Raw genomic sequence first — 57,671 nt, forward strand, 5'->3', positions numbered from 1 at the left:
TTTGAGAGGGGCTGCTCCTAGTACGAGAGGACCGGAGTGGACGAACCTCTGGTGTTCCGGTTGTCACGCCAGTGGCATTGCCGGGTAGCTATGTTCGGAATAGATAACCGCTGAAAGCATCTAAGCGGGAAACTAGCCTCAAGATGAGATCTCACTGGGACCTTGAGTCCCCTGAAGGGCCGTCGAAGACTACGACGTTGATAGGTTGGGTGTGTAAGCGCTGTGAGGCGTTGAGCTAACCAATACTAATTGCCCGTGAGGCTTGACCATATAACACCCAAGCAATTTGCTTCTCGAAAGAGCATCAGATTGCGGTGTGTGAAGACGCAATGAACCGAAAGTTCGAAATACTCACAAAACACCAAGCTATCACATCCCCAATTTGCTGAAGCGCGGCCATCTGGTCACGATTCGGTACCCGAATTTCTTGACGACCATAGAGCATTGGAACCACCTGATCCCATCCCGAACTCAGCAGTGAAACGATGCATCGCCGATGGTAGTGTGGGGTTTCCCCATGTGAGAGTAGGTCATCGTCAAGATTAAATTTCGAAACCCCAATTGCGAAAGCAGTTGGGGTTTTGTTTTTGCGGCGTGGAAATAGCCGAGAGAGTTAAAGCTTTCTGCCGGGGCAAGGATTCAACGTATCCGTCCGGCCAAGTCATCTACCCTGCACCGCAAAGCCAAGACATGGTGTGCACTTAAATTTAGGTGGACACCAGTTCTAGCCTTTTAAGCGGGTATTTCATGCAGCCACAACGACGTTCTTACTCCAAATCCTTCAAGGCCCAAGTCATTCAAGAGTGTGCCCAGCTTGGCGCTTCGATTGCCAGCGTCGCGCTGAGCCACGACCTCAACGCGAACCTCGTCCATAAGTGGATTCGGCTGCAATCGCAGAAAAGTGCCGTCCTGCAACCTGCCTTTATCCCCGTGGCATTACCGTCATCGGCGTCACGATCAGATATCACCCCGGCCATGATCTGCCTCGAAATCCCATACTCACGCGGTACCATCAAAGTTAGCTGGCCGACCGAAAGCGCGGCTACCTGCGCAACCTTTATCAACTGCGCTGCCAGAGCGCGCAGTTGTTCAGGGGTTAGGAGGTCGAGATTGGGCAGCGAAGTAATGCCGTCGATTTTGCCAGAACAGGCGAAAACCCACGACAGACTGATCGGATAATTGCACGGCCAGGCGGGACTTGGCAGAGGCAGTGCGTGGAAAGTCTCGATCAGACAGTCGAGACAATGGGCAAACAAATCCACCGCGACCAAACGATTATCGAGAAGCTGACCCACGAAATTGCACAGCTCAAACGGTTGAAGTTTGCCAAGCGTAGCGAACCGTTAAATCCGCAGCAGGCTAGCTTGCTGGACGATTTGATCGATACCGATATCGCGGCGATTGAGGCTGAGCTTCAGGCATTGCAAACAACTCCGCCTGCGACCGATAAAAAGCAAAAGCCCAAGCGCACGGCGTTGCCGGCGGAGTTCCCACGCACGCTAATCCACCCGCAAGGACAACACTCATTGTCCTTGCGGGTGCGCACTCAAGCGTATCGGTGAAGACGTCAGCGAAAAACTGGATTACACGCCTGGTGTATTTACTGTCGAGCGCCATGTCCGTGGCAAATGGGTCTGTGATGCATGAGTTTGATCCAGTCTGCACGGCTCAACGGGCATGATCCGTCTGCTTATTTGAAGGACGTGCTCACGCGCCTGCCGTCGCAGCGGGCGAGTGAGATTGCCGATCTGCTGCCACATAATTGGGTGGCCATCTAACCGCGCATATTTCGATGCGCAAATCTGCGGCGTAACTTCAAGTGGCTTAATCCTAAGCGATTTTGATTACTACCTTACCAAAGGCGCCTCTGGCCAAATGTTCGTACGCTTCGCGTGCTTGATCGAATGGATACACGTGGTCGATTACCGGGCGAATCTTGTGCTCATTCAAGAATTCGTTCATTCGGTCAAATGACGAGCGTGGAGCAACGGCTATGCCGCGAATCGTTGTTTGTCGGAAAATCATAGGCATCAGGTTCAGGGCAGAGGTTTGGCCTGTCAGAAAGCCGATCTGTGCGATACGTCCACCTGCCTTTGTAGCAGCAATCGATTGATTGATGCCGTCACCGCCTGCCACATCCAGCAGGAGATCCACTCTGCTGAGGGCGAGCGGTTTTACGAACGCGTCAAAGAGATTTTGGCAACCATCGCAGAAACCACTTCCATGTTCGACCGTAGTGGATCGACGCTGCGAGGTCGGCTTCGAATTGACATCCCCACTGCATTTTCCCAGCGCAGCTTCATGGAAAGCCTTAGGAGATTTACAGAGGCATTTCCCGAAATCGAGCTTGCGCTAGGCGTGACCGACCGTACGGTAGATCTCGTCGCCGAGGGCATCGACTGTGTATTGCGAATTGGTGACCTCCCGGATTCAAGCATGGTGGCCAGAGAAATTGGCACCGCCACCATGGTGACCTGTGCGTCTCCAGGTTATCTCCAAGCCTGCGGGGCACCCATAACCCTACAAGATCTAGCAGACCACCAATGTGTAAGCTTCCTTTCCGGTCAAAATAACAGACCGCTGCCTTGGCACTTCTCGGTAGACGGCGAAGATCGTCCACACACGCCTCATGGTGGAATCACTGTGAATGAGTCGAATGCCTACGTTCAATGCGGTGTTGCAGGCTTCGGCATTGTTCAAGCTCCTGGAATTGCCGTTGAGACATTCCTCGCAAGCGGAGAATTGGTTGAAGTGCTCAGGGCATTTCGTCCAAAGCCTCGCCTGGTTTCCGTGCTTTATCCAAGCAGAACGCATCTTGCGCCTCAGGTCGACGCATTTGTGGATTGGCTGAAGGAACATTTTCCTGTGCTACACCCCAGCTGGTTCACAGCGCACTAACCTTCGCTCATATGCTGACCCCGCACCAAAACGGGCTGGTGCAAGATGTGTTCGGCAGACGCTTACGATTGAACCGGTGGATCGCAAACCACTTCTGTCATGAAATGTTCTGCCGTTGTCGTTCGATGAGTCACGTTCAGACTGTCTGCAGCTTAGATTCCAATCAACGTAATTGCCGTAATGCACCCAGAACGTTGATTGGAGAAAAAAAGCATGGCCAAAGTCGTACGTTTTTACGAAACCGGTGGTCCCGAGGTTCTTCGCCTGGAAGAAGTCGAGGTCGGCGACCCCGGTCCTGGTGAGGTCCGGCTTCGTCATGTAGCGGTCGGTCTCAACTATGCCGACACCTATTTTCGCAATGGCACTTATCCTGTTCCGATGCCCAACGGCATTGGCGTTGAAGCCGCCGGTGTGGTGGCAGCAGTGGGAGAGGGGGTCTGCAACGTAGTGGTCGGTGATCGGGTGAGCTATACCGGCTTTACCAACACGCTAGGTGCCTACAGCACTGAGCGCTTGATCCCGGCGGCCCCGCTGATCAAGCTGCCGGAAAATATCTCTTTCGAGACTGCAGCGGCGATGACCATGCGCGGATTGACCTCCGCGTATTTGATGCGTCGTATCTATGATTTCAAGGCCGGTGACAGCATCTTGTTGCACGCGGCCGCCGGTGGCGTCGGTCTGATCGTTTCGCAGTGGGCCAGGCTTCTGGGACTGCGGGTGATCGGTACTGTGTCCAGCGAGGCCAAGGCCGAACTCGCCCGTGCTCATGGCTGTGATCATGTGATCAATTACAGCCATGAAGATGTGGCCAGGCGCGTACGTGAATTGACCGACGGTGCCGGTGTCAATGTGGTGTTCGACAGCGTTGGCAAAAGCACGTTCGAGGGTTCGCTGGATTCACTCAAACGACGTGGCCTGATGGTCTGCGTCGGGACTGCATCCGGTCCGATTGCGCCATTCAATCCTGCTCAGTTGGCGATGAAGGGCTCATTGTTCCTGACTCGCCCGGCCCTGGCCGATTACATTGCCGACCCTGCAGAAAAGGCCGATCTGGCCGGTGAGGTGTTCGGTCTGGTCGGTAGCGCAAAGATCAAGATCGAGATCAACCAGCACTACAACCTGCAGGACGCCGTGCAGGCTCACCGTGACCTGGAGTCACGCAAGACCACCGGCTCATCGATCTTCGTCATCTAAGGAGATCTGTTGCCATGCAAGTCGAACAACTTACCTGCAGCATTGGTGCCGAGCTGATCGGCGTCAACCTCGCCGACGCGGTTCACGATGACGGTCTGTTTGCCGAGATTCGCGCGCAATTGCTCAAGCATCGCGTGGTATTCCTGCGCGATCAGGACATCAGTCGTGCCGACCATGTCGCCTTTGCCCGGCGCTTCGGCGAACTGGAGGATCATCCGGTCGTTGGCAGTCACCCGGATCATCCCGGCCTGGTGCAGGTCTACAAAAATCCTGACAGTCCGGTCGACCGTTACGAGAACTCCTGGCACACCGACGCTACCTGGCGCGAAGCCCCGCCGATGGGTTGCGTGCTGCGTTGTCTTGAGTGCCCGCCAGTCGGTGGCGACACCATGTGGGCCAATATGGTGGAGGCTTACAAGCATCTTCCGGACGACGTGAAGGCGAAGATCGAAGGCCTGCGTGCCCGTCACAGCATCGAGGCGACCTTCGGCGCAGCGATGCCGATAGAGAAACGCCTGGCAATCAAGGCGCAGTACCCGGATGCCGAGCATCCGGTGGTGCGTACCCATCCAGAGACGGGTGAAAAGGTGTTGTTCGTCAACTCGTTCACCACGCACTTCAGCAACTTCCACACTCCCGAGCGGGTACGGTTCGGTCAGGATTACGCCCAGGGCTCGTCCGAACTGCTGCGGTATCTGACCAGCCAGGCCTGCATTCCCGAGTATCAAGTGCGTTGGCGCTGGAAGCCCAACAGCATTGCCATCTGGGACAACCGCAGCACCCAGCACTACGCCGTGATGGATTACCCGGCCTGCCATCGCAAGATGGAGCGCGCCGGGATCATTGGCGAAAAGACCTACTGAGCAATCTCACCTGCACTCAAGCAAATGCCTGCTGCGCACAGCCTGTCGCGCAGGCAAAAAACAAAAAAAGGAGATGACCATGCAGTTTTTCGACGATTCCTTGCACCCGGAAAATATGGAAAAAGTGGTGATTACCGTCGCCCCCTATGCACCCCAATGGATGCCTGGCGACTTTCCGGAAGACATTCCGCTGACCATGGACGAGCACGTGCAAGCGGCCGTCGATTGCTATGAAGCCGGTGCGACCGTACTGCATTTGCATGTGCGCGAGCTGGACGGTAAAGGGTCCAAGCGTCTGTCCAAATTCAACGAGTTGATTGCCGGTGTGCGTGAGGCCGTACCGGACATGATCATCCAGGTTGGCGGCTCGATTTCCTTTGCACCTGAAGGCGACGGTGCAGAAGCCTTGTGGCTTTCCGACGATACCCGGCACATGCTCGCAGAACTGACGCCCAAGCCGGATCAGGTCACCGTCGCCATCAACACCATTCAAATGACCATTACCGAACTGCTGTATCCGGAAGGCATCGAAAACACTTCCCTGTTTGATCCGGCCACCCATGCGGCCTATAGCGAAATGACCGTGCCGGCAGGGCCTGCCTGGGTTGCCGAGCACCTCAAGCGACTGCAGGCCAGCAATATCCAGCCGCACTTCCAGCTGACCGGCATCCATGCCTACGAAACCCTCGAGCGTTTGGTGCGCAAGGGCATTTACAAGGGGCCGATGAACCTGACCTGGATCGGTATCGGTGGTGGTTTTGACGGCCCGAACCCGATGAACCTGATGAACTTCATCAATCGTGTGCCGGATGGTTGCACCTTGACGGCGGAGTCGTTGCTCAAGAACGTGTTACCACTCAATACGATTGCCCTGGCCATGGGGCTGCACCCAAGGCTCGGTAATGAAGACACCATTATCGATCAGCACGGCAAGCGCTTCTCTTCCGTAGAACAGGTCAGGCAAACGGTGCGCATTGCCCACGAGCTGGGGCGTGAAATCGCCTCCGGTAAAGAAGCGCGTGATATCTACCGCATCGGCGTGCAGTACAAAACCGTTGAAGAAACCCTGTTGGCCAATGGCCTGGCGCCGAACCGCGCAGCAGGGCAGAAGGGCATACCACAGCGCGCTTGATCCAGAGGCTGGGGCAGGTATTCTGCCCCAGCACCTTAGCGCGTGAGCAAGACCAAAAAACAATAACAATAGGGTGCTAGACACCGAGGAGACAGCATGGCGTTTCATCACAGTACTGTGGCCGATGAAATGGATACTTCGATTGGCATTCCGCGCCGCTACGCCTGGATTGTGTTTGTGCTGACTTTTGGCTTGTTGATTTCCGATTACATGTCACGGCAGGTCCTCAATGCCGTGTTCCCGATTCTCAAGGGCGAGTGGGCTTTGAGCGACGGCCAACTCGGCCTGCTAAGCGGCATCGTTGCCTTGATGGTTGGCCTGCTGACCATTCCTTTGTCACTGCTCGCCGACCGCTTTGGTCGGGTCAAGAGTCTGGCGCTGATGGCGTTGTTGTGGAGTCTGGCCACCCTGGGCTGCGCTTTGGCACAGAACTACCAGGAGATGTTGATTGCGCGTTTCATGGTGGGTGTTGGTGAAGCGGCCTATGGCAGCGTCGGCATCGCGGTAGTGGTATCGGTGTTTCCAAAAAGCATGCGTGCGACCCTCGCCAGCGCGTTCATGGCAGGCGCTATGTTTGGCTCTGTGTTGGGCATATCCATCGGCGGGGCGGTTGCCGTCAAGCTTGGCTGGCGTTGGTCATTCGCCAGTATGGCGCTGTTTGGCCTGGTGTTGGCCGTGCTCTACCCGATTATCGTCAAGGAAGCCCGAATAGCCCCGCAGCGATTGGCCGAGGTCGGCAGCAAAGTGGCGGTCAAGCGCCCGCTGCGCACCTTGTACGGCACCCGTTCGGTGATTGCCACTTACATCGCCAGCGGCCTGCAAACGTTCGTTGCCGGCAGCATGATTGTGTGGCTGCCGAGCTATTTCAACCGTTACTACGGATTGGGCGAGGGCAAGGCCGGCGCCGTGTCCGGTGTCATGGTGCTGTGCTGTGGAGCCGGCGCAATCCTGTGCGGTATGCTCAGCGATCGCCTGTCCCGTCAATCGCCGTTGCGCAAGATCGAGATGTGCATGGTGTTCTGCCTGGCCAGTTGTTTGCTGATGTCGCTGGCACTGGTTCAGTCGTCGGGCCCTGTCCAATTGGGACTGATCGGCCTGGCGATGCTATTCGTCACTGGCGCCAACGGCCCGATCATTGCCACGGTCGCGAACCTGACGAACTACAAGGTGCACGGCACCGCGTTTGCTGTTCTGACCTTGGTCAATAATATGCTCGGCCTGGCGCCGGGGCCCTTCGTGACTGGAAGGGTGTCCGATCTCATCGGCTTGCACGGGGCCTTCCAGTGGGTGCCGTTGATGAGCATCGCGGCGGTAGCGGTGTTTTACTATGTCCGTTCTCACTATCTCGACGACATCGCGCGTGCGCACAGCGAAGAGGTCGAACAAACGTCGGCAAAAACCATGATGGAGGTGTCGTCGTGACGGTGACAGACGTGTAGTCAGGCGCGCTGTCGAGGGTCGCCCCTCGCAGCGGACGACTCGAATACGAGTCAGGGTGGTGCCCCGAATGTGCTCCTTTAGCGGTCGCCTGTTGTAGCAGGCGGCCGTTTTTTTTCAATGGGCAATACCAGCAGGTGCAGCAAACCAGGCAGCCAAGCCGGGTTGTCCGCTGGTTAAGCACGACGACTCACGGCGGGTCGCAGCATGCTGCATCAGCTGTCTTTGCGCATCCCGATCCGGTGTTCACTGCGCCAGGTGGCGGGTGGCATATTGAACTGTGAAACGAACCAGCGGGTGAATGAGTTGGGCATGGAATAGCCGAGCATGTCGGCGATACGCCCCAGCGAATAGGCCGGGTTCTCCAGATAGCGAACGACCAGGTCGCGGCGCACGCAACTGATCAACTCACTGAAACTGGCCCCTTCTTCGCCCAGGCGGCGCTGCAGGGTGCGCACGTTCATGCCCAGGCTCTGGGCAATTTGCGCAATGGTCGCACGGCCCATGGGGAGCAACAGGTAGATGGATTTGCGCACATCGAACGCTACGGAGTTACCGTATTCGCGCAACAGAGAATCCAGGTAGCGCTGTGCATGTCGGGCCATGGCCTCGTTGGCCAAAGGATTGGCGGCGTCGAGGTTGGAGGCAGGGCAAACGATGCCGTTGAACTCACAACCGAAGTCCACTTTGCAGCCGAAGATCCGCCGATGCACCGAGAGGTCCGCCGGCGCGTCATGAGTGAAACAGACGTTGATCGGGTTCCAGTGTGCGCCGAGCAGGGCCGCGCAAAAGCGGTGCATCACGGCGATGAGCAGTTCGATCGACTGGCGATTGTTGGTGCCCATGTCGGTCACCAGTTCTTCGCGAATGATCACCGTCTTGCCGGATTCTTCGACGAAAATCGCCAGTGAATCGTTGATCAGTTGACGGTAATGCACGATCACTTTCAGCGCGTCACGAAGATTGTTCTGGTGACTGAGCAGCAGACTCACTTCACCAAAATCTGCCAGTTGACGCAGCTCGGCCATACGCAGGCCGAAGGTGTCACACCCACTCAGAAGCGCTGATTTCTCCAGCAGGATGATGCCGGTCGTGGCCGGAATACGCTGGCTTTGGTCGGCCAGCATCGAAGGGCTCAAACCCACTTCGGCCAGCAGGACGTTGGCGTTCAGCCGCAGATGGCGAGCCACATCCAGGTAGTTGGTCAGTACGGCGGTTCGTGCTTGTACGGGCATGGCGTAAATACATTCCATGTAGTGACAAATGAGATCTCGCTGTCGCAATTGCCTGCCAGTTATAGAGACTTGGTCGGCAAATGGAAAGTGCCGATGGTGCTAAATCCACCACGCTGATTACGGCTTATTGTCACGAAAAGGGAAGTCGCTGACGCTAAATGTAACCCGCTCCGATAGGGCGAATTCTACTGTGCTGCTGGCAGGGTTCGAGACATTCGCGAACCGTTCGATGGATTGTGCAAGGGGTGAAAAGGGCGATGAGTGACACCACGATTTTGATAGTTCCCGGCTTGCGTGATCATGTGCCGGAGCATTGGCAAACGCTGCTGCAAGCCAGGTTGGACAAGGTCCGTTCGGTGCCTCCCCTGGAAGAGAACAAGCTCAGTCTGGCGGCGCGTGTGGAAGCTATCCAGCGCGAACTGGAGACGATTTGCGGTCCGGTCATTCTGGTGGCCCACAGTGCCGGTGTGTTGATGGTCGTGCACTGGGCCGCTCGACATGATCGCCCGATCAAGGGTGCCTTGCTCGCCGCACCGCCGGATCTTGAAGCCAGTTGGCCAGCCGGCTACCCGTCCCCTGAAAGCCTGCGGGCCAATGGCTGGAATCCGCTGCCAACAGCACCTCTGCCATTCCCTTCGATTGTCGCAGCCAGTACCAACGACCACCTTGCGAGCCTTGCGTCCGTGACTCGGATGGCCGGGCAATGGGGCAGCCAGTTGGTCAATCTCGGCGCGGTAGGTCATCTCAATCCGGCCGCCGGATACGGTGAGTGGCCTCAAGCCGAAGGCTTCATCGACACGCTGGATCGCTAAGCGCACATACCAAAAAAACCGCTTGATCAGACACTCACGTCAGCGCAAGGACCGGACGTGAGCCGTTGTTGATACCCAAAACAAAAACAAAAAATGGAGACAACGCAATGAATACCTCTACAGGTCACAGCGCCTTACTGCCCAGCCTGCTGTCCACTGCTATTTCACTCGCCGTCATGCCGGCAGCCCAAGCCTTTGAGTTCAACAATGGCAGTGAGGACTGGACCGTACGTTTCGACAACACGCTAAAGGCCAGTTATGGCCAACGGGTCGAAGGCGAAAATTCGAAGATTGCCAACACCTCCAACCTCAACGACGGCGACAACAATTTTGGCGTCGGCAGCGCAGTCACACAGCGGGTCGACTTGCTGACTGAACTGGACGTAGTTTACCAACGGAAAATGGGTTTTCGTGTCAGTGGCGCGAGCTGGTACGACCATGCCTATGACAATGTCGGGTCCAACTCCAACCCTTTTCCGGGGCAGGCGGGCAACGCGGGCAATCTGGTTGCAGCGCGTCAGGCCGGTTCGATTCAGCCGGGTACCTCGCTGAACGGCCACGCGGCCAGCAGACATGGATTGAGCAACTACACCGACCGTTATTACAACGGACCTTCCGGCGAAATCCTCGATGCCTTTGTGTTCTACAGCACCGAGGTCGGTGAGGAGTCGATGTTCAGTGCCAAGCTTGGCAAGCACAACGTGTATTGGGGCGAAACCCTGTTCAACGCGGCCAACGGCATCAACTACGGACAGTCAGCGCTGGACATTGCCAAGTTGTACAACGTGCCAGGCACCGAAACCAAGGAGCTGTTCCTGCCGCGTAACCAACTGTCCATGTCGTTCACGGTCAATCCGCAACTCACCCTGGGCGCACAGTACTTCCTGGAGTTCCAGAACTCCCGGCTGCCCGAGGGCGGGACCTACATGGGCGGCTACGACATGCTTGGCGAAGGGGCTGATGTGTTCTGGCTGCCCTTGCCGTCGCTGCTTGGCGGGGCAGGTGCCTTTTACGGCGCGCCGCGTGGGCACGACGTCAAACCGCATAACTCTGGCGACTTCGGGCTGATGGCCAAGTGGAGCCCGGAATGGCTGAATGGCACCTTGGGTTTCTACTACCGCAACACCTCGGACACGATGCCGTCGGTGTTGATCAATGCGCCTAACTTGCACAAGCCTGGTCTGGCGGGTCTGGAAGGCATTGAGTACCTGACGGCCTACGCCGATGACATCGACATCTACGGTATCAGCCTGTCCAAGGGTGTCGGCCCGGTCAGTGTCGGTCTCGATTTGAATTACCGCGAAAACATGCCGCTGGTGAGCAACTTCAGCACCATCAATCCGACCTTGAATACCCTGGCCGGCGAGGGCCTGGTCAACGGTGCCAACCTGATCGGTGCCGTACCGGGCAAAGGTGAAACCGGGCTGGCCCGCGGCAAGACTTTTCACGTGGTACTCAATGGCCTGGTGAGCTTTGGCGACACCCCGGTGTGGGACGCCTCATCCCTGGCGGTAGAAGGCACGCTGACCCATCTGGTCAGTGTCGATAAGGGCAAGCAGACCTTCAAGGGCGACTCCAGCTATCGAGGCGTGGATAAGGTTGATACCAATGCCTACACCCTCGCCGCCAACTTCACACCAACCTGGTTCCAGGTATTCCCGGGTGTCGATCTGTCCATGCCCCTCTCCTACAACGTTGGCCTCAAGGGCAACTCGGCCGTTCAGTTAGGCGGCAATGAGGATGCTGGCAGCTACTCCGTCGGCGTCGCCGCGGACGTTTATCAAAAATACAAATTCGACCTCAAATACGTCGATGCCTTTGGTCCATTCGATACCTGTGAAACCGGGCTCGATAACAACACACCCGGTGCCAATGGTCGGTACGAATGCATCCCCGGTCAGATCACCTCCCAAGCAGGCCTGTCACCGCTGCTGAAGGACCGCGGGATGGTCACGGCCTCGTTCAAAACCACCTTCTGATTGACCCTCGGATTACAACAACAAGTGGAGAGAGTTCAGATGAGACTTCTATACAGCGTGCTGGCGATTTCCCTCGCAGGCGTCATTGCGGCTCAAGCTCAAGCCGGAGTATCGACTGAAGAAGCGGCGAAACTGGGCACCAGCCTGACCGGTGTCGGCGCCCAAATGGCCGGCAATGCCGATGGTTCAATCCCTGCCTATAAAGGCGGGCTGACCACGCCGCCGGCCAGCTTCAAGGCCGGCGACAGCATGCGTCCGGACCCTTTTGCCGATGAAAAACCGCTGCTGGTGATCGATGGCAAGAACGTCGATCAGTACAAGGGCATGCTCACAGCGACCGCGGTGGAACTGGCCAAGCGTTATCCCAGTTATCACATCAATGTCTATCCGACTCACCGTACGGTAGCCCTGCCTCAGTCGGTGTTGGACAACAGCCGGAAAAACGCCACGGGCGCCAAGTCTCTTGAAGGCGGGCTGTCGATTGACAATGTCCTGCCCGGCGTTCCGTTCCCGATTCCCCAGTCAGGTAGCGAGGCGATGTGGAACCACTTGCTGCGTTATCTGGGTGTCAACCTCACGTCAAAATATGACTCCTGGACCGTCGACGCCGCCGGTGTACCGACCCTGGCCACCACCGGTTTGTCGTACATGAATTATCCGGTCTACGAAGACATGTCGAAGCTGATCAGCAGCACAGACATTTTCTACCAGATGAAGCTGTATTACACCGGCCCCGCGCGTCGTGCGGGGGAAGCGATCATGCTCAAGGATTCGGCCAATCCCCTGGTGCAGCCACGCAAGGCCTGGCAGTACCTGCCGGGTCAGCGTCGGGTGAAACTGGCGCCGGACCTGGCCTACGACACGCCTAACCCCGGTACTGCAGGGACCAACACCTACGACGATACCTTTGTGTTCAACGGTGCGCTGGATCGCTTCGACTGGAAGCTGGTGGGCAAGCAGGAAATGATCGTGCCCTACAACACTTACAAGCTCACCTACGCGCAGGACCCCAAGGTGCTGACCACGCCGAACCATCTTGCCTCTGACTATGTGCGCTGGGAGAAGCACCGGGTCTGGGTGGTGGAGGGCACGCTCAAGTCCGGTTCACGCCACATCTACCACAAGCGCCGTTTCTACCTGGATGAAGACAGCTGGATCGCTCTGGCCTCGGATCAATACGACGCCCGTGGTCAGCTCTATCGCGGATCCTTCGCTTTCCTCAGCCAGAGCTACGACAAACTGACCCCCGATACTTCACCGTTCATGATCTACGACCTGGTGGGCGGTAACTACAACATCAATGGCATCGTCGGGCCGTACGGTGGCGTCAAGTACATCGAGCCTCTGTCGAAGGCGCAGTGGGTGCCGGATGCTCTCGCAGGCTCCGGCATTCGCTAAGCCAACCGCATTGTGGGAGCGAGCCTGCTCCGGGCGGCGTTCCGACGATGGACCAGAGGGCGACGCGGGCATCCAGACAGCACGTGTCATCGTTAACGTCCATCGTCGGAATGCCGCCCGGCGCGTGCTCGCTCCTACAAACGGCAGGACTTGCAGGGCGCGGTTTTCCGAAGAGGACGCAGTATGTGTTCATATAAAAATAATAGATTGCTACTGGCCCTTGGCGTTGTGCTCTGCCTGTCGCAGGGCGTCACCCAGGCGGCCGAATATGTCGACGTGCTGGACCTGCCTGCCAGGGTCAGTGCCTTGGCCATCAACAGCCCGCTGTCGGGCATGACCCGCGCCGGTGAGCGCGTGATTGCCGTCGGCCAGCGTGGCCATATTCTGTTTTCCGATGATTCTGCAAAGCACTGGCAACAGGCCGCCGTGCCGGCCAGTGCCGACCTCACTGCGGTGAATTTTCCGACAGCCACCCAAGGCTGGGCGGTGGGTAACGACGGCGTGGTGCTGCACAGCAGCGACGCCGGCGCGACCTGGCAAAAACAACTCGACGGTCGTCAGATCGGCGCCTTGCTGGTCAAGCATTACACGGCTTTGGCGAGTGCCGAGCCGAGCAACGAGCAATGGCCCCAGTTGGCTATGGAAGGCCAACGACTAGCCGATCAGGGCGCGGACAAACCGCTGCTCGGCGTCTGGTTCGCCAACGAAAAAACCGGCTACGTGGTCGGCGTGTTCAACCTGATCCTGCGCACCGACGACGGTGGCCAGACATGGACGCCGTATCAGGACCGCACCGAGAACCCCCAGGGTTTCCACCTCAACGCCATCGCCTCCACCGGCGACAGTGTGTACATCGCTGGCGAGCAAGGCCTGTTGCTCAAATGGGATGACAGCGCCCAGCGTTTCGCCGCCGTGCCAACGCCGTATCAAGGCAGCTTCTTCGGTGTCGTCGGCCAGCCCGGCGAAGTGCTGGTGTATGGCTTGCGCGGCAACGTGTTGCGCAGCACCGACGGCGGCCAGAACTGGACCGCGCTGGACAGCGGCCTGCACGTCAGCATCACCGCCGGCCTGATCGATGCCCGTGGCCATTACCGCCTGTTCACCCAGGGCGGGCAGATGCTGGTCAGCCAAGGGACTGGCGCGCAAATGCGTCTGACGCAGCAACCGGCGCGCGCACCGGTTGCCGGCGCCACCCAGTCCGCCGATGGTGCACTGGTGGTCGCGGGCAGCCGCGGCGCCCAGACGCTGACCGTCGATCCAGCCCTCGAACCCTAAGAGCGAGAACCCAGACATGGGCAATATCAAACAAGACGCCATGCCGGTGATTCGCGAACTGCGCGATTTCGACCAACGCTCCGGCAACCTCCTCGAACGGCTGGTGTTCAACTACCGCCCGCTGTTCATGCTGCTGATGGCGCTGGCCACCGTGGTCCTGGGTTTCATGGCCGTGACGCGCCTGGAGTTGCGGCCAAGTTTCGAAAAAATGATTCCGCAGAGCCAGCCCTACATCCAGAACTTCCTGGAAAACCGCGCTTCACTGCGCGGCCTGGGCAACTCGGTGCGGGTGGTGGTCGAGAACACCCAGGGCGATATTTTCGACCCCGCTTACCTCGATGTGCTCAAGCAGGTCAACGACCAGCTGTTCCTCACCGAAGGCGTCGACCGTGCGTGGATGAAGTCGCTGTGGAGCCCGGCCGTGCGCTGGACCGAAGTCACCGAGGACGGTTTCCAGGGTGGCCCGGTGATGCCCGACAGTTATCAGGGCTCGCCTTCGGACATTGAACAGCTGCGCCAGAACATCTCCCGTGCCGGTATCGTCGGCAGCCTGGTGGCCAGCGATTTCAAGTCGACCATGCTGATCGTGCCGCTGATGGACAAGGCCGCCGCCGGCGGCCAACGCATCAACTACCACGCCTTCTCGCAGATGCTCGAAGAGCAGTTGCGCGACAAGATCGAATACGCCGGCGACAGCGCGGCGCGTAAATCCGGGGTCGAAGGCAGCGGCCATTACAAAGTCCGGGTGATCGGCTTCGCCAAACTGATGGGCGACCTGATCGACGGCCTGATCCAGGTGATGATGTTCTTCGGCCTGGCCGTGGTCACCTCGCTGATCATCATCTATGCCTACACCCGTTGCGTGCGCAGCACCCTGCTGGTGGTCGGCTGCTCGCTGGTTGCGGTGGTCTGGCAACTGGGCATCGTCGCCTGGCTCGGTTACGCCATCGATCCGTACTCGGTGCTGGTGCCGTTCCTGATCTTCGCCATCGGCGTGTCCCACGCCGCGCAGAAGATGAACGGCATCATGCAGGACATCGCCCGTGGCACCCATAAACTGATCGCCGCGCGCTACACCTTCCGCCGTCTGTTCATCGCCGGGGTCACCGCGCTGCTGGCCGACGCCGTGGGCTTCGCGGTGCTGATGCTGATCGACATCCCGGTCATCCAGGACCTGGCGATCACCGCCAGCATCGGTGTCGCGGTGCTGATCTTCACCTCGCTGTTGCTGATGCCAGTGGCATTGTCTTACGTCGGTGTCGGCGCGAAAGCCGCCGAGCGTGCGCTGAAAATCGACAACCGCGCCGAGAAGCACAAAGGCTTCGGCAAACTGTGGGACGCGCTCGATCGCTTCACCACGGCCAAGTGGGCCACCGGCGCCGTGCTGGTCGCGGTGTTGATGGGCATCGGCGGTTTCGTGGTCAGCCTTGACCTGAAGATCGGCGATCTGGAAAGCGGGGCGCCGGAGCTGCGCGCCGACTCGCGCTACAACCGCGACAACGCCTACATCACCCAGCATTACGCGCTGTCCAGCGACCTGTTCGCGGTGATGATCAAGACCGCACCGGAAGGCTGTCTGAACTACAAGACCCTGGTGCTGGCCGATCGTCTGGCCTGGGAGCTGCAACAGTATCCGGGCGTGCAGGCGACCTCGTCGTTGGTCAACGCGGTACGCCAGATCACCGCCGGTACTTATGAAGGCAACCCCAAGCTCAACAGCATCCAGCGCAACCAGGACGTGCTCAACTACGCCGCGCAGCAAGCCTCGGTCAACTCCCCGGAGCTGTTCAACACCGACTGCTCGCTGATGCCGGTGATCGCCTTCCTCAAGGATCACAAGGCTGAAACCCTGGACGCCGTGGTGGCGATCGCCGACAAGTTCGCCAAGGAAAACAGCACCGAAGATCGCCAGTTCCTGCTCGCGGCCGGCAGCGCCGGGATCGAAGCGGCGACCAACATCGTGGTGCGCGAAGCCAACCACACCATGCTGTTGTACGTGTATGCAGCGGTGACCTTGTTCTGCCTGATCACCTTCCGCAGCTGGCGCGCCACGCTGGTGGCCCTGTTGCCGCTGGTGCTGACCTCGATCCTCTGCGAAGCCTTGATGGTGGCCATGGGCATCGGCGTGAAAGTCGCGACCCTGCCGGTGATCGCCCTCGGGGTGGGGATTGGCGTGGACTACGCCTTGTACCTGCTCAGTGTGCAGTTGCACTTCCAGCGCCAGGGCCTGCCGTTGTCCGAGGCCTACCGCAATGCCGTGTCGTTCACCGGCCGGGTGGTCGGGCTGGTGGGCATTACCCTCGCTGCTGGCGTGGTGTGCTGGGTCTGGTCGCCGATCAAGTTCCAGGCCGACATGGGCATCCTGCTGACCTTCATGTTCCTGTGGAACATGCTTGGTGCGCTGATTCTGATTCCTGCGCTTTCGTACTTCCTGTTGCGCACGCCCTCGCTTATCAAACAGGCGGCACCGGAGCAGCCGGTGGTGCGTGTCAGTGGGCACGACTCTTCCGAAAAACCGGGGGCGCGTCATGCCCTCACACTGTCTGAGTAATTCAATCATGTCCGATTACAAAGCCCCTCTGCGCGACATGCGCTTCGTGCTCAATGAAGTTTTTGAGGTCTCCCGGCTCTGGGCCAGATTGCCCGGTCTGTCCGAGGTCGTTGACGAAGAGACGGCTGCCGCCATCCTCGAAGAAGCCGGCAAGATCAGCGCAGGTATCATCGCGCCGCTGCGTCGTAGCGGTGATGAACAAGGCTGCGCCTGGAACAACGGTTTGGTGACCGTTCCGGACGGTTTCGCCGAGGCCTATCAAGCCTTCGCCGCGGGCGGTTGGGTCGGTGTCGGCGGCGAGTCTCGGTTCGGCGGTATGGGCATGCCCAAGGCGATTTCGGCGCAGGTCGAAGAGATGGTCGCTTCCGCCAACCTGTCGTTCGGCACGTATCCGATGCTGACGGCGGGGGCCTGCCTGTCGCTCAATGTCCACGCCAGCGAAGCGCTGAAAGCCAAGTACCTGCCGAACCTGTATGCCGGCGTCTGGAGCGGCTCGATGTGCCTGACCGAAGCCCATGCGGGCACCGATCTGGGCATGATTCGCACCAAGGCCGAACCCCAGGCTGACGGCAGCTACAAGGTCAGCGGCAGCAAGATTTTCATCACCGGCGGCGAGCATGACCTGACCGAGAACATCATCCATCTGGTACTGGCGCGCCTGCCCGATGCACCGGCCGGACCGAAAGGCATTTCGCTGTTCCTGGTGCCCAAAGTGCTGGTCAATGACGACGGCTCGCTGGGTGAACGCAACGCGCTGTCCTGCGGCTCCATCGAACACAAGATGGGCATCAAGGCTTCTGCCACCTGTGTGATGAACTTCGATGGCGCTACCGGCTGGATCGTCGACGCACCGAACAAAGGCTTGGCGGCGATGTTCACCATGATGAACTACGAGCGTCTGGGCGTGGGCATCCAGGGCCTGGCCCAAGGCGAGCGCTCCTATCAGAACGCCGTCGCGTACGCCCGAGACCGGCTGCAAAGCCGCGCGCCTACCGGCGCGCAGCACAAGGAAAAATCCGCGGACCCGATCATCGTCCACCCCGACGTGCGCCGCATGCTGCTGACCATGAAAGCCTTGAACGAAGGCGGGCGGGCATTTTCCAGCTATGTCGCCTTGCAACTGGACACGGCCAAGTACAGCGAAGAGGAGACGGTACGCACTCGCGCCCAAGAGCTGGTGGCGTTACTGACGCCTGTGGCCAAGTCATTTCTCACCGACATGGCGCTGGAAAGTACCCTGCACGGCCAGATGATTTTTGGTGGCCATGGCTACATCCGCGAGTGGGGTCAGGAGCAAGCGGTGCGTGACGTGCGCATCACGCAGATCTACGAAGGCACCAACGGCATCCAGTCCCTGGACCTGGCCGGGCGCAAGATCGTCGGCAGTGGCGGGGCGCTTTACCGGCTGTTTGCTTCGGAAATTCGCAACTTCACCGCCAACGCCAGCGCCGACCTCGCAGAGTTCACCAAACCCTTGAACGCCGCCGTGGATACCCTCGACGAATTGACCGCGTGGTTGCTGGATCGCGCCACGAACAGCCCGAATGAAATCGGCGCGGCCTCGGTCGAGTACCTGCAGGTATTTGGCTACACCGCCTACGCCTACATGTGGGCGCTGATGGCCAAAGCCGCCTTGGGCAAACAGTCCGAGGATGACTTCTACGCCAGCAAGCTCGGTACGGCGCGTTTCTATTTCTCCCGTCTGCTGCCACGTATTGACTCACTGAGCGCATCGGTCATGGCCGGTAGCGAAAGTCTTTATCTGCTGGAGGCGGCGCAGTTTTGAATCAGGAAAGCCAGACCATGCTGAAGACAAAAATAATCCCGCCGGCAGCCGGTGCGTACTCCTATCCGTTGCTGATCAAAAGCCTGTTGCTGTCGGGGGTGCAATACGCACCTGGCAATGAAATCGTTTACGCCGACAAGCTGCGCTACAGCTACAAGACCCTCATCGAGCGGATCCATCGGCTGGCCAATGCGCTGACGGCGGCTGGGGTCAAGGCCGGGGATACCGTGGCCATGCTCGACTGGGACAGTCACCGATACCTGGAGTGTTTTTTCGCCGTGCCGATGATCGGCGCGGTGCTGCACACGGTGAATATTCGCCTGTCACCGGAGCAAGTGCTGTTCACCATGAACCACGCCGAGGATGACCTGGTGCTGGTGCATGATGATTTTCTGCCGATGATCGAGCAGATCCACGAGGGGCTGAGCACCGTCAAAGGCTATATCCGCCTGACGGATGACGCTGCAACGGATAACGGGCTGCCGGTGTTGGGTGAGTATGAAAGCCTGCTGTCCCAGGCCGCCAGTCAGTATGACTTCGCCGATTTCGACGAGAATTCGGTGGCGACGCTGTTTTACACCACCGGCACCACCGGCGAGCCGAAAGGTGTGTATTTCAGCCATCGCCAATTGGTGCTGCACACCTTGAATGCCGTCGGCACCCTGGGCGTTTACCAAAGCCTGCCGTTGCTGCGTTCGGATGACGTGTACATGCCGATTACCCCAATGTTTCACGTTCACGCGTGGGGCGTGCCGTATGTCGCGACCTTGATGGGCATCAAACAGGTCTACCCTGGCCGTTACGAGCCCAATAGTCTGGTTCGGCTGTTTCGGGAAGAGAAGGTGACTTTTTCCCATTGCGTGCCGACGATCCTGCAAATGATCCTCGGCTGCGACGAAGGTCAGAGGACCCGTTTCGACGGCTGGAAAATGCTCCTCGGTGGCAGTGCGCTGACGTTGGGGGTCGCCAATCAGGCGAGTGCCAAAGGCATTCAAGTCCACAGCGGCTACGGCATGTCCGAGACCTGTCCGATGCTGTGCCTGAGCTTCTTGCGGGCCGAGGAGCTGGAACAGTCGGCCTCCGCGCAGCTGCCCACTCGTATCAAGACCGGCCTGCCGATTCCTATGGTCGACTTGAAAATCATTGATGCCAACGGCGATGCCGTCGCCCATGACGGCGAGTCCCTGGGTGAAATCGTGGTGCGTGCACCGTGGTTGACCCAAGGCTATTTGAAGTCACCGGAAAAAGGCGCCGAGCTCTGGGAAAACGGCTGGTTGCATACCGGTGACCTGGCGTCCATCGACCTGCAAGGCAGGGTGGAAATCAAGGACCGCATCAAGGACGTGATCAAGACCGGCGGCGAGTGGATCAGCTCCCTGGACCTGGAGAGCCTGATCAGCGAGCACGCATCGGTCGCCTCCGTCGCCGTGGTCGGCATTGCCGATGAGCAATGGGGCGAACGGCCCATGGCGCTGGTGGTGTGTGAATCGGGGCAGTTTGTCGACAAGCAGATGCTCGAAGCCCATCTGCAACAGTTCGTGGCCTGCGGCCGAATCAACAAATGGGCAATCCCCAAGCAATTCAAGTTCGTCGCCGAAATCCCCAAGACCAGCGTCGGCAAGATCAACAAGAAGCTGATTCGGGAAAGCGCGTTGAGCTGAGGGAATCGAGTTCCTCACGGTATCCGCGCCTTTACCTGAACGAGAAAATATCCATGAATGATTTGATCCATTATCAAAACGAAGGCCCCCTGGCCCTGATCGGCCTCGCCCGTGCCCCCGTCAACGCCCTCGGCCTGGCCTTGCGCGAACAATTGCTGGAGGCCTGCGAGCGTGCCGCTGCCGACGACAGCGTGAAAGCGATTGTGCTCCACGGCGCTGGATTGCCGTTCAGCGCCGGCGCGGACATTTCCGAGTTCGGTAGCCCTGCATCGTTCGCCCGGCCGGACCTGCCACATCTGTTGACTCGCCTGACCGAGTTGGACAAACCCTTGATTGCCGCCATCGGTGGCCTGGCGTTCGGCGGTGGGCTGGAACTCGCCTTGGCCTGCGGCTACCGCGTGGCGCAAGCCGGGGCGCGTCTGGGATTACCGGAAATCAAGCTTGGCTTGCTGCCCGGCGCGGGTGGCACTCAGCGCTTGCCGCGTCTGATCGGTGCCGCCGCGGCGCTAGAGATCATTGCATCCGGGCAGCCGATCAACGCCAGTCGAGCACTGGCATTGGGACTGCTCGATCGTGTCACGGATACCACCGATAGCCTGCTCGAGGCGGCCAAGGCTTTCGCCGCAGAGCTGATTTCCAGGCAGGCACCGGCGCGTCCGGCCTGGCCGCATCCGAATCCGGGTGCAGCCCTGCCAACGAATTATTTCGTCGACCACCGCGCTGCCAATCAGTCGCGTTGGAAAGGCCAGAGCGCGCCGCAGCGGGTGGTCGCGGCCATTGAGGCAGCTTGCCATTTACCATTGGTCGAGGGGCTGGCCAGAGAGGGCGAGCTGTTCAAGGAGGCCGAAGCTTCCAGCGAATCCGAGGCTCTGCGCCATGTATTCTTCGCCGAGCGTGAAGTCGGCAAACTGCCGGGTCTGTACGCGGATACGCCGATCCGGCCGATTGCCCGGGTTGCGGTGATTGGCGCCGGCACCATGGGCGGCGGGATTGCCATGAACTTCGCCAACGCGGGGATGGCGGTGACGCTGCTGGAGCTCAAGGCCGAGGGGCTGGAGCGCGGATTGGCACTGATCCGCAAGAACTACGACAGCAGTGTCCAGCGCGGCAAGCTCTCGCCTGAGCAAATGGAACAGCGCTTGGCACTGATCCACGGCTCCCTGGACTACGCCGATATCACCGACGTCGACCTGGTGATCGAAGCCGTGTTCGAGAGTCTGCCAGTCAAGCAGCAGGTGTTCCGAACCCTGGACGAGGTGTGCAAGGAAGGCGCGATTCTAGCCAGCAATACCTCCACGCTGGATGTCGACGCCATTGCCGCTGTCACCCGCAGGCCACAGGACGTCGTCGGCCTGCACTTCTTTAGCCCGGCCAATGTCATGCGCCTTCTTGAAGTGGTGCGCGGCACGGCTACGGCGGCCGATGTCCTGGCCACGACGCTGAAAATCGCCAAGCGCATCGGCAAGATCCCGGTGGTGTCCGGGGTGTGCTTCGGCTTCATCGGCAATCGCATGCTCGAACCCTATTCCCGCGAGGCGCACCGTCTGCTGCTGGAAGGCGCCGCGCCTGCGCAGATCGACAAGGTGCTCACCGGTCTCGGCATGGCGATGGGCGTGATCGCCATGCACGACCTGGCCGGCATCGATGTCAGCTTCCTGGTGCGCGAGTCGCGCCGTGAGCTCATTGCCCATGATCCGGGCTACTGCAAACTCGCCGATGCGCTCTATGCCCTCGGCCGTTTCGGTCAGAAAACCAGTCGAGGCTATTACGTCTACGAAGGTCGCGAGCGTAAGGATGATCCAGAAGTGGTCGCACTGGCCGAGCAAATCGCCGGTGAGTTGGGCATCCCGCGTCGAGTGATCAGCGATCAGGAAATCCACGATCGCTGCCTGCTGATGCTGATCAACGAAGGGATTCAGTTGCTCGACGAGGGCATCGCCCAGCGCAGCAGCGACATCGACCTGGTCTGGATCAACGGCTACGGCTTCCCGGCCTGGCGCGGTGGACCGATGCATTACGCCGAAGGGCTGGGGCTGGCCCAGGTGTTTGAACGCATCGGTCATTACCGCCAGGCACTGGGTGCCTATGGCGCGATGTGGTTCCAGCCGGCAGCGCTGTTGGAGCGTCTGGTGGCCAGCGGCAAGTCCCGCATCGAACGCATCTGATCATTCGGCGGCCACCGCGCGGTGGCCGCTCCAATCTGTCACGCAAGGAGTTTTCGATCATGAAAGAAGCCGTCATTCTCTCCACAGCCCGTACACCGATCGCCAAGGCGTTCCGGGGCGCATTCAATACCCTAAAGTCGCCGACCATGGCCAGCCACGCCATTCGTGCCGCAGTCGAACGTGCCGGCATCGAAGCCGGGGAAATCGAAGACCTGGTCATGGGCACCGCACTGACCAGCGGCACAGCCGGTTTGAACCTCGCCCGCATGGCGGCGCTGGCCTCGGGGCTGCCGTTGTCGGTCAGCGGCCAGACCCTGGATCGCCAGTGCGCCTCGGGACTGATGGCCATCGCCACCGCCGCCAAGCAGATCATCGTCGACGGGATGCCGGTCACGGTGGGGGCCGGTCAGGAAAACATCAGCGCCGAGCAGCACCGCAACATGGAATGGGCCTACGCCGAGCGTGATCCGCAGGTGGAGCGCAATGCCATCCACGCCTACATGCCGATGCTGAAAACCGCGGAACTGGTTGCCCAGCGCTATGGGATCAGCCGCGAGGCGCAGGACGCGTACGCCCTGCAATCGCAGCTACGCACCGCAGCTGCGCAGCAGTCCGGACTGTTCGACGGCGAAATCATCCCGGTCAGCAGCCTGCGCCAGGTGACCGATAAAGCCACAGGCGAAACACGTCTGGAGCAAGTCACCTTGCGTGCCGATGAGGGCAACCGTGCGCAGACCCGTCTGGAAGATTTGGTCAACCTCAAACCGGTGATCGAGGGCGGCTGCATCACCGCCGGCAACGCCAGCCAACTGTCGGACGGCGCCAGCGCCTGCGTGTTGATGGATGCGCGTCTGGCCGAACAGCGCAATCTCAAGCCGTTGGGTCTGTATCGCGGCATCGCCGTGGTCGGCCTCGCCCCGGAAGAAATGGGCATCGGCCCAGTGCTGGCGGTGCCCAAACTGCTCAAGCAACACGGTCTGAAGGTCGACGATATTGGTCTGTGGGAACTCAACGAAGCCTTCGCCTGCCAGGTGCTTTACTGCCGCGACACCCTGGGTATCGATGACGCCCGCTTGAATGTCAACGGCGGCTCCATTGCCATCGGTCATCCTTACGGCATGAGTGGCGCACGCATGGTCGGGCACGCCTTGCTGGAAGGTCGGAGGCGCGGTGTGAAGTACGTGGTGGTAACCATGTGCGTGGGTGGCGGCATGGGCGCGGCCGGGCTCTTTGAAGTGTTCCAGTAAGCCCCCGGTCACCCCGCACACAGGATTGCGCGCGGGGTGCAATGCCGATTTATTGCAGGCGCCGCCACAAGGTGGATCGACTGATGCCCAACTGAGTGGCGGTTTGCGCCAGGTTGCCGTTACAGGCCTGGAGCATTTCGAGGATGTGTTGTTTTTCCTTTTCCTTGGCGATGTTCTTCAAGTCGGTGGTCATCGGCGTTGCCTGCGCTGTGGCCTGAGGCAAGGCTTGGCTTTTCAGCAGTTCGGGCACCACCAGGGCGAGGGTTCGCTCATCAATCGCGGTGCCTTGCAGCAGCTCTTGTGCTGAAAGCACTGCCCGTTCGACGATATTTTCCAGTTCGCGGATATTGCCGGGCCAGGCATACGCCATGAGCTTGGGCAGCAGTGCATCGAGCAAGCGTTCCTGCAATCGCGGCACGTGTTTGTCTGCATTCAGGCGCAGCACAATGGCGCGGGCGATGTCGGTGATGTCTTCACGACGTTCGCGCAAAGGCACTGTCTGCAGGCGCAGGATGTTCAAGCGATAGTAGAGGTCGCTGCGAAAGTCTCCGGCTTCAATGGCTTGGGACAAGTCCTGATGGGTGGCGGCGATGATCCGGATGTCGATGCTGATCGGTTCGGTGGCGCCGAGGCGCAGCACCTCGCGTTCCTGCAGTACTCGCAGCAGACGAGTCTGCAATGACACCGGCATGTCGCCGATTTCGTCGAGGAACAACGTGCCGCGATGGGCGGCCTCGATCAATCCGGGCTTGCCCCCTTTACGCGAGCCGCTGAAGGCACCTTCCTGGTAGCCGAACAGCTCGCTTTCCAGCAACGACTCGGGAAACGCCGCACAGTTTATCGCGACAAACGGCCCGCGCTGGCGAGTACTGACATTGTGCATGCCTTGCGCCAACAACTCCTTGCCGGTGCCACTTTCGCCGGTGATCAGCACGGTAGAGGAGGTGGCCGCATAGCGCTCGGCGAGCTTGAGCAACTGGTGAGTCGCCAGGCTTTTGCCGTTGATTTGCTCCAGGCGGTATTTGGCCGAGAATCCGCTGGGACGGTGCGTCGCGCGAATGCGCTGGTCGGCACGCTGGACCGCCGAGATGTCCTGGCAAGTCAACACCAGTCCGGTGCGTTGGCCGTCTTCCAGGATCGGCAGGATATTGCTGACAACCAGATTCTGGCCCACGCGGATGACGGTGTTTTCTTCGCCGACGCCACTGCGCAGTACGTCGTCCAACGCCAGTTCCGGGCAAAACTCCTGCAACGGACGGCCCAGCAGACGGCTTGCCGGCATGCCCAGCAACGCTTCCAGTGCAGGGTTCAGCGATTGCACGATGCCCTGATTGTCGACCGCCGCCACACCGGTCGGGATGTGCTGCAACACACCGTCCAGATGTCGGCGTTTGGCGATTTCGACGCGTTGGCTGTGGAGGATACCCAGCGCTTCTTCCAGCGCTTTGCGCACCGTGTCCTGGCTCAATGAAAGCACGCCGTGCAAGCCGGCACGCTCGGCCAGTTCAACCACAGTGGATGAGCCAATCACCGTCTGGTAACCGAGGTTGCGGGCATGCTCCACCGCTTTGCGGGCTTCTTCCAGTGTGAGGTAGCTCGCCTGATGGATCTGCACGGTGAACAGTGACGCCATCGACTCAAGATCGGCGTTGATCCGCGCATAGCTGAGGACGGCGATATGCGGTGAAAGCAGTCGCGCCTGTTCCAGGGCTCGCAGCAGATCGGCACCACCCACGCGCATCGACAGCACCGGGCGGCTCAGGTGTCTGCGCAAGTGGGCGGCGGTAGCACCTGCGCAGATAAAGACTTGCGCTTCGTCGTTCTGCTCCAGCTCGCGGGCCAGTTGCAAAGACTCGGCGACAGTGGTGTCGAGCACGCGGATGCTGGTTTCGGCCGAATAGTCAGCCAGCACGCTATTGACCACGCGCGCCAGACGGCTTTGTTGCAGCGGGCGTTCCAGGTGGCTGATGAGAACGATGATGCGGGGCTGGCGGGGCTGCATGGTGAGCGAGCTCTCAGGAATGTTTCAGCAATGTTTCATAGTTGAAAGCAGTTGTTTCATTAATGCAATGCCGATCTTCCTGAAAACGCCGGGCCATGTTCAGGTGAAGGGCTGCAGGCCAGGTTTTATAAGGCGCTAAGCGGTCTAGCGCGTTGCATTGAAAAGCTGGCCCGGCAATTGCTCAACTGCATCCATCCTTTTCAACAACAAGTCCAACAGGTCAGGTGCGGCGTCTAATGAGCAGTCCGAACGTAGCAGCGGCGGGAGTACCGCAACCCGAAACACAACTGAAAAAAGCCAGGCTTGAAGCCTTCCTCTGTGCTCAGGCCGGCGCACTACGGGTGACCGTCGACAACCAGCAGCGCCTGTCTGGTGGTGCCATTCAGGAAAACTGGTTGCTCGAGGTGAGTGTGGAGGGGGGCGTGTTTGCAGGCGTCCAGCGCTGGGTGCTGCGCAGCGATGCGCAATCGGCCGTGCAGGAGAGCCTGAGTCGCGCTCAGGAGTTCGCCGTGTTGAGTGCGGTGCACCGAGCCGGGGTCAAGGTACCCCGGCCCCTTTGGTTGTGCGAAGACACCTCGGTACACGGGCGGTCATTTTTCGTTATGGAGTGGGTGTCCGGCATCACTGCCGGCCATCGACTTACCAGTCACTCAGGGGTCCAAGGCGATCAACAGTTGGTTGTCGATTTGGGCGCCAACCTGGCCCGTATCCATTGCATCTCACCTGGCGAGGCAAGCCTGGCGTTCCTTGGCGACCCGCAGCAGGTTTCGGTGCAGGCCTCGATTGATGCCCTGCGTGCCATATTGGACCGCCTCGGCGCCGTTCAACCCGTACTGGAGTGGGGCTTGCGCTGGTGTGAATCAAACGCGCCACAAAGCACCGCCCGGTGCTTGCTCCACGGTGACTTCCGCACCGGCAATTATCTGGCCGAGTCCAGCCGGTTGCAGGCGGTACTGGACTGGGAATTCACCGGTTGGGGTGATCCGCGCGAAGACATCGGCTGGTTCACCGCCCGCTGCTGGCGGTTCGCCCGGCCTGACCTGGAGGCGGGCGGCATCGGCACGCTGGAACATTTCATGCGGGGTTACACCGAGGTGTCTGCCCTCAACATCGAACCCGAAGAATTGGTCTTCTGGCAGGTCATGGCCACCTTGCGTTGGGCGGTCATCGCCCAGCAGCAGGCCCAGCGGCATTTGTCCGGTGAGGAACCGTCGCTGGAGCTGGCCCTGACCGGCACGCTGGTCCCTGAACTGGAACTGGACATATTGCGGTTGACCGGAGGACTGCGCTGATGAACATCCGTCCCGATGCGAATGAATTGCTGGCGATTGCCCGTCAAACCCTGCTCGATGAATTACTGCCGCAGCTGCCGGCCAACCTGCGCTATCCAGCGCTGATGGTCGCCAATGCCATGGCCATTGCCGGGCGCGAATGTAATGAAGGTGAACAGGCGCTGGCCGCGGAAACACAATGGCTGACAGGACTGCTGGGGGATGACCATGGCTCACTGGCGGATGCACGTCAGGCCCTGTGCCGGGCTATTCGCCAAGGCCGTTTCGACACGCCCGGTGTTGAACAGGATCGCCTGTTGTCGGCGCTCCTGGCGATCACTCGGGCGCGGCTGTCCATCAGCAATCCGAAGGCGCTTGGCCAATGAATGCTCCAACGGTTATGCGACGTCGTTGCTACCTGGTACGCCATGGGCATGTGGATTATTTCTCGCCCGAAGGCCAGCCGCTGGACCCGCGTAGCGTGCCGCTTTCCGCTCTGGGAGAAGAGCAGGTGCGGCAACTGGCGCAGGTGATGACGCCGATCCATTTCGACCGAGCGCTGTGCTCCGATTACCCACGCGCCCGGCAGACTGCCGAGGGGCTGCTGGGCGATCGTCAGATCGAACTCCAGGCGTGCGCGCAGCTACGGGAAGTGCGTGCCGGTCGTCTGCGCGAGATTGCACCGCAGCAACTGCAACAGCAGGTCAGCTACGCCTACGACACCTTTGCCGATCCTGAAGGCCGCTTCATGGGTGGCGAGCGCTGGAGCGATTTCGACCGTCGGGTCATGACGCGCTTCGAAGAAGTGCTGGCCGAACCCGAATGGCAAAGCTTGCTGTTGGTCAGTCATGACGCCGTCAATCGCCTGTTGCTGGGATGGGCGCTCGGTGGTCCGAGCGGTTGCGCCGCCGCCCTGGAACAGGACAACGCCTGCCTGAACATCATCGATATCGACATGCAGGCCGGTCGCGTCCTGCGCTGCCATGTGCGTGTCGTCAACCTGACGCCCTGCGACCTTGCCAAGACAAACCAGCGACACACCGTGATGGAGCGCATTTACGCGCAACTCGCGCCGCTTGCCGAACAACGACTCTAGTCGAACATAAACCAGGACCCCCATGAACTTTACGATCCCTCAAGAGTTGCTGGACCTGCGCGAAAAGACCCGCGCTTTTATCGCCGAACAGGTGATCCCCATGGAAGCCGATCCGCGCTTGACGGCGCACGGCCCCAGCGAGGAGTTGCGCCAGGAGCTACTGGCCAAGGCGCGTATCGCCGGACTGTTGTGCCCCCATGCCAGCCGCGAAATGGGCGGTGCAGGCCTGAGCCACTTCGCCAAAGCCATCGTCTTCGAAGAGGCCGGATACTCGCCGCTGGGCCCGATTGCACTGAATATCCATGCGCCGGACGAAGGCAACATTCACCTGATGGACGAGGTTGCCACCCCAGCGCAGAAAGATCGCTGGCTGCGGCCTCTGGTCAGCGGCCGGATTCGCTCCTGCTTTGCCATGACCGAGCCGGCGCCGGGTGCGGGCTCCGATCCTTCTATGATGCAGACTGTCGCCGTGCGCGACGGCGATCACTACGTGATCAATGGTCGCAAATGGCTGATCACCGGGGCCGATGGCGCCGGGTTCGCCATCATCATGGCGCGCATGGAGGACGGCTCGGCGACCATGTTCCTGACCGACATGAACGCGCCGGGGATTATCCACGAGCGGCAACTCAAGACCCTGGACAGCTGTTTTTCAGGTGGCCACTCCGTGCTGCGTTTCGAAAACCTGCGGATTCCCGCCACCGATGTGCTGGGTGAAATCGGCAAGGGTTTTCGCTATGCACAAGTGCGCCTGGCGCCCGCGCGGCTGACCCACTGCATGCGTTGGCTGGGCGCTGCCCGGCGTGCCCATGACATTGCCTGCGACTACGCAAGAACCCGCGACTCGTTCGGCAAGACCCTGGGCGAGCACCAAGGGGTGGGTTTCATGCTGGCCGACAACCAGATGGCGCTGCACAGCACCCGCCTGTCGATCTGGCATTGCGCCTGGGTGCTGGACGAAGGCGGTCGCGGCAATGTCGAGTCAAGCATGACCAAGGTGTTGAGCGCTGAAGCCCTGTGGCATGTGGTTGATCGTTGCGTACAGATTCTGGGTGGCCGCGGCGTGACCGGTGAAACGGTGGTCGAGCGCATCTTCCGCGACATCCGCCCGTTCCGAATTTATGACGGCCCAAGCGAAGTGCACCGCATGAGCCTGGCGAAAAAAATCCTCGAAGGACACAAGGAGTTTTCCTGATGAAACCTGCAATCACTCAGCTGTTTGATCTGACGGGCCGGCGTGCCCTGGTCACGGGTGCTTCCAGTGGTCTCGGTCGGCATTTCGCCCGGACGCTGGCGGCGGCGGGTGCCGAAGTGGCGGTAGCGGCCCGGCGGGTCGAGCAGTTGCAGACCCTGGTCGAAGAAATCGAAGGCGATGGCGGGTGTGCCCGTGCGTTCACTCTGGACGTGACTGACCGAGCCTCGGTCAACCATTGCCTGGCGCGGATTGCCGAAGACATGGGGCCGCTGGATATTCTGGTCAATAACGCCGGTGTCAGCGACAGCCTGCATGTGCTGGAGTACACCGATGAAGATTGGGACCGAGTGGTTGGCACCAACCTCAAGGGCGCCTGGATCGTCGCGCAGGAAGTGGCACGACGCATGGTCGAGGCGCAGCGCGGCGGCAGTCTGATCAACGTGACGTCGATTCTCGCCAGCCGCGTTGCCGGCAGCCTGAGCCCCTACGTCGCGGCGAAGGCTGGCTTGAGCCATTTGACCCGATCCCTGGCGCTGGAACTGGCGCGCCACGAGATCCGGGTCAACTCCATCGCCCCCGGCTATGTGATGACCGAGCTCAACAGCGATTTCCTGCGCAGCGAGGCGGGCGAAAAGTTGCGGGCCCGTATTCCCACCCGGCGTTTTTGCACGCCGGCGGATCTGGACGGTGCCTTGCTGTTGCTGGCCTCCGATGCCAGTCGGGGCATGACCGGCAGTGAGATCCTCGTGGATGCCGGGCACCTGTGTAGCACGTTGTAGTGGTTGCATTGACAAGCGCTACAGCCTTTTACGGATTGAATAGGACTGGAAAACCAACATGAGCCCACTGCACGACAAAGTCGCGGTGATCACCGGGGCCGCCAGCGGCTTTGGTCGCGAACTGGCGATAGCTTGCGCCAACGAAGGCATGCACCTGGCGTTGACCGATATCGATGAAAAAAACCTGCAAGGCACCGTTGCCCTGCTGCCGATGGGCACTCAGGTACTGACGATGACCTGCGATGTCGCGCGGGCCGAGCAGGTCGAGCAATTGGCGGTTGCCACTTATGCACGCTTCGGCGCCACGCACCTGCTGTTCAGCAATGCCGGAGTATTGGTCGGCGGCCCGCTGTGGGCCACGACCGAACAGGATTGGGCGTGGATGTTCGGCATCAACGTGATGGGTGTTGCGCATGGTATTCGCAGTTTTGTGCCGCGGATGCTGGCGCAGAAGGATCAATGCCATATCGTCAACACAGCCTCGGTCGCCGGGTTGCTGTCGGTGCCGGGCAATGGCATCTACTGTGCGACCAAGCATGCGGTGGTGACGATGTCCGAATGTCTGCAACTTGAACTGGAGGAAGAAAACGCCTCAATCGGCGTGTCGGTGCTGTGCCCGGCCTTCGTTCCGACAGGCATTGCCGACGCCGGACGCAATCGTCCGGCCGAATTGGCTGCGACCAATCCGCTGAGGGAAAAGTACGAAGAGCAGACGCGCAAGGCGACCTTGGCCGGCAAGCTCAGTGCGACGGACATCGCACGCATCACCCTCGATGCCGTGAAAGAAAATCGCTTCTACATTCTGCCGCATCAAAAGATCAAGAGCCTGATCGAAGTGCGCATGGGCGATATTCTCGAAGAGCGCACCCCGCGCAAAACCTCGCGCTGAAGAAGTGGCGCAAGTGTAGGAACAAGCTTGCTCGCGATGGTCCTCAACGATGACGCGGGCTGCCTGATGGAACGCGTTGCCCTGACGTTTTTCGCGAGCAGGCTCGCTCCTACAAGGATGCGTGGTGTACCTGTAATCGCAGCCCTGGCGCATAACCCGTAGGAGCAAGCTTGCTCGCGAAGGCGGTGTGTCAGTCAACATCGCGGCTGCCTGTCGAGACACCATCGCGAGCAAGCTTGCTCCTGCAGGATTAGTAGTGCAGGCAGATCTTGCCAAAATGCCCGGCGCAAAGTTGATGGGCAAAGGCTTCGGCAATCTGTTCCAGCGGATAGCGGCTGTCGATGACCGGGCGCCAGCTGAAGTTTTCCAGCGCCCGCACCATGTCCTGTTGCTGTTCACGGCTACCGACGATCAGGCCACGCAGCGTCTGCTGTTTGCGCATCAATTCCAGGGTCGGTACGCTGCCGGCAAACCCGGTGAGCACGCCGATCAGCGCAATGTGACCACCGGCTGCGCAAGCGCGGATGGACTGCGGCAATGTGCCCGGGCCACCCACTTCCACCACGATATCGGCTCCGTGGCCGTCGGTTGCGGCGAGCACTGCATCACCCCATTCAGGCTGGTCCTTGTAGTTGATGACATGGTCCGCCCCCAGTGCCAGCAAGCGTTCTTTCTTGGCTTCGGAAGACGTCGTGGCAATGACCCGTGCGCCCATGGTCTTGGCCATTTGCAAGGCAAAGATCGAGACACCACCGGTGCCCAGCACCAGTACGGTGTCGCCAGCCTTGATCTGAGCATCGACCACCAGCGCACGCCAGGCCGTCAGGCCGGCCGTGGTCAGTGTGGCGGCTTCTTCGAAGGTGTAGCCCTTGGGCGCCAGGGTGAACGCCTCGATCGGCAGGTTGATCAGCTCGCGGGCAAACCCGTCCACGCCGTCACCAGGGACAGTCTGGAAGGTCGTCGGTACGACACGACCCGATTGCCAGTGCGGGAAGAAGCACGACACCACGCAATCACCCACGGTGAATTCTGTCACGCCGTCGCCCACTGCGGTGACAACACCGGCGCCATCGGCCATGGGGATACGGCCATCCGCTGCTCCGGCGTGGCCGGTGACGACACCGAGGTCATGGTAGTTGAGCGAGCTGGCGTGTATGCGCACCTGGATCTCGCCGGCTGCGGGAGCACCGGGTGCGGTCATGTCGACCAGACGCAGATTGTCGAGGCCGGCGGGGTGTTGGAGTTGGATGGCTTTCATGTGTGTCCTTGAGTCAGTCCGTGCGACGGGGATTGGATTGTTCGTTTGCGACAGCCACCTCAAGAGGCCGCTGCGGTGAAGTCCACCGCAGCGAACACCATGATCACTGCGCAACGTCGTGCAGGCTGTTCATGTCGATCACGAAGCGGTACTTCACGTCATTGCGTTGCAGGCGTTCAAAGGCCGTGTTGATGTCCTTGATATCAATCATTTCACAGCTGGGCAATACCTGATGCTCGGCGCAGAAATCCAGTAATTCCTGGATCGCCTGAATGCCACCGATCAGCGAGCCAGCCAGGGTGCGATTGTTGCGAATCAGCAAGCCGCCATGAATAGGTTCAAGGGGTTCGATGGCCCCGACCAGCACCAGAACACCATTGCGCCCCAACAGCATCAGGTACGGGTTGACGTTGTGCCGGCTGGGAATGGTGTCGATGATGAATTCGAAGGCATTGGCTGCTGCCGCCATGGCTGGCGAATCATTGGACAACAGCACGTGATGAGCACCGAGGGCGATGGCATCGTCGGCCTTGCCCGGTGACGTGGTGATGACCGTGACTTCGGCACCCAGGGCCGCCGCCAGTTTCACCGCCATGTGCCCTAGACCGCCAAGACCGACCACAGCGATTTTAGAATCCTTGCCGACGCCATAGCGACGCATCGGGTTCCAGACGGTAATCCCGGCGCATAGCAGCGGTGCAGCGAAACGTGGATCGAGGCTATCCGGCATACGCAGCACGAACTGTTCGCGGACAATGATGTGCTCGGCGTAACCGCCGTAGGTCATTTCGCCGGTGTGACGATCCTTCCCATTGTAGGTCGGCGTAGGGCCGTGGATACACAGTTGCTCCTGATGCTCAGCGCAGGGCGCGCATTGCAGGCAACTGTCGACCTGGCAACCGACCGCGACCCGGTCGCCAATCTTGAAGCGGCTGACGTTGCTGCCGACGGCCGTGACATATCCGACGATCTCGTGACCGGGCACGATGGGATAGACCGTGTTGTTCCAGTCGTTGTGTACCTGATGCGCATCGGAATGGCAGACGCCGCAAAAGGCGATATCGATGGCCACATCATCGGCGCGCAGCGGCCGCCGCTCGAAGCGAAACGGGGTAAGGGCAGTGTGTGCACTGTGTGCGGCAAATCCCAGGCAGGTGGTCATGGCTCAAATATCCTTGAATGAAGTTGGAGTTCCGGCTGCGCCGCCATTGCCTGCAGGAACGAGCACGCTCGCGATGAGCCCGAGAACACCGCGCAGTGCCAGGTTCCCAGCGTTATCGTTAGCGACCATCGCGAGCCTGCTCGCTCCTACAGTGACTCTGCGTTAAACCGGAGGGCAGATCAGATCGATGGACGCAACCAGGGCGCAGGGGTCATTTCCGGCGAGGCGATCTGGTTGACGATCCACTTGCCCATGCGCCGTAGCGGCTCAATGGAGTCTTGCGGCCCCGCCCATTTCAGTCCCGCCGCGTAGCCCAACGAGACGATGCGTTGGGCGCCATACAGCGGCAGGATGTCCTTGAGTTCATCCTTGATGCTTTCCGGGTAGACGCCGACGGTCTGGGTGTAGGCATCCACCGCATCCATCATCTCGTTGAGGTCATCGACGGGGACCAGATTGGCGGTGCGGTCGTCGAGCCGGGTGGCGAATGACACCGCTTCCGGCAGTTGCGAGCAAATGACCGCACCTTCACCGTCCTGGCCACCGATCACCTGATACCACTCGTCATCCAGGCGCAGTGCGTCGACTTCGGCCTTCAAGCCCTGGTCGTAGCGTTTGGGCACGGTGCTGAGGGTGTTGGGCAGGGTTTGCATGGCGTCGTAGACATAACGACCAAAGGTGTTCAGTTGCGCCAGGCCGGCCTCATCGGTGCCGCTTTGTACGTAGACCACCCGGGCGCACACGCAGGCCTTCTGGTTCAGTGCGCCGATGTCGCTGGCCAGACGCACGGCGGCCTCGCGCATGGTTGCTTCGTTGTCGAAGGTGTCCTTGCCGATGATGCTGGCGCTGCGTTTGGGGTCCAGGGAAATCAGTTCCAGCCCCGGCTGGATGTAGCGGGTCACGTGCTTCATCGATGCATAGCCGCCCCAGGCCACGATCTTCTCCAGGTTCTGCGGCTGGTACAGACGCTCCTCGAAGGCTTGATCGCCGCCTTTCCAATAAGCGACGCTGAGGTGTTTGGTCAAGGGATGGTCCGGCGCCATTTCCACCATGGTGCGGGCGATGGCGAGGGCGGTGAAAGGGTCGTTGGACGGTGCCTTGATGATCGCGTCACTGCGCAGCACCATGTTGCGCAAAATGGTCAACAGCGATAGCCCGGTGGCATTGCCCGCGACGATGTGCAGGGTCCGCGCGCCGAAGCAGCGTACCTCCAGTTCGGTGCCGTCGAGCAAGCGCTGCCTGACCCAGCTTTCGAGGTATTTGACGCCCACTGAGCTCTCCACCTGTTCGGTGACCGACTCGCGGGTGAGCATATGGCGCAGCCCCATGTAGCTGCCCTTGACCATGCTCGGTGTGACCGGTGCTGTCAGGTAGGACAGCTCGCAGGCTTCCTGCAAAAAGGGGTTTTTATCGAACTCCAGGCGTTCACCAAGGGCTTCGGCGTAGTCGAGGATGTCCTTGAAGCTGAGGGTGTACAGGTCGGCGAGTCTGGCCGGATTACCCAGTGGCAACTGGTCGATGTATTGGTGGGCATCCGGGGTCTGAAAGATCAGGTCGCCGCCACGGCCGCCGACGTCGATCAGGTTGTCGGTGATGACGTTGCCACGGATGATCATTGGCGCGATGGGTTTGCTCATGGGGTCAGCCCTCCAGGGTGTTGAGGAAGTCCATCGCCTGGCGATGGGAGTCTTCAGTTGCGGCGCAGGTGATCTTGTCGTCACCGCCATTGAGTTCGCTGTAGCGCTGGATCGGCCCGACCACGTAGCAACTGGGTCGACCGCAGGTGCAGGGCTGGTCCCATTCGATGGTGATTTCATCGCCGGTGATAAAGCCGCCCCAACGGATCTCTGCGCCGAGGTCGAAGAATGCGGCACGACCGGTGACGCGGCCGGTGCGCGGCAATGGCTGGCTGGTTTGCGGATCGAGCAGGTAGGGAATGACCGTAGGGGCGAAGTGGAAGTGGCCAGCTTCGCAACGGGCATGCGCGCCGCCGACAATTTCCGACATGGCATAGGATTCGTTGAGGGTCTTTGCCCCGGTAAAGCGCAGCACGTCTTCGCGCCAGCCCTCGGGTTGCACGACGCCTTTGCCGCCACCGGAAGTGTGCACGAACGAGTCAGGGTGGAAGACACCTTCCAGTCCGCGCGCCAGGCCAGCCTTGGCCATGCTGTGCAGCAGGTTCCAGGTGGCAGCGACGTAGACACGCTGGCCCCTGAGTTCGGTGGACATGTGATCGAAGAAGGTCGCCAGATGCGCAGGCATGTCGGCCTGCAACCGGTCGAACGCCTTCTTCTTTTCCAGCAATTGTGGGCTGATCACCAGCCGGTCGAGGGTGCCTTTGGACTGCGCCGCACGCAGCTTGGCGCCCAGATGCAGCACGTCAGTGCTGAGAGTGGTCGGGTACGCCGCATGGAAATGCGATTCGTCAGGCAACAGCGCCGGGATCATCGCGGCGTGGACGCGCACATGGCTCAGGTAGCCCCTGCGATAGTAAGGGTAGATCGTGTGCAAGTTGGGCGATGGGGTGTCCGGACCGTCCATGCTCCACACCATCATTTTGCGCAGTTGGGCGAATTTGTCCCACTCATGCACGCCCTGGGGCAGGAACGACAGGGTGCCGGAAGTGCCCGAAGTGTGGCTGATGCGCAGTTGCGGCACAGCCTCGTCCATGGTTTCGAACCATTCATCGAGGCCCTGGCAATCGCTGACGTTCACCGCCGCGATAGCCTCGGCAATGTCCGGGGTCACCAGTTTGCTCAGCCACTTGTTGATCTGGCCAAAGCTGCGCTTCTCCAGCAACGAGGGCGGGTAGGACTTGTATACGGTGTGTTCGAACAGCAGCGGCACGACATCGTCGAGTTGCTCGAGCTGTTCGATGCCTTGGGCGTCGGCGAGTTTTTTCAGTACCGGTATGCGCTGGCGCAGTTCGGCGAAACGCTGCTTGAGTCCATTGAGCTGTAACGCGTCGATGTCGGCGCGAGGCAATTGGTTCCAGGCGTGCTGGGAATAATTAACCAAGTCTGCCGGGTTGTTCAGCAACAGCTGGGTTTTTTGTTCTATCGACAGGGGGGATGTGGGCATTGTCTGGCTCGCTACTCGTGAAGTGGGAACCGGCGAGGCCGGGGGGGAGTGCGGCTCAAGTATGGGCAGGCCAATTTGGATTTTGTTCCGGATTCCCGTGTTCTGTACTTCTTCTTAAGTTGCTGAAAATAAACGATTAAAAATGAAGTTCGTGCCGATCGTGTGAAGCATTCCGGATTCGCTGCGGGTGAACGTTTTTCAGGCGAAAACACGCTGTTTGCTGACATACACTCAGCCGCCAACGCCGTGAAAAACTCAGTGCAACATTCCCATTCGTGAGGCTTCCATGTTGAAAATGGTATTTCAGACAACCCCGTCAATAATCATCGAACGCGGTGCTGCGACCCGACTCGCCGTGCAGGTGAGCGCCATGGGGTGCAGGTCGGTTCTGGTGGTGACCGATGCGGGGGTGGTTGCGGCTCGCTTATTGGATGCGGTACTCGCCGGCCTTGAGGATCAGGAGATAACCGTCAGCGTGTTTTCTCAGGTACAGGCCGACCCACCGGAGTCCGTAATCCTCGCCGCGGTGGATGCCGCAAAAGCCTGTGGCGCTGATTGTGTGGTGGGGCTGGGCGGTGGCAGTTCGCTGGATGCCGCCAAGCTGGCCGCACTGTTGGCGCGCAGTGGTGAGTCGTTGAATCAGGTCTACGGGATCAACCGGGCCAAGGGCCCGCGCCTGCCGTTGATTTTGGTGCCGAGCACGGCAGGGACCGGTTCGGAGGTGACGTCGGTTTCGGTGGTCACCACCGGGGCGGGTGAAAAAAACGTGGTCTACTCACCGATGCTGTTGCCCGACTTGGCGGTGCTGGACGCGGAGCTGACCCTGGGCCTGCCGTCCCACGTCACGGCCGCGACAGGGATTGATGCCATGGTCCATGCCATCGAGGCCTTTACCAGCAAGCATCTGAAAAATCCGATATCCGATTGTCTGGCGCGTGAGGCGCTTCGTCTGTTGTCCGGCAGCCTGTTCCAGGCCTGTCAGGACGGTAGCAACTTGCAAGCACGGGAAAATATGTTGCTGGGTGCCTGCCTGGCGGGTATGGCATTCGCCAATTCCCCGGTGGCCGCGGTACATGCCTTGGCGTACCCGCTGGGTGCACGTTTCCACATACCCCATGGCCTTTCCAATGCGCTGGTACTGGGGCCGGTGATGCGTTTCAATCTGTCGACGGTGGCATCTCAATATGCGCAGTTGGCAAGCATTGTCCTGCCTGGCTTCAGCGGCTCTGATCAGGATAAAGCCTTTGCCCTGGCCGACTACCTCGGCAGCCTGGCCGGTGAGCTGGGCCTGCCGACGCGCCTGCGCGATCTGGGTATTACCGAGTCCGACATCGAGCCGCTGGTGGTAGACGCCATGCGCCAGACACGCCTTCTGGGTAACAATCCCCGGTCAGTCAGTGAAGCGGATGTACGCTCGATCTACCGGGAAATCCTGTGAGCGGCAAGGTCAACCGGCCACACCGGAATCAGTTTCGGCGTTTCACCCAAATGCCGACGCGCTGGGGGGACCAGGACGCCTATGGGCATGTGAACAACGTGGTCTATTACTCGTACTGCGAGTCGGCAATCAGCGCGTTTCTGGTCGAGCAGGGCACCCTGGACACTGCCGACAGCCCGGTGATCGGCTTGATCGTCAACTCGGGCTGTACTTATTACTCATCAATCTGTTTCCCCGACCAGATCACGGTGGCGATGAAAATCTCCCGCCTGGGCACCAGCAGTGCGCGATACGAATTGGCCCTGTTTCGCAATGACGAGAACGAAGCGTGCGCCGCGGCGCACATCGTCTACGTGTATATCGACCGGGCCAGCCACACCTCGGTGCGCATCCCGGAAACAATACGTACTGTGCTCGCCAGACTCGCTGACTAAGCGAGCGTGCTCGGCCATACTCCGGTTTGCCGCCGTGGAGAAGGGCGGCACTCTGGAGAGGACGGCGTGATCAAACCAACTCAAGACAAGAAAGCCGTGCAGGTAGAAATACCTGCAGAACCTCGCAAAGAGCCGCGTCAGGCTCGCTCAATTGCGCTGGTTACAGCACTGAAGCAAACCGGTCGACAGATCCTCGAAAACGAAGGGCGGGACGGCTTGAGTGCCGTACGCCTGGCCGAAGACTCCGGTGTAGCGATCAGTTCGATCTATGAATACTTTCCAACGATGGAGGCATTGATCGCTGCGGTGTTTGAAGATTATCGATCTGAAGCCCGCAATGAATTGTTCGCCAACATCATGGGCTTGCCGGCAGAGGTGACCTTGTTCGAAGGTATTTTGCTGGCGCTTCGCGCGGTGCTGGCCAGCCATCAAAAAAAGGTGTTGTTCGATCCGGCCTTCAGTGTGCGCTCCACTCATTATGATGAGCTGGTGCGGCTGGATGTGGTCCAGGCCAAACAACTCTGGACGACCACGGCAACCTCAGCGTTGATGACCCGTTTCGCTAACGACATCCGGGTGAAGGATCGAGAGAAGGGTGAATTTCTGGTCTACCAGACTCTGATGGCGCTCCCTCGGGCAATCCTGCTGGAAAAGCCGTGCTATCTCAATGATGACGACACTCCCAGGCTGATGGCGCGAATGCTTTACGCAATGCTGACTGATCCGCTTCCCTGAGCACCGTGAAGTGAGGCCCGCAGTCAATTGCGGAACATGATCAACCGCCTGGATGTGAATTCTTCGGTGTAACCCGGGTTGTTCCTGGCACCTCCTGATGGGCCTCAATTCGAGGCATGGAGGAGTCTGAGAAACCCGGGGTGATTCAGTACGATGCTTCGATTAGGGGTGATTGATTGAAGGTCAAGTATGTGGCCGGATCAAGAAGCTTTGAAATGAGCCATCTCTTTGAACGAGCCGTCGACCTGGAGCTGGAGTGCCCCAACTGTGGAAATATGCCTTTCATCATTGGTGGCACTGAGCCGGCGGCTATTCACTCGCTCGCTGATTACTCCGGACAAAGCTGCGCCGAATGCCGCTATGTAGTTAGCGAGTCTGATGTTGAGTGGGCCATGAAGTTTGCCATCTATAAGCTGGTCAAGGACTGCTTCAAGGTTTAGAGCTGGTGACAGTGGGTGTGTATCGGGGTGACGGAGGGTAGGGGGCGAACGGATGCAGGGAGCGCCAGTAAAAACAGCTATATTGCAAAGGGGCTTGTATACCTTCTCATGGATATCAACGAGCTTGCTCGCTAGACGATTTCAAAAAATCTCCCACTCTGACAGTCAGATTTGGATGCTCTGCACGGATCAATTCGATCACATGCTTCTCTTGCTCTGGCGTGAATGGACTGGAGTGCGCAGCGCGGTCCGTCGAATCTTTCTCTTGCTGATCCCGCATCGGTTTCTCGATAAGTGGTGAATTAGGATGGTAACGCAAGACTGATAAAGCTTTCAGATTGGAAGTCGTTCTGGACGAGTCGTCGTGATGATGATAGAAAGACGACCATTTTCGCAGTAAAGCGAATTTCATATAGCATTTTTTTTAGTGGTAGTCAATGGATTGCCGGTTGGTTTGGGCAAGAGGCTGGCTTTAGCAAGTAGGGAGAGTAGTTATGGGCCGTATTACTGCGTACTGGTGGGAGCCAGAAAGCGGGACCGACATCAATCTTGGTGATCACATCAACAAAGTAATTATCGAAGCTTGCTCAGGGAAAGAGGTGGTCCGAGCAGAGCGTAATAATTGTGACTTGGTTGCGATCGGCAGTGTACTTTGGAAAGCCCTGGAAAACGCTGGTCAGACTAAAAAACTGCATGTTTGGGGCTCTGGTCTAATGGCGCATTGGGACTATAAAAGCAAGTATGCCTATAAGAATGTCGAGTTCTGTGCGGTAAGGGGTAACTTTACGGCTGCTGTAGTCGGTCTTCCCGACTCTCTGCCCAAAGGCGATCCAGGTCTATTGATCTCTGATGTACTGCCCTTCAAGAAGCATAAAAAATATAAGTATGGGATCATTCCTCATCACAAAAACATGGAGGATGAGAACGTTCTGTTTTTGCTTGAAAATTTGAAGGATTCTGTGCTGGTTGACTTCCGCAATCCAGACTATAAGAAGACTTTGGAGTTGATGAACTCTTGCGAGTTTATTATTTCCAGTGCCATGCATGGATTAATCATAGCGGACTCGTATGGTATTCCAAATATGTGGATGCATACAAATGAGATTCATCGAGGTAATCGCTTCAAGTTCTACGATTATTTCTCATCCGTTGGGCGTTTGGATAAGCAAGTAGACGTCAAGCAATGGGTCGCCCAAGGTGCGTCTGAAAACGCATTTCGTGAAGATCACGTCAGTAATATTAGAGCTTGCAAAGATGGTCTGTTAAAGGCTTTTCCAAAGTTCTGATAGCTTTTCTGTCTAGTCGAAACTGTCATGCAAAATGAATGGTTGGTTTTTGCGTGATGTGAGGGAGTGCAAATGCTTGATGCGGTCGTGGGGAAGTCAGATCTGAAGGTGGCGGTTTTCGCTATTTGTAAGAACGAGAACCCTTATATTTTAGAGTGGGTCGCTTATCAAAAGCTGGTTGGTTTTGATAAGGTTTTTGTATATGACAATGTTAGTGATGATGGCACATCTGAAACGCTGATTCGACTGCACAATGAGGGCGAAATCACCCGTATTTTTTGGCCCCGACTTCCTGATGTTGCCCCACAGCGTAGCGCTTATGCAGATTTTCTCGAGCGTTTTGCTAGTGAATTCGACTGGGCAATGATGTGTGATCTTGATGAGTTCCTTTGCGTTGATGACGGTGACGTAAAGGGGTTTATCAGCAAGGGTGTAGCAGTTAATGCAAGCGTCTCCGCTATTGCGGTGCCTTGGCTGATTTTCGGTGCGTCTGGCCATGAAAAGCTGGAAGACGATCTTGTCGTTAATCGATTTGATCACTGTCAGATGAAGTGTGCGCGCAGCGTTAAAAGCTTATTCCGGCCTAGTGATACCTTCAATATCAGAACTCATATCGTAGATATCGGATGTGGCGAGTACGTAGATAATGAGTTTTCGCCCGCAGTCTGGTCAAATATTGCACCAACAGACTTGCATAAGCCCAACTTTGGCGGTGCAAGAATTCACCACTATTTCACTAAGTCTCGAGGTGAGTGGGAAGTTAGGAAGTCGTTGGGTCGCGCAGATCGCAGCGAAATAGAGTTGAGAAATCTTGAAATATTCGAACGCTATGTCAGTTTGGACGGTCGGAATGAAGATCTCAAGAAGTATTCGGCATCAATAAATCAATATGTTACGCCGCGCCTGATTAAAAATACCTCGGTGTTGGATGCAGGAATTGTCTTCGTTAATGAAGATTTTATTGTGTTGAATTTGAAGGGTGAATATTCGAGCCGTCCTGATGTCAGGGTTGTTGTCAATGATATTTTAGAGGTTGTATCAAGCAATCTCATTAAGTTGCATGATGGGTCGTTTGGTGTTTCGATTAATATTACGCGGTTGTCCGGGCCATTAAGCAAGATTAGAATTTCAGAAATCGAATCGGGCAATAGTTTTACATGGGTTCATGGGGATTTCCCAACACGTAAAGCCATGCTAAAAAGCGTTCTTCGCTTAATGCCTAGTGCCGAGATGATGAAATTTAACTTGTTCCGCCGTCTTTCGAGTACGGAGCAAGGTTGCAAATATCTTGCTGGCGTGGATTTTGGTGGTTTTCCAAAGTATCCAGAGTTGCAGGATTTTATACAGCTGCTCAAATTAAGAGAATTCAGTAAGCTGTCAGCTGAAGATGTTCAGTCTTATCTGGAAAAACACTCGCGCGCGGGTGAGAATACCCTTAAGAACTTTAAAAAGCCGTCTCACTTTGTAGGTGGTCTCTTGCCTTAATTAGATTCTACGATGTACACCAAATTCCCAATTTAGCCCGCCAAGCGCGGGCTTTTTTTTGTAAGCGCTCATGAAGCGCATATTCAAAGCCTCTAATTGTGCCTCATGCTCAGTCAGTGGCCGACAACGAAATACTGCTGTCATCGAACTGCTCGCCAGAGATGTCACGGTAAACCGTTCCCCATCCTGAAGAAGTTGGGGTTTGTATCGCACGACTGCTTTACAAAGAGGGCCGGCTGCGTCCGCATGATTCGGAATCAGGAGAGGTTAAGCCTGATACTGAGGAGAAATTCTAAACGTTTCCCAGTGACTAGCCGACGGTCTGTCAAACTCTATCCCTCCTCTTCTATTCGCACAGACATAATTCCCAAAAACCTTCAGTCTGATCTTTTTGGCTTCTTTCGTGATCATGATGCGATTTTCAACATCCTGTAGCTCGTCGTTAGCAGCTTTAAGTTGTAAGTTTCCAGATTTTTCGAGTGTGCAGATGTAAATGGTTCCATCTATGATTATCGCGGTGGTAGTTGCTTCGGAATTCAGCCTGAAAGGGAAAACGTATTTTAGTATTTTGCAATGTGAATTTATTTCGGATTCAGTTCTATGTGCCAACTTGGAACTGGCTAGATCGTAACAAACAAAAGTGTTGTGGTGGGTTTGTATTCTTTTAATCATCCAGGATGACGAATTTAGATCGATGCTTTGGTATAAATTTGACAAAAGGTGTTCGCGAATTGAACATTGATTTCGCTCCATAATTCGCCCTAGGACAGTGAGTGAAATTGCTAGGTGTTCCTGGGTGTCAATTCTTGAGAGGATGTTGTTGTCGATTTTGGATAATAGTTGTGGGTCGAGTTTGCTTTGGTAAGAAGGGTTGTTGATAAGTTTTGCGCTTAATAAAGGATGCCTTATAGAAGATTTCAAATGCGATTTGTGCTCTTTTGGTGCTGGATCTTCTGGTTCGATTTGCGGCTGTTCGTAATGCGTCAAGGTCTCCGGTTTCTGCCATGGTGATAAACTCGGAGATCGGTTTTGTTCCTGCTAAAATTGGTATTATCTGATGGCCGCTGTGAGGAATATGAATGACTTCTATTTTGTGTCCTAGTTGTTGGATGCTTCTCATGTGAAATGAATCTTTCGAGTGGCGCGGGTCGTAAAATGCAAATGTTACCGGCCAGGTCTTCTTTAGTGATACCCATCCCCGTCATGCCAGGTTCAAAATACGCCTCATACCAATTTTTGTTTCCATTGCACTCGATTGGATCAATGGATCAATGGATCAATGGATCAATGGATCAATGGATCAATGGATCAATGGATCAATGGATCAATGGATCAATGGATCAATGGATCAATGGATCAATGGATCAATGGACCACTGGGGGCACAATGTAACTACGAAGTCGGCTTTTAGCAGGTTTGAATACTTAAGGGCGGCGTAACCCCCCATTGAACCACCATACGCGATGGTTTTTTTAAATTTTGATAATATGGGAAGTATTTTTTTTGCGGCCAAGAGCATGTTCTGTTTTGGGAATCAGTTGGCTCTTTTAGCCATAAAACCAATCGTAGATAAGCCTAGTTTCTTGAGTGGAGTGTCTGCAAAGTATCGCGTTTCATTTGCTAGAGATCCTATGTCGCCAAAAGTAATTATTATTTTTTCAGCGTTTCCATCCCAGAATACTACTTTTATTTCCTCATCTTCGTAGATGACTATGTTATTTGTTTCTTCTTGTGTATTGGTTTTTTCTGGGTTTACATCTGACATCGTAAATACCGTTTCTCGAAAACTTCGTAGTTTTTGCTTTTGAGTCGTTGCTGAGGGTAAGGGGCGCAGGAGTCTATCACCGCCACTTGGGATTATTCCACCCAGGCTTGCAGCGCAAGGTAGGCAAACGCGCTGCGCAAAGCCCCGGTTTCATTGGTCCTGAGTATATATCGCCCCTCCAATTGAAGGAATAGTCTGGGTCGGGTCATCGCTTAACCTCATGCGGATCTGGATCCTGGTCAGCCTGGGAGCGTTTTTTCCGACACCCGGCAATACGGATAGGCTGTGCAACCGATCATCTAGCGCGCCGAGGTTCACCGCTCAAATCCTTGATACGACAAAATCCTGAACAATCAGGGCTTTGTCGTATATAGATCGGGGCGATGGGATTCGAACTCATGGACCTGTTACAATTAGGTTTTTACAGACTGTAAAATTAAACTTTATATAATAGGTTAGATAAAATTCATTTCCGAGGATGAATTTTTTACTGCTCTGTAGGACGCTGATATCAAGGTCGTCACTTTACTTGCGGAAACGAGTCTCGCGATTTTCCGCAGCATTGCGCTTCGACAACCGACCCATTGCGGTCCGTCACGGTGGGATCACGCACCCTGCTAGCGCTATTCGTCGATGCTGACGCCCGATCCCCCTAAATCGTTGGGGACATCCTTCAGCTTGGGCAATCCATCTTTGATGCGTAACACGGTCTCCTGATAGTGGACGTGAACGCCTGGCGTATAAGCGAGATCCGGGATGACAGCGGCATACACGTCGATGAGTCCCATCCCTGGGTGTTCGGTGAAGATGTGCCCGCCGCAACTCTTGCACCATTTTCGGTAACTCTGCGTTGTCTTGTTGTAGGTGCCGATGTTGTCAGCCCCCCGAGTTATGTGCAGCGCCTCGGGTTTCCATAGCGTGAAGGCATTGACCGGTCCTGCTGACCAATGCCGACATGACTCGCAATGGCAATAGCCCATTGCGGCGGGTTCACCGCTGACGATGAATTCGACTGCGCCGCAAAAACAACTGCCTTTGTAAGACCTTTGAATGCTCATGGAATGACTCCTTGATAAGTTGTCAGGTGATACCGCTGCTGATGCAGTGGATCGCCTCAAAGTTGCCTGGTGGCTTCACCCGTCGATGTAGCGCACCGCTGTCGCTGGCGTGCGCCGAACCTGCAGTTCGAAAATGTCAGGGCGCGCATAGTGCCCGGTGACGTCGAGTGCCCGCCGCGCTGGCGCCACGAGTGAGACGTCGATGTCCGCATACAGAATGCCTGCCTCCCGGTGTAATGGACCGGCCACGAGTCGGCCTTGAGGATTGACCACCACCGAGTCGCCGTCGTTGATCCACTCGTCCGGATCGGGAAACAGTTGTGTACGCGCCGGAAAGTCATCGGGTATGTCGCTGCCGCGCAGCGAAGTGCCACTGCCGAGCACAAAACATCTGCCTTCGAGTGCAATGTGACGCATCGTGCTGATCCAGCCCTCGCCAGTGTCGTACGTGGGGGCGATGTAGATTTCCACCCCTTGGGCATACAACGCATAGCGCGCCAGAGGCATGTAGTTTTCCCAGCAGATGAGCGCACCAACGCGGCCGACCGCTGTATCGACCGTACGCAAGCCGGACGCATCACCGAAGCCATGCACCATACGCTCGGGATTCGTTGGCATCAGCTTACGGTGTCGGTTGAGCACTTCGCCGCTCGTTCCGATAACGACTACGCTGTTGTAGAGGGTGCCGCCTCCATTGCGACGGTCGCATTCATTGATGCCGCACACGATCGTCACGGCGTGAGCTCTGGCGGCCTCGCACAATTGGCTCAGGTCACCGTTGGCGATATCAACGGCGTTGGTCAGCAGCCGCGTGTGCAACTGGCCCATTAAAGCCCCGTCCTTTCCTGCCGCCAGCCGCCAGATCCACGACGGATAACCTGGAATGAACGATTCGGGTAAAACAATCAGCGAGGCTCCGGCCGCCGCAGCTTCAGCGACCGATTGTACGGCTCGGACGATCGTCGCACTGCGATCGAGCAGCACGGGCGGGCGCTGAATGATGGCTATTTTGGTCATGACGTTCCCCTGTGGTGGTTGGCTTTGGAAGGTTCAAGCGTGCGCCTGGGGAATTCGCGAGGCTAGTTCAGAATCTGAAGCGTTGTAGTTGCGGAGTACAGGCGATGGATGAAAGCTACGGTCAGTTCTGCACGGTCGCGCGCGGTGCTGAAGCGCTGTGTGAGCGCTGGACACCGTTGGTCGTGCGCGAATTGCTGTGCGGAAGCAAGCGTTTCAATGAACTGCACCGCGGCGTACCGCGGATGTCCACCAGCTTGCTGGCACAGCGGCTGCGCCATCTGGAAGATATCGGTGTCGTTCATCGCACGGCCGCAGGCAAAGTCTGGGAGTACAGCCTGACCGAGGCGGGCGAGGATTTGCGCCCCATCATTATGGCGCTAGGGCATTGGGGCGCGCGTTGGATAGGCAGTCGCCTTCGCGATGACGAACTCGACGCGGGCCTGCTCATGTGGGACGTGCGCCGGTTTGCGTGCATCGAGAAGTTTCCGTCCCGGCCGGTGGTCATTCACTTTAAGTTCCGCGACGCTCGATCTGGCGAGCAAGAGTGGTGGCTTGTGGTTGAACAGGGTGTAGCAGATCTATGCCGCGACGACCCTGGACGCGAACTGACGCTCGTCGTGGATTCTAGCGTGCGCGCGTTGACTGAGGTGTGGACTGGGGACCGCACACCGAGTGATGTTCTTCAGTCGCGAGACCTGCGTGTAGATGGCGCAGTGCAGGATGCGGAAAACCTGTGGCGCTGGCTTGGCACGAGTGCGTTCGCCAGAACCCGGAGCGCTGCAATCTAGCCTTTTAAGCCGTGCTCGATGAAGAGATCAATGACATTTATTGGGGAGCTGATGACTCTGTACCGTATTTTTCAGGGACATCTCCAATAGTTTTCGCCGCAGTTAGAATGGATGGGAATTCAGCCATGTGTTGAGTGTGGGAAGGTTTCATTTTATGATGTATGACTTGGTTTTTTTTAGCTTTGTAAGCTCTATTGCAAGGAAGTGAAAGTGAGTCTGAATATATTGATTCTAGGGACATCTAACTCATTGATAAAGGGCGGGTGGGTTGATGGATTTAGATCGTCCACACCTGGTTGCACGATAACAAATTTGTCGGTTGGAGCGTCACCTGGAATCCAGTTTGCCGCTTTGCTTCATACTGATTTCTCTCAGTATGATTATGTGTTCTTTGATAGCGTGCCAAATGATGAGGTTTATCAATATACAACTCAAGGATACAGTGAGGTTGAGTTCTCTACAGGGATTCTGTATGAGCTGTTTTCCACTATATCAGCAGAGTCGCGTCTAGTTATTTTAGGTGTCTGTAATAAGAAGTACTTCAAGCAAGAATCTCGGATTTATTCATTAAGAAGATCCTTGGCAGCGTCGTGTGGCGCTGAATTTATTGATGTCAGGCAGCTGATGCTTGCTTATTCAGTCTTTTTTGTTCGTCGGAGTGGGGTTGTTGATCTTTATGATACTCATCCTTCGCACCCACTCCCACAACATATGTTTTTTATAGGTGGTTTAATAGGGCGTTGTTTGTTGCAGTTGCCCGTCGTTGGCGAACTCTCTGGAAAGTGCTATCGAGACGGGTATTCTGTGTGGCGTGCTTCCTCGATGATTGGCGCTGGTTTAAATGTCGTGGAGAGAAGCAATAGTTTGCTGAAAGAGTCTTTTGCACTGCTTGTGAATGGTGAGTCTCTTGATTTTAATGAGCCAGGAATGTGCGTGGGGTTTTATTTAAATTTCCGTGGTACCAACGCCGTGGCTTCTTTGTTGGATGCAGACTTAAAAGAGGTTTTTCATATCAATCTTTTTGGTGGTGTGGATGATCGGATTATGAAAGTTTTTGTTCCGGTTCCGAATGGAAGGGTAATCTCAAAAATACTGGTTAGAGAACATTTTGCTGGTGAATGTTATACGCCAGTGATGTTCAAGAAAAAGCGTGATGGTCAACCTGCTACTGAGTTGCAAATATCACACGCGGTTTTTTTGCGCCCGAATCAGGATAAAAAATTTGATATGAGTTCGATCGAATCTTCTGCTTCAGCATGCTCAAATCGTTTGATGAACATGGTTTCCAGTATGATTGACTCGGCAATCAAGGTCGAACAGGAAAAGACAAAAAAACCAGGTGTATTCGATTATTATGGTCGATATATCTATTTTGATAGCCGTTCCAATAAGTGTGTCTCGCTTGGTTCTGAGCGTAAGCTGGAGCCGGCAGATGAATTGTGGCCTGTGATTATGAAAAATGAAGATGGCAAGGTGGCTCTTTACGCGGAGGTTGGTAAGGATCTATTTTTGCTATCGGCTTATTCAAGCAGGATCTCAATTTCGAACTCTGAAGTTCTTCCTGTTGGTGGAGGGCAAGAAGATATTGTTGGCGACTCCTTTATAGTTGGTCGAAAAAAGTCGAATCGTTTTGCTTTGCGTTGTGGCGAGAGCTTTTTGTCTTCCCGGCCAAATGGGGCTGTTGTCTGCAATAGAATTGAGGCTAAAAACTGGGAGTTATTTTCTTTTATTCCGTAATAGGGTGTTTAGAGTGACGGGAGTTTTTCCTTTTGGGCTGGGCCCTTGCATTCAAGGGCTGATCTCCCGCCTATCCGCGTGTTGACGTCATAATTAAACGTCGCGTCTATCCTGGGTTGACCGTTGCGAGTGTCCTTCGGCAGGGCGCTTGGAGGTGCTGGCAGGCCGGGGACAATCCCCCGGCCTGCTCAGCTCCGCTCAGTTCAGGCCAAGTCAGGAACTGAGCTGATTAAAAGCAATGGTGATCATGCTGCAGCCGAAAAGGACCGCGCAAACGGCGTTTGGGATGCCGCGCTTGGCGCGCGGCATCGAAAACCCAATGGCGAACCAAGCAATCGTAAAGACCAAAACGATAAAGATGGTGTTCATGAAGACTCCGCTTTTGAGTGCTGCACGATTGTTGTGCAGCTTGCTCAAACCACTAATCGGCACACTTTTTGTAATCTTCACTCCGATCTGAAAAAAACAATTTGTAGTGGTCAACTATTCCCCTCAGCGATACTCGCTACAACATTGCTCTCTGGATGTGCCCTTTATGCGGATACAACCTTTCAGCCATACGAAGCGAAAAATGGAGCATTTGAAGGGCAGGGTGGTGCAAAGGAGACCATCGATGGCATCGATTTTTGGACGAGTGGTGAGCCACTGCGAAAATTCAAGATACTCGGCGTTATCAACGATGTCCGCGTAGACAATCCAATCACCATGAACGGCTTGAAGGGGGCGGTTGCTCAAAAAGCCAAGGAGGCTGGAGGTGATGCAGTGATCTGGAATGGTGAGTCAAATCGACATGGCGACCGTGCCAGCTCAAAGTTTGCCGTAATCAAATATCTTGATTAACAGAGTTCCCAGCATGGGTGCTAAGACGCCTGGCGTAGCAATTAATTATATTCACTCCGGCGCCATCATCACCGTGAGCGTCATTTCGATGAACTCTTCATTCTTATCGATGGCTGCTAGGGCGCCGTGAGCGTTGTCGGCAATGTCCTCCGATCCGCGCTGCTCGACGTAGCTGGACAGCTCCATGACGGCGGCTTCCAAGGCAAGCTGGTTTTCGTTGAGCTTGTACGTCAAGGACGGGGGGCAGGTCAGAATTTGGCATCGCAAATCCTCGGTAATGAGGTCAGCGTAACTGGGTAGTATGAGGTCGGTGGGGTACCAGGGAGGCGAAGGCAGATGCTTCATGTGATTTCGGAGGCCGAGTTGCGGAAATAGGCGAAAAGATGCCGAAACGATTGCATCAGCACTGCATTCCGAAATCAAACCCCAGAAACGACAAAGCCCTGAATAATCAGGGCTTTGTCGGTACAAATATGGCGGAGGCGATGGGATTCGAACTCATGGACCTGTTACAGTCGACGGTTTTCAAGACCGTTGCCTTAAACCACTCGGCCACACCTCCGTTGCGTTGCGGGCGCCATAATACCTGAATGAAACACACTGTCAAACTCTCTGCATGGCTAGTTTCAGGGTGTCTGTTATGATCTTTGCGACTGAACGTTTCAAACCAACAGGAGTGTCGCCATGCGCGAACAGGATTACGCAGTTAATAACAGCGTGCAGGCTGAGCAGCTAGAGGTTAGCCGCGTCCTGCGTAACACATATGGCTTGCTCGCCCTGACCCTGGCTTTCAGCGGTGTGATGGCCTACGTTGCCCAGCAGATGCGTGTTGGCTACCCGAATATTTTCGTGGTGCTGATCGGCTTTTACGGTCTTTTCTTCCTCACCAACAAACTCCGCGATTCCGCCTGGGGCCTGGTGTCGGCATTTGCCCTGACCGGTTTCATGGGTTTCCTGCTCGGCCCAATCCTCAACCGTTATCTGGGCATGCAGGGTGGCGCTGAAGTCGTCAGCTCGGCGTTCGCGATGACAGCGCTGGTGTTCGGTGGTCTGTCGGCCTACGTATTGATCTCTCGCAAGGACATGAGCTTCCTCGGTGGTTTCATTACGGCAGGCTTCTTTGTACTGCTGGGTGCGACGCTGGCGAGCTTCTTCTTCCAGATCAGCGGCCTGCAACTGGCGATCAGCGCGGGCTTCGTGCTGTTCTCCTCTGTTTGCATCCTGTTCCAGACCAGCGCCATCATTCATGGTGGCGAGCGTAACTACATCATGGCGACCATCAGCCTGTATGTATCGATCTACAACCTGTTTGTCAGCCTGTTGCAGCTATTCGGCATCATGGGTCGCGATGATTGATCGTCAGCCTTGAATGAAAAAACCCGCTTCGGCGGGTTTTTTCTTGCCGCTGATTGGGTGAAATTTCAGGCCATCGGTGGCAATCGGCGTTTGACCGGTGTTTTCTTGACGATCGCGGTATTGGTTTCGGCGTGGGTATTGAGGCGGTCGAGCAGGGTATCGAGTTGTTCCATTGAGCGAACGTGCAGACGCGCTATGAAGCAGTCGTCGCCGGTCACCTTGTCGCACTCGGTGAACTCGGGAATGGCCATGATCTGCCGTTCGACTTCCTGCAGTTGGCCAGGAAGCGGGCGAATACGCACAATGGCCTGGAGTTGATAGCCGAAGCATTTCGGGTCGATTTCAACGGTGTAGCCTTTGAGCACACCACGCTCTTCCAGGCGGCGCAGGCGCTCGGCAACACTGGGCGAAGACAGGCCGCTGATCTGGGCCAGCGCCTTGAGTGAACGCCGCGAGTCTTCCATCAGGGCCGTGATCAGTACCTGGTCGATGTCATCGGTCATGCTGAAACCTCTATTAGGCATTTTTTCAATATTGCCTTTGCAAAAAAGGCAGATGCCGAGTTTAGCCTTATTTTTGCTCTGGAGATGCCCCTCGGACGGTTGGCATACTTTGTCCACAAACAGAGGAGCCTGATGATGGACAAAACCCTACGCCGCGGTTCGTTTGAAATGACGGCCGCCATGCTGATCTCCGGAACCATCGGCTGGTTTGTGCTGGTATCCGGTCAACCGGTGCTTGACGTGGTGTTCTGGCGTTGCCTGTTTGGCGCTGGCACGTTGTTGTTGATTTGCGCGGCATTCGGCTTTCTGCGCCCCGGCATTCTGACCCGCACCACGTTTCTGCTGGCGGTACTCAGCGGGGTGGCGATTGTCGGTAACTGGGTGCTGTTGTTCGCCTCCTATTCCCGCGCTTCGATTGCCATCGGCACTGCGGTTTACAACGTGCAACCGTTCATGTTGGTAGGACTGGCCGCGTTGTTTCTCAACGAGAAGATAACCGTGCAGAAACTGGTCTGGCTGGGTGTTTCGTTCCTCGGCATGTTGGCGATTGTCAGCGCCCATGGCGGGCAAGGGGAGGGTGGCAGCGAATACTTGCTGGGCATCATTCTGGCGTTGGGAGCGGCGTTCCTCTACGCGATTGCTGCGTTGATTATCAAACGCCTGACCGGTACGCCGCCGCACCTGATCGCACTGATCCAGGTCGGCACGGGCGTGTTGCTGCTCGCACCGTTCGCGCACTTCTCGGCGCTGCCGCAAGCCCCCAGCGCCTGGGCCAGTCTGCTGACCCTGGGCATTGTGCACACCGGCGTGATGTACGTATTGCTTTATGGCGCGATTCAAAAACTGCCGACCGCGTTGACCGGGGCGTTATCGTTTATCTATCCGATTGCGGCGATTTTCGTCGACTGGTTCGCCTTCGGTCATCGCTTGGAGCCGCTGCAATGGATAGGTGTTGCAGCGATTCTGTTGGCCGCTGCCGGTATGCAACAGGGCTGGAACCTGAAGTTTCGCCGGACAGTCACGCAGTAAACCGCACCGGTAGCGTCAGATGCTCCAGCGCGTCGCGCTTTTCGCCAGGCGCTGGCGCATCTCACCGATGTTGGCGGCCAGTTGCTGGGTCAATAACCGGTAGCCGTCCAGCGCGTTATAGACCGGCGCATCCAGGCTGACCGCGGGCAATTCCACAGGTCGACTGAGGCGCAGGGATAAACCGGACTTCAGTGCCCGGGCCATGCCAATCAGTTGTACGCGAATCTGACGATGCTCGGCTTTCAAAGCCGATTGAAGATGAGTCATCGCTTCGGGGTCATTGGAGTCCGGTCTGGTATTGCCGAGGATTTCCAGAGTGCTGACGCACATACGCAGGTTGCGCTGGATGGCGTCCAGTTCGGTCATTGAAATCTTCACTTCCTTGGACACCGACGGCATCAACGAACGCAGTTGCACCATCACGCTATTGAGGCGATTCATCAGTTTGAGGTGTTCGTCGGCGGTGATGGGCTGGCCGTCGATGATGCGCCCGTAGACTTTCGCACAGTCGCGCAAGGCATCGGCCAGGTTGTAGCGCCAGGAATAGACTGCGTAGAGGGGCAGGGCGAAGGAGAATGCCAGGGCCAGGGCGATGCCGATCAGGATGTCCACCCCACGCCACAAACCATCGGTGATCGGATTGTCGCCATGCCCGGCGACGATGAACACGGTAATGGCCGACAGCAGCGCGGTATATCCGCCCTTGCCGATGGCGTGATAGGAAAAGAACCCGCACACCACCGACATCGCGAAATAGGTCAGCCACGGCATCCCGAGCCAGGCCTGTTGCAGCACGAGCAGAAGTCCGACCGCCGCGCCAATCAACGTACCGGTGGCGCGCTCGGCGGCTTTTTTACCAATATTGCCGTGGTGCTGCAAGCCGCCGATCACCACCAGCATCGTCACCGACGCCCATTCGCCATGGGGCAGGTTGATCCCGGTGGTCAGCAGGATCGTCGCCAGCAATCCCAGTGCCACCCGCACCGCGTGGATCACACGCGCATGGCGATAGCGCTGATAGGGATCGAGCAGCGGGCGCAGTAACCGTCGCATCCACAGCGGCAGTCGATGGCTTGTCGATGTAGTCAGACCCGGTCTCCTCAGAAAATGTAATCGGTGGTCAGGAAACTTGAACGGCGGCCGCTGATGATCTCGCTGATCAGGTCCTTGTTGGTCTCCTGGAATTTGGTCGCGACCAACGTGCGGATTGAAAACACCCGCAGTGCGTCATGTACCGACAGTGTGCCCTCGGCGGAGTTCTTGCGGCCATTGAATGGGTAAGTGTCGGGGCCGCGCTGGCATTGGGCATTGAGGTTGATCCGGCCGACCTGGTTGGCGAAGGTATCGACCAGTCGCCCAACGGCCACCGGGTTGGTGCCGAAGATGCTCAACTGCTGGCCGAAGTCCGATTCCAGGACGTAATCGATCACCGTGTCCAGATGGCGGTAAGGCACAATGGGTACCACCGGGCCGAACTGCTCCTCCTGATAGACACGCATCTGTGGCGTGACCGGGTAAAGGACCGCCGGGTAGAAAAACGAAGCACGGGCTTCACCCCCATTGGGGTTGACCACCCTGGCGCCTTTGGCCTCGGCATCCGCTACCAATGAATGCAGGTAATCGACCTTGCCCGACTCCGGAAGCGGTGTCAGCGCTACACCGTTTTCCCATGGCATGCCGGGTTTCAGCGAGGCGAGTCTGGCGTTGAATTTGTCGATGAAGGCCTCGACAACGTCTTCGTGGACGAAAAGGATTTTCAACGCGGTGCAACGCTGACCGTTGAACGACAACGAGCCGGTGACCGCTTCACTGACCGCGTTGTCCAGATCCACCTGGGGCAGGACGATGCCAGGGTTTTTTGCATCCAGACCCAGGGCCGCACGCAGGCGGTGCGGTTTCGGGTGAAGTTTTTTAAGGTCACTGGCAGCTTTGTTGGTGCCGATAAAAGCGAAGATATCGATTTTTCCACTGGCCATCAGAGCACTGACGGTCTCGCGGCCGCTGCCGTAAATGACGTTGATCACCCCGGCCGGGAAGCTGTCGCGGAAGGCTTCCAGCAGTGGCCGGATCAGCAATACCCCGAGTTTGGCCGGTTTGAACACCACGGTGTTGCCCATGATCAATGCCGGGATCAGCGTGGTGAAGGTTTCGTTCAGCGGATAATTGTACGGTCCCATGCACAGGGCTACGCCAAGGGGAACTCGACGGATCTGGCCGAGGGTGTCCTGTTCCAGTTCGAAACGACTGGAGCGGCGGTCGAGTTCCTTCAACGCGTTGATGGTGTCGACGATGTAATCGCAGGTGCGGTCGAACTCTTTTTCCGAGTCCTTGAGGTTCTTGCCGATTTCCCACATCAGCAACTTGACCACGGCTTCACGCTGTTCACGCATGCGCGCGAGGAAGGTTTCGACGTGCTGGATGCGTTCAGCCACGCGCATGGTCGGCCAAAGGCCCTGGCCTCGATCGTAGGCTCGGACGGCGGCGTCGAGCGCGGTCAATGCGGTCTCGGCATCCAGCAAGGGTGTGCTGCCGAGAATGACTTGTTCATCGCCATTCGGGCCGCTCAGATAGACCGGGCTGCGGACCTGAGCGAGCGGGCCGGGCCAGATTTCCAGCGTGCCGTCGACCAGGTATTCACGCTGCTCGGTCGCGCCGTCGAGACGGTATTTTTCCGGGATGCTGCCGGCGTCGGGAAACAAATTGCCAAGAATCGGTGCTGTGGTCATGTCGCTACCCCGTAGGTGGTGTCAGCCATGCGCTGGCGACTGCCGTTCAAATTCACTTCAAAGGTTATACGCCTCAATGGCGGTTTGTATTAAGGCCATTGAGCGCTGATGGGCAGAGTAGAGGGGTTGAGTGCCTGGATCTTTTGCTTCAAGCGTAGACCGCAATCGCTATGGGGTGAAATCGGTTCTTTTGACCTGAGAGCACACAAGGGACGGTGCCGGGGGTAAACTTCGCGCTCTTTCAAAAGGAGTTCATATGAGTTACTACCAGCCGGGCATCCTCGCCACCCCTGTTCCGCCTCAAGCCCGCCATATGTTCTTCGCCCTGGTATCGGCCGCTGCACTGCCGGCCGCGCTGGACACACTGCAAGGTCTGGTGGACGGCAAGTCGGCGGTGATCGGCTTTGGCGAATCTCTGGTCAAGGCCCTGGACGGCCACATCGATGGCCTGCGCGCCTTCCCGGCATTGACCGGAGTCGGCGTCGACAACCCGTCGACTCAACACGCTCTGTGGTGTTGGTTGCACGGTGATGACCGTGGCGAGTTGCTCAACCGCAGCAACACCATCGAAGCCGCATTGGCACCGGCCCTGCGCCTGGTGCAGATGAACGAAACCTTTCGCCACATGAGCGGCCATGACCTGACCGGCTACGAAGACGGCACCGAAAACCCCCACGACGAAGCCGCCGTCGCCGCCGCATTGGTGGGTGAGGGCCCGGACGGCACGGTCGGCGGCAGCTTCGCCGCGATCCAGCAGTGGCAGCATGACCTCAAGGGTTTTCATGCGATGTCGTCCGAGGACAAGGACAACATCATGGGTCGCCGCTTGAGCGACAACGAAGAGATCGATGACGCGCCTGTGTCCGCCCACGTCAAACGCACCGCCCAGGAAAGCTTCGCCCCCGAGGCGTTTGTAGTGCGCCGCTCGATGCCGTGGATCGAAGGTGACCGTGCCGGCCTGATGTTCCTGGCGTTCGGTTTCTCCCTCGACGCCTTTGAAGTCCAGCTGCGACGCATGAGCGGTCTGGAGGACGGGATTACGGATGGTTTGTATCGCATCAGCCGGCCGATCACCGGTGACTACTACTGGTGCCCGCCGATCAAGGATGGTCGTCTCGATTTGCGTGCACTGCGCATCGGCTGAGTAAAAGCAAAAGGTCGCAACCTTCGGCAGCTCCTGCATGTGTGCGATTCACTGTAGATACCGTCTTGTCCGTCCGTGAGCAAGCGCAAAACTCAAGGCCGCCTTCGCCGGCAAGCCGGCGCCTACAGGGTATCTGGCGATCAGGAGAATCCTGCTCTTCGTAGGAGCTGGCTTGCCAGCGAAGAGGCCGGCGAAATTGATGCAAAGCTCAAGGCCGCCTTCGCCGGCAAGCCGGCTCCTGCAGGTCCGGTCGCTCGAATCTAACCTTATGCTCATTCGGTATTTCTCAAGCTTGTCATAACGTCTCTAAGATCACGTCATAACTCGTTATAACAAGTGATCTTCATGACCGATAACGTTCTATCCCTGAGCAGTGTCCCGCTGCACACCCAGCTTCGCGACGTGCTGCGTGCCCGCATCCTCGACGGCCAATATCCGCAAGACAGTCAGATGCCGTCCGAGAGCGAACTCGGTGCGTTGTTCAAGGTCAGCCGCATCACCGTGCGCCAAGCGCTTGGCGATCTGCAAAAGGAAGGGCTGATCTTCAAGATCCACGGCAAGGGCACCTTCGTCGCCAAGCCGAAAACCTTCCAGAACGTCAGCACCCTGCAAGGGCTCGCCGAGTCCATGACCGGTCGCGGCTACGAGGTGATCAACCGCCTGCGCAGCTTCAAGTTCATTGCCGCCGACAAACTGGTCGCCGAGCGACTGCAGGTGGCTGAAGGCGAAACCGTTGCGCAGATCAAACGGGTGCGGCTGATCAACCGCGAGCCGATTTCGCTGGAAATCACCTACCTGCCCAAAGCCATCGGCGAACGCCTGGAGAAGGCTGATCTGGTCACCCGCGACATTTTCCTGATTCTGGAAAACGACTGCGGCCTCGCCCTGGGACATGCCGATCTGGCCATCGACGCGGTCCTGGCCGACAGCGACCTGACCCAGGCGCTGAATGTCGAACCCGGCTCGCCGATCATGCGCATCGAACGCCTGACCCACGACGCCAATGGCCAGCCGCTGGATTTTGAACATCTTTACTACCGTGGCGATGCGTTCCAGTACCGCCTGCGGATCGACCGGCAAAAAGGGGATCAGGCATGACTCGAAACACGCTTGAGCAGGAATACGACATCGTCGTGATCGGCGGTGGCACCGCCGGGCCGATGGCGGCGATCAAGGCCAAAGAACGCAACCGCGACCTGCGGGTGTTGTTGATCGACAAGGCCAACGTCAAGCGCAGCGGCGCGATCAGCATGGGCATGGACGGGCTGAACAACGCCATCATCCCCGGCCACTCGACGCCGGAGCAGTACACCAAGGAAATCACCATCGCCAACGACGGCATCGTCAATCAGGCCGCGGTGTACGCCTACGCGACCCATAGCTTCGAAACGATCGAGCAACTGGACCGCTGGGGCGTGAAGTTCGAGAAGGACGAGACCGGCGACTACGCGGTGAAAAAGGTCCACCACATGGGCGCCTACGTGTTGCCGATGCCGGAAGGGCATGACATCAAGAAAGTCCTGT

Annotated in this window: 46 protein-coding genes, 1 tRNA gene, 2 rRNA genes and 6 pseudogenes (1 of these 55 running past the window's edge); 39 read left to right on the top strand and 16 right to left on the bottom strand. The window is 57.6% G+C overall.

Annotation, left to right across the window (positions count from 1 at the left end; genetic code table 11):
* The 5 genes and pseudogenes from AD668_RS10915 to AD668_RS28730 all read left to right on the top strand — a co-directional run.
* A 23S ribosomal RNA gene (locus AD668_RS10915) occupies positions 1-270 on the top strand; the annotation flags it as partial.
* Between the two features lie 156 nt (positions 271-426).
* Positions 427-542: ribosomal RNA gene (gene rrf / locus AD668_RS10920) — 5S ribosomal RNA — on the top strand.
* 205 nt (positions 543-747) lie between these two features.
* Positions 748-897, top strand: a pseudogene (locus AD668_RS30325) (transposase); the annotation flags it as partial.
* A 278-nt stretch (positions 898-1,175) separates the two neighbouring features.
* Positions 1,176-1,641, top strand: a pseudogene (locus tag AD668_RS10925) (IS66 family transposase zinc-finger binding domain-containing protein); the annotation flags it as partial.
* 2 nt (positions 1,642-1,643) lie between these two features.
* Positions 1,644-1,778, top strand: a pseudogene (locus AD668_RS28730) (transposase domain-containing protein); the annotation flags it as partial.
* A gap of 52 nt (positions 1,779-1,830) precedes the next feature.
* On the opposite strand, the pseudogene AD668_RS10930 reads toward AD668_RS28730, so the two are convergent.
* Positions 1,831-2,154 (bottom strand): annotated as a pseudogene (locus tag AD668_RS10930) (zinc-binding dehydrogenase); the annotation flags it as partial.
* Between AD668_RS10930 and AD668_RS28735 the strand changes: the two are divergent.
* From AD668_RS28735 to AD668_RS10955, 5 genes and pseudogenes are all read left to right on the top strand, one after another.
* A pseudogene (locus AD668_RS28735) lies at positions 2,155-2,898 on the top strand (LysR substrate-binding domain-containing protein); the annotation flags it as partial.
* A 213-nt stretch (positions 2,899-3,111) separates the two neighbouring features.
* Positions 3,112-4,092: a quinone oxidoreductase gene (locus AD668_RS10940; protein ID WP_053158333.1), complete on the top strand. Its 981-nt coding sequence runs from the start codon at positions 3,112-3,114 to the stop codon at positions 4,090-4,092.
* A 14-nt stretch (positions 4,093-4,106) separates the two neighbouring features.
* Positions 4,107-4,955: a TauD/TfdA family dioxygenase gene (locus AD668_RS10945; protein ID WP_053158335.1), complete on the top strand. Its 849-nt coding sequence runs from the start codon at positions 4,107-4,109 to the stop codon at positions 4,953-4,955.
* Between the two features lie 79 nt (positions 4,956-5,034).
* A complete protein-coding gene (locus AD668_RS10950) occupies positions 5,035-6,087 on the top strand; it encodes a 3-keto-5-aminohexanoate cleavage protein (RefSeq protein WP_053158339.1) in 1,053 nt (350 codons plus the stop codon).
* 96 nt (positions 6,088-6,183) lie between these two features.
* A complete protein-coding gene (locus AD668_RS10955) occupies positions 6,184-7,509 on the top strand; it encodes an MFS transporter (RefSeq protein WP_053158342.1) in 1,326 nt (441 codons plus the stop codon).
* Positions 7,510-7,739: 230 nt separating this feature from the next.
* Here AD668_RS10955 and AD668_RS10960 read toward each other — a convergent pair whose 3' ends face one another.
* The gene (locus AD668_RS10960) at positions 7,740-8,759 is read right to left on the bottom strand and encodes an AraC family transcriptional regulator (RefSeq protein WP_053158345.1); all 1,020 of its coding nucleotides are present in this window, start codon (positions 8,757-8,759) and stop codon (positions 7,740-7,742) included.
* Positions 8,760-9,016: 257 nt separating this feature from the next.
* On the opposite strand from AD668_RS10960, the gene AD668_RS10965 reads away from it, so the two are divergent.
* The 9 genes from AD668_RS10965 (at position 9,017) to AD668_RS11005 (ending at position 23,633) form a co-directional block, all read left to right on the top strand.
* Entirely contained in the window at positions 9,017-9,571 is a 555-nt protein-coding gene (locus AD668_RS10965; protein ID WP_053158348.1) for an alpha/beta hydrolase, read from the top strand.
* Between the two features lie 107 nt (positions 9,572-9,678).
* Complete coding sequence (locus AD668_RS10970; RefSeq protein ID WP_053158350.1) at positions 9,679-11,550, top strand: DUF1302 domain-containing protein; 1,872 nt, start codon at positions 9,679-9,681, stop codon at positions 11,548-11,550.
* Between the two features lie 39 nt (positions 11,551-11,589).
* Positions 11,590-12,948, top strand: coding sequence for a DUF1329 domain-containing protein (locus AD668_RS10975; protein WP_053158355.1), 1,359 nt, complete (start codon positions 11,590-11,592; stop codon positions 12,946-12,948).
* A 183-nt stretch (positions 12,949-13,131) separates the two neighbouring features.
* Positions 13,132-14,223, top strand: coding sequence for a YCF48-related protein (locus AD668_RS10980; RefSeq protein ID WP_053154895.1), 1,092 nt, complete (start codon positions 13,132-13,134; stop codon positions 14,221-14,223).
* 16 nt (positions 14,224-14,239) lie between these two features.
* Complete coding sequence (locus tag AD668_RS10985) at positions 14,240-16,774, top strand: RND family transporter (protein WP_053158359.1); 2,535 nt, start codon at positions 14,240-14,242, stop codon at positions 16,772-16,774.
* Positions 16,775-16,781: 7 nt separating this feature from the next.
* Positions 16,782-18,560 (top strand): acyl-CoA dehydrogenase C-terminal domain-containing protein, encoded by a 1,779-nt coding sequence (locus AD668_RS10990; protein WP_053158362.1) that lies wholly within the window; start codon positions 16,782-16,784, stop codon positions 18,558-18,560.
* A 17-nt stretch (positions 18,561-18,577) separates the two neighbouring features.
* On the top strand, positions 18,578-20,221 hold the full coding sequence (locus AD668_RS10995) for a fatty acid--CoA ligase (RefSeq protein WP_053159832.1): 1,644 nt from the start codon (positions 18,578-18,580) through the stop codon (positions 20,219-20,221).
* 53 nt (positions 20,222-20,274) lie between these two features.
* Complete coding sequence (locus tag AD668_RS11000) at positions 20,275-22,386, top strand: 3-hydroxyacyl-CoA dehydrogenase NAD-binding domain-containing protein (RefSeq protein WP_053158365.1); 2,112 nt, start codon at positions 20,275-20,277, stop codon at positions 22,384-22,386.
* Between the two features lie 59 nt (positions 22,387-22,445).
* Positions 22,446-23,633, top strand: coding sequence for an acetyl-CoA C-acyltransferase (locus AD668_RS11005; protein ID WP_053158368.1), 1,188 nt, complete (start codon positions 22,446-22,448; stop codon positions 23,631-23,633).
* Between the two features lie 49 nt (positions 23,634-23,682).
* On the opposite strand, the gene prpR is transcribed toward AD668_RS11005, so the two are convergent.
* Positions 23,683-25,635 carry a propionate catabolism operon regulatory protein PrpR gene (gene prpR / locus AD668_RS11010; RefSeq protein WP_053158371.1) on the bottom strand — a complete coding sequence of 651 codons (1,953 nt, stop codon included), beginning with the start codon at positions 25,633-25,635 and terminating at the stop codon, positions 23,683-23,685.
* A 236-nt stretch (positions 25,636-25,871) separates the two neighbouring features.
* Between prpR and AD668_RS11015 the strand changes: the two genes are divergently transcribed.
* Genes AD668_RS11015 through AD668_RS11040 form a run of 6 tightly spaced genes read left to right on the top strand, consistent with a single transcriptional unit; the run spans position 25,872 to position 30,865 of the window.
* On the top strand, positions 25,872-26,927 hold the full coding sequence (locus AD668_RS11015; protein ID WP_082344453.1) for a phosphotransferase family protein: 1,056 nt from the start codon (positions 25,872-25,874) through the stop codon (positions 26,925-26,927).
* Positions 26,927-27,292 (top strand): DUF6285 domain-containing protein, encoded by a 366-nt coding sequence (locus AD668_RS11020; RefSeq protein ID WP_053158373.1) that lies wholly within the window; start codon positions 26,927-26,929, stop codon positions 27,290-27,292. Before AD668_RS11015 ends, AD668_RS11020 begins: the two co-directional genes overlap by 1 nt.
* Entirely contained in the window at positions 27,289-28,002 is a 714-nt protein-coding gene (locus AD668_RS11025; protein WP_053158377.1) for a histidine phosphatase family protein, read from the top strand. Before AD668_RS11020 ends, AD668_RS11025 begins: the two co-directional genes overlap by 4 nt.
* Before the next feature lie 22 nt (positions 28,003-28,024).
* Positions 28,025-29,197, top strand: coding sequence for an acyl-CoA dehydrogenase family protein (locus AD668_RS11030; RefSeq protein WP_053158380.1), 1,173 nt, complete (start codon positions 28,025-28,027; stop codon positions 29,195-29,197).
* Positions 29,197-29,976, top strand: a complete 780-nt coding sequence (locus AD668_RS11035) for an SDR family NAD(P)-dependent oxidoreductase (RefSeq protein WP_053158383.1) — start codon at positions 29,197-29,199, stop codon at positions 29,974-29,976. Before AD668_RS11030 ends, AD668_RS11035 begins: the two co-directional genes overlap by 1 nt.
* 58 nt (positions 29,977-30,034) lie before the next feature.
* Positions 30,035-30,865 carry an SDR family NAD(P)-dependent oxidoreductase gene (locus tag AD668_RS11040; RefSeq protein ID WP_053158385.1) on the top strand — a complete coding sequence of 277 codons (831 nt, stop codon included), beginning with the start codon at positions 30,035-30,037 and terminating at the stop codon, positions 30,863-30,865.
* A gap of 250 nt (positions 30,866-31,115) precedes the next feature.
* Here the strand turns inward: AD668_RS11040 and AD668_RS11045 are convergent, their stop codons facing one another.
* The 4 genes from AD668_RS11045 to AD668_RS11060 form a co-directional block, all read right to left on the bottom strand.
* On the bottom strand, positions 31,116-32,123 hold the full coding sequence (locus tag AD668_RS11045; RefSeq protein WP_053158389.1) for an NAD(P)-dependent alcohol dehydrogenase: 1,008 nt from the start codon (positions 32,121-32,123) through the stop codon (positions 31,116-31,118).
* A 103-nt stretch (positions 32,124-32,226) separates the two neighbouring features.
* A complete protein-coding gene (locus tag AD668_RS11050; RefSeq protein ID WP_053158392.1) occupies positions 32,227-33,285 on the bottom strand; it encodes an NAD(P)-dependent alcohol dehydrogenase in 1,059 nt (352 codons plus the stop codon).
* A gap of 179 nt (positions 33,286-33,464) precedes the next feature.
* Positions 33,465-34,922, bottom strand: coding sequence for an acyl-CoA reductase (locus AD668_RS11055; RefSeq protein ID WP_053158394.1), 1,458 nt, complete (start codon positions 34,920-34,922; stop codon positions 33,465-33,467).
* A 4-nt stretch (positions 34,923-34,926) separates the two neighbouring features.
* Positions 34,927-36,366 carry a hypothetical protein gene (locus tag AD668_RS11060; protein ID WP_053158397.1) on the bottom strand — a complete coding sequence of 480 codons (1,440 nt, stop codon included), beginning with the start codon at positions 36,364-36,366 and terminating at the stop codon, positions 34,927-34,929.
* Between the two features lie 286 nt (positions 36,367-36,652).
* On the opposite strand from AD668_RS11060, the gene AD668_RS11065 reads away from it, so the two are divergent.
* The 6 genes from AD668_RS11065 (at position 36,653) to AD668_RS11095 (ending at position 42,184) form a co-directional block, all read left to right on the top strand.
* Positions 36,653-37,804: an iron-containing alcohol dehydrogenase gene (locus AD668_RS11065; protein WP_053158400.1), complete on the top strand. Its 1,152-nt coding sequence runs from the start codon at positions 36,653-36,655 to the stop codon at positions 37,802-37,804.
* Positions 37,801-38,238 carry a thioesterase family protein gene (locus tag AD668_RS11070; protein WP_053158403.1) on the top strand — a complete coding sequence of 146 codons (438 nt, stop codon included), beginning with the start codon at positions 37,801-37,803 and terminating at the stop codon, positions 38,236-38,238. The genes AD668_RS11065 and AD668_RS11070 overlap by 4 nt, the downstream gene beginning before the upstream one ends.
* A 66-nt stretch (positions 38,239-38,304) precedes the next feature.
* Complete coding sequence (locus AD668_RS11075; protein WP_053158406.1) at positions 38,305-38,973, top strand: TetR/AcrR family transcriptional regulator; 669 nt, start codon at positions 38,305-38,307, stop codon at positions 38,971-38,973.
* Positions 38,974-39,188: 215 nt separating this feature from the next.
* A complete protein-coding gene (locus tag AD668_RS11080; protein ID WP_053158409.1) occupies positions 39,189-39,413 on the top strand; it encodes a hypothetical protein in 225 nt (74 codons plus the stop codon).
* 494 nt (positions 39,414-39,907) lie between these two features.
* Positions 39,908-40,699: a polysaccharide pyruvyl transferase family protein gene (locus AD668_RS11090; protein WP_053158414.1), complete on the top strand. Its 792-nt coding sequence runs from the start codon at positions 39,908-39,910 to the stop codon at positions 40,697-40,699.
* 72 nt (positions 40,700-40,771) lie between these two features.
* A complete protein-coding gene (locus AD668_RS11095; RefSeq protein WP_053158417.1) occupies positions 40,772-42,184 on the top strand; it encodes a glycosyltransferase family 2 protein in 1,413 nt (470 codons plus the stop codon).
* 799 nt (positions 42,185-42,983) lie between these two features.
* Here the strand turns inward: AD668_RS11095 and AD668_RS29460 are convergent.
* The 4 genes from AD668_RS29460 to AD668_RS11105 form a co-directional block, all read right to left on the bottom strand.
* Complete coding sequence (locus AD668_RS29460) at positions 42,984-43,304, bottom strand: hypothetical protein (protein ID WP_156322328.1); 321 nt, start codon at positions 43,302-43,304, stop codon at positions 42,984-42,986.
* Between the two features lie 414 nt (positions 43,305-43,718).
* Complete coding sequence (locus AD668_RS29465) at positions 43,719-43,949, bottom strand: hypothetical protein (RefSeq protein ID WP_156322329.1); 231 nt, start codon at positions 43,947-43,949, stop codon at positions 43,719-43,721.
* A 623-nt stretch (positions 43,950-44,572) separates the two neighbouring features.
* Positions 44,573-45,007, bottom strand: a complete 435-nt coding sequence (locus AD668_RS11100; protein WP_053158420.1) for a GFA family protein — start codon at positions 45,005-45,007, stop codon at positions 44,573-44,575.
* 75 nt (positions 45,008-45,082) lie between these two features.
* Positions 45,083-46,024 carry a carbon-nitrogen hydrolase family protein gene (locus tag AD668_RS11105; protein WP_053158423.1) on the bottom strand — a complete coding sequence of 314 codons (942 nt, stop codon included), beginning with the start codon at positions 46,022-46,024 and terminating at the stop codon, positions 45,083-45,085.
* 104 nt (positions 46,025-46,128) lie between these two features.
* Between AD668_RS11105 and AD668_RS11110 the strand changes: the two genes are divergently transcribed.
* The 3 genes from AD668_RS11110 to AD668_RS29475 all read left to right on the top strand — a co-directional run bounded on the left by AD668_RS11110 (position 46,129) and on the right by AD668_RS29475 (position 49,389).
* Complete coding sequence (locus tag AD668_RS11110; protein WP_053158426.1) at positions 46,129-46,812, top strand: helix-turn-helix domain-containing protein; 684 nt, start codon at positions 46,129-46,131, stop codon at positions 46,810-46,812.
* A 210-nt stretch (positions 46,813-47,022) separates the two neighbouring features.
* Positions 47,023-48,549: a hypothetical protein gene (locus tag AD668_RS29470; protein ID WP_156322330.1), complete on the top strand. Its 1,527-nt coding sequence runs from the start codon at positions 47,023-47,025 to the stop codon at positions 48,547-48,549.
* Positions 48,550-48,678: 129 nt separating this feature from the next.
* Positions 48,679-49,389 carry a hypothetical protein gene (locus tag AD668_RS29475; protein ID WP_156322331.1) on the top strand — a complete coding sequence of 237 codons (711 nt, stop codon included), beginning with the start codon at positions 48,679-48,681 and terminating at the stop codon, positions 49,387-49,389.
* A gap of 51 nt (positions 49,390-49,440) precedes the next feature.
* On the opposite strand, the pseudogene AD668_RS11130 reads toward AD668_RS29475, so the two are convergent.
* Together AD668_RS11130 and AD668_RS11135 are read right to left on the bottom strand one after the other, a co-directional pair.
* Positions 49,441-49,651 (bottom strand): annotated as a pseudogene (locus AD668_RS11130) (hypothetical protein).
* A 212-nt stretch (positions 49,652-49,863) separates the two neighbouring features.
* Positions 49,864-49,951: transfer RNA gene (locus AD668_RS11135), tRNA-Ser, on the bottom strand.
* Positions 49,952-50,073: 122 nt separating this feature from the next.
* On the opposite strand from AD668_RS11135, the gene AD668_RS11140 reads away from it, so the two are divergent.
* The gene (locus AD668_RS11140; protein WP_053158434.1) at positions 50,074-50,745 is read left to right on the top strand and encodes a Bax inhibitor-1/YccA family protein; all 672 of its coding nucleotides are present in this window, start codon (positions 50,074-50,076) and stop codon (positions 50,743-50,745) included.
* Between the two features lie 65 nt (positions 50,746-50,810).
* Here AD668_RS11140 and AD668_RS11145 read toward each other — a convergent pair whose 3' ends face one another.
* Positions 50,811-51,248: an Lrp/AsnC family transcriptional regulator gene (locus AD668_RS11145; protein WP_007987480.1), complete on the bottom strand. Its 438-nt coding sequence runs from the start codon at positions 51,246-51,248 to the stop codon at positions 50,811-50,813.
* A 135-nt stretch (positions 51,249-51,383) separates the two neighbouring features.
* On the opposite strand from AD668_RS11145, the gene AD668_RS11150 reads away from it, so the two are divergent.
* On the top strand, positions 51,384-52,277 hold the full coding sequence (locus AD668_RS11150; RefSeq protein WP_053158435.1) for a DMT family transporter: 894 nt from the start codon (positions 51,384-51,386) through the stop codon (positions 52,275-52,277).
* A 15-nt stretch (positions 52,278-52,292) separates the two neighbouring features.
* Here AD668_RS11150 and AD668_RS11155 read toward each other — a convergent pair whose 3' ends face one another.
* On the bottom strand, positions 52,293-53,330 hold the full coding sequence (locus tag AD668_RS11155) for an FUSC family protein (protein WP_053158438.1): 1,038 nt from the start codon (positions 53,328-53,330) through the stop codon (positions 52,293-52,295).
* Positions 53,331-53,377: 47 nt separating this feature from the next.
* Positions 53,378-55,003 (bottom strand): NADP-dependent glyceraldehyde-3-phosphate dehydrogenase, encoded by a 1,626-nt coding sequence (locus AD668_RS11160; protein WP_053158440.1) that lies wholly within the window; start codon positions 55,001-55,003, stop codon positions 53,378-53,380.
* A 256-nt stretch (positions 55,004-55,259) separates the two neighbouring features.
* Here AD668_RS11160 and AD668_RS11165 point away from each other — a divergent pair, with 256 nt between their 5' ends.
* From AD668_RS11165 to AD668_RS11180, 3 genes are all read left to right on the top strand, one after another.
* Positions 55,260-56,147, top strand: a complete 888-nt coding sequence (locus AD668_RS11165) for a Dyp-type peroxidase (protein WP_053158443.1) — start codon at positions 55,260-55,262, stop codon at positions 56,145-56,147.
* Between the two features lie 345 nt (positions 56,148-56,492).
* Positions 56,493-57,245: a GntR family transcriptional regulator gene (locus AD668_RS11175; RefSeq protein ID WP_053158449.1), complete on the top strand. Its 753-nt coding sequence runs from the start codon at positions 56,493-56,495 to the stop codon at positions 57,243-57,245.
* Positions 57,242-57,671: the 5' portion of a fumarate reductase/succinate dehydrogenase flavoprotein subunit gene (locus tag AD668_RS11180; RefSeq protein WP_053158452.1), read on the top strand. It continues 1,301 nt past the right edge of the window; 430 of the gene's 1,731 nt are visible here — the first part of the coding sequence; its start codon is at positions 57,242-57,244; the stop codon falls past the right edge of the window. Before AD668_RS11175 ends, AD668_RS11180 begins: the two co-directional genes overlap by 4 nt.

Origin of the sequence: Pseudomonas sp. P1.8, from assembly GCF_001269805.1 — a bacterium.
Taxonomy (GTDB): Bacteria; Pseudomonadota; Gammaproteobacteria; order Pseudomonadales; family Pseudomonadaceae; genus Aquipseudomonas.

Coding starts and splice junctions, on each gene's coding strand:
- AD668_RS10995 (WP_053159832.1), top strand. CDS start 18,578: ATGCTGAAGACAAAAATAATCCCGCCGGCAGCCGGTGCGTACTCCTAT.
- AD668_RS10985 (WP_053158359.1), top strand. CDS start 14,240: ATGGGCAATATCAAACAAGACGCCATGCCGGTGATTCGCGAACTGCGC.
- AD668_RS10980 (WP_053154895.1), top strand. CDS start 13,132: ATGTGTTCATATAAAAATAATAGATTGCTACTGGCCCTTGGCGTTGTG.
- AD668_RS11000 (WP_053158365.1), top strand. CDS start 20,275: ATGAATGATTTGATCCATTATCAAAACGAAGGCCCCCTGGCCCTGATC.
- AD668_RS11045 (WP_053158389.1), bottom strand. CDS start 32,123: ATGAAAGCCATCCAACTCCAACACCCCGCCGGCCTCGACAATCTGCGT.
- AD668_RS11030 (WP_053158380.1), top strand. CDS start 28,025: ATGAACTTTACGATCCCTCAAGAGTTGCTGGACCTGCGCGAAAAGACC.
- AD668_RS29460 (WP_156322328.1), bottom strand. CDS start 43,304: ATGAGAAGCATCCAACAACTAGGACACAAAATAGAAGTCATTCATATT.
- AD668_RS11020 (WP_053158373.1), top strand. CDS start 26,927: ATGAACATCCGTCCCGATGCGAATGAATTGCTGGCGATTGCCCGTCAA.
- AD668_RS10990 (WP_053158362.1), top strand. CDS start 16,782: ATGTCCGATTACAAAGCCCCTCTGCGCGACATGCGCTTCGTGCTCAAT.
- AD668_RS10975 (WP_053158355.1), top strand. CDS start 11,590: ATGAGACTTCTATACAGCGTGCTGGCGATTTCCCTCGCAGGCGTCATT.
- AD668_RS11145 (WP_007987480.1), bottom strand. CDS start 51,248: ATGACCGATGACATCGACCAGGTACTGATCACGGCCCTGATGGAAGAC.
- AD668_RS10940 (WP_053158333.1), top strand. CDS start 3,112: ATGGCCAAAGTCGTACGTTTTTACGAAACCGGTGGTCCCGAGGTTCTT.
- AD668_RS11040 (WP_053158385.1), top strand. CDS start 30,035: ATGAGCCCACTGCACGACAAAGTCGCGGTGATCACCGGGGCCGCCAGC.
- AD668_RS11100 (WP_053158420.1), bottom strand. CDS start 45,007: ATGAGCATTCAAAGGTCTTACAAAGGCAGTTGTTTTTGCGGCGCAGTC.
- AD668_RS11095 (WP_053158417.1), top strand. CDS start 40,772: ATGCTTGATGCGGTCGTGGGGAAGTCAGATCTGAAGGTGGCGGTTTTC.
- AD668_RS10950 (WP_053158339.1), top strand. CDS start 5,035: ATGCAGTTTTTCGACGATTCCTTGCACCCGGAAAATATGGAAAAAGTG.
- AD668_RS11090 (WP_053158414.1), top strand. CDS start 39,908: ATGGGCCGTATTACTGCGTACTGGTGGGAGCCAGAAAGCGGGACCGAC.
- AD668_RS11055 (WP_053158394.1), bottom strand. CDS start 34,922: ATGAGCAAACCCATCGCGCCAATGATCATCCGTGGCAACGTCATCACC.
- AD668_RS11150 (WP_053158435.1), top strand. CDS start 51,384: ATGGACAAAACCCTACGCCGCGGTTCGTTTGAAATGACGGCCGCCATG.
- AD668_RS11035 (WP_053158383.1), top strand. CDS start 29,197: ATGAAACCTGCAATCACTCAGCTGTTTGATCTGACGGGCCGGCGTGCC.
- AD668_RS11005 (WP_053158368.1), top strand. CDS start 22,446: ATGAAAGAAGCCGTCATTCTCTCCACAGCCCGTACACCGATCGCCAAG.
- AD668_RS10960 (WP_053158345.1), bottom strand. CDS start 8,759: ATGCCCGTACAAGCACGAACCGCCGTACTGACCAACTACCTGGATGTG.
- AD668_RS11060 (WP_053158397.1), bottom strand. CDS start 36,366: ATGCCCACATCCCCCCTGTCGATAGAACAAAAAACCCAGCTGTTGCTG.
- AD668_RS11165 (WP_053158443.1), top strand. CDS start 55,260: ATGAGTTACTACCAGCCGGGCATCCTCGCCACCCCTGTTCCGCCTCAA.
- AD668_RS11065 (WP_053158400.1), top strand. CDS start 36,653: ATGTTGAAAATGGTATTTCAGACAACCCCGTCAATAATCATCGAACGC.
- AD668_RS11015 (WP_082344453.1), top strand. CDS start 25,872: ATGAGCAGTCCGAACGTAGCAGCGGCGGGAGTACCGCAACCCGAAACA.
- AD668_RS11105 (WP_053158423.1), bottom strand. CDS start 46,024: ATGACCAAAATAGCCATCATTCAGCGCCCGCCCGTGCTGCTCGATCGC.
- AD668_RS11155 (WP_053158438.1), bottom strand. CDS start 53,330: ATGCGACGGTTACTGCGCCCGCTGCTCGATCCCTATCAGCGCTATCGC.
- prpR (WP_053158371.1), bottom strand. CDS start 25,635: ATGCAGCCCCGCCAGCCCCGCATCATCGTTCTCATCAGCCACCTGGAA.
- AD668_RS11050 (WP_053158392.1), bottom strand. CDS start 33,285: ATGACCACCTGCCTGGGATTTGCCGCACACAGTGCACACACTGCCCTT.
- AD668_RS11175 (WP_053158449.1), top strand. CDS start 56,493: ATGACCGATAACGTTCTATCCCTGAGCAGTGTCCCGCTGCACACCCAG.
- AD668_RS11080 (WP_053158409.1), top strand. CDS start 39,189: ATGAGCCATCTCTTTGAACGAGCCGTCGACCTGGAGCTGGAGTGCCCC.
- AD668_RS10955 (WP_053158342.1), top strand. CDS start 6,184: ATGGCGTTTCATCACAGTACTGTGGCCGATGAAATGGATACTTCGATT.
- AD668_RS10970 (WP_053158350.1), top strand. CDS start 9,679: ATGAATACCTCTACAGGTCACAGCGCCTTACTGCCCAGCCTGCTGTCC.
- AD668_RS11110 (WP_053158426.1), top strand. CDS start 46,129: ATGGATGAAAGCTACGGTCAGTTCTGCACGGTCGCGCGCGGTGCTGAA.
- AD668_RS29465 (WP_156322329.1), bottom strand. CDS start 43,949: ATGTCAGATGTAAACCCAGAAAAAACCAATACACAAGAAGAAACAAAT.
- AD668_RS10945 (WP_053158335.1), top strand. CDS start 4,107: ATGCAAGTCGAACAACTTACCTGCAGCATTGGTGCCGAGCTGATCGGC.
- AD668_RS10965 (WP_053158348.1), top strand. CDS start 9,017: ATGAGTGACACCACGATTTTGATAGTTCCCGGCTTGCGTGATCATGTG.
- AD668_RS11140 (WP_053158434.1), top strand. CDS start 50,074: ATGCGCGAACAGGATTACGCAGTTAATAACAGCGTGCAGGCTGAGCAG.
- AD668_RS11025 (WP_053158377.1), top strand. CDS start 27,289: ATGAATGCTCCAACGGTTATGCGACGTCGTTGCTACCTGGTACGCCAT.
- AD668_RS11160 (WP_053158440.1), bottom strand. CDS start 55,003: ATGACCACAGCACCGATTCTTGGCAATTTGTTTCCCGACGCCGGCAGC.